Source organism: Staphylococcus sp. SM3655 (genome assembly GCF_016917315.1).
GTDB classification, from domain to species: domain Bacteria; phylum Bacillota; class Bacilli; order Staphylococcales; family Staphylococcaceae; genus Staphylococcus; species Staphylococcus aureus.
In genome coordinates this window covers 922,742-980,412 of sequence record NZ_CP070305.1, presented here as the reverse complement: position 1 = coordinate 980,412, position 57,671 = coordinate 922,742, and the positions used below count along the sequence as shown (strand labels likewise).

At 34.1% G+C, this 57,671-nt stretch carries 55 protein-coding genes and 1 pseudogene (2 of these 56 running past the window's edge); 18 read left to right on the top strand and 38 right to left on the bottom strand.

The window, feature by feature from the left end; genetic code table 11:
• Together JQN76_RS04790 and JQN76_RS04785 are read left to right on the top strand one after the other, a co-directional pair.
• Positions 1-564: the 3' portion of a fructose-1,6-bisphosphatase gene (locus JQN76_RS04790; protein WP_000192168.1), read on the top strand. Its footprint begins 1,401 nt before the window's first position; only the last 564 of its 1,965 coding nucleotides appear in the window; the start codon falls outside the window, past its left edge; it ends in the stop codon at positions 562-564.
• A 343-nt stretch (positions 565-907) separates the two neighbouring features.
• Positions 908-1,987: a YkvI family membrane protein gene (locus JQN76_RS04785; RefSeq protein WP_001549787.1), complete on the top strand. Its 1,080-nt coding sequence runs from the start codon at positions 908-910 to the stop codon at positions 1,985-1,987.
• Positions 1,988-2,091: 104 nt separating this feature from the next.
• On the opposite strand, the gene mhqD is transcribed toward JQN76_RS04785, so the two are convergent.
• From mhqD to mhqR, 3 genes are all read right to left on the bottom strand, one after another.
• Entirely contained in the window at positions 2,092-2,685 is a 594-nt protein-coding gene (gene mhqD, locus JQN76_RS04780; RefSeq protein ID WP_000400032.1) for a methylhydroquinone degradation carboxylesterase MhqD, read from the bottom strand.
• A 21-nt stretch (positions 2,686-2,706) separates the two neighbouring features.
• On the bottom strand, positions 2,707-3,675 hold the full coding sequence (gene mhqE, locus JQN76_RS04775) for a ring-cleaving dioxygenase MhqE (protein ID WP_000609347.1): 969 nt from the start codon (positions 3,673-3,675) through the stop codon (positions 2,707-2,709).
• 77 nt (positions 3,676-3,752) lie between these two features.
• Positions 3,753-4,187, bottom strand: a complete 435-nt coding sequence (gene mhqR / locus JQN76_RS04770) for a MarR family transcriptional regulator MhqR (RefSeq protein ID WP_000376235.1) — start codon at positions 4,185-4,187, stop codon at positions 3,753-3,755.
• A gap of 226 nt (positions 4,188-4,413) precedes the next feature.
• On the opposite strand from mhqR, the gene JQN76_RS04765 reads away from it, so the two are divergent.
• Both JQN76_RS04765 and JQN76_RS04760 read left to right on the top strand, forming a co-directional pair.
• Positions 4,414-4,698, top strand: a complete 285-nt coding sequence (locus tag JQN76_RS04765) for a GNAT family N-acetyltransferase (RefSeq protein WP_000067115.1) — start codon at positions 4,414-4,416, stop codon at positions 4,696-4,698.
• A gap of 170 nt (positions 4,699-4,868) precedes the next feature.
• On the top strand, positions 4,869-5,675 hold the full coding sequence (locus JQN76_RS04760; RefSeq protein WP_000863985.1) for a VOC family protein: 807 nt from the start codon (positions 4,869-4,871) through the stop codon (positions 5,673-5,675).
• Between the two features lie 119 nt (positions 5,676-5,794).
• Here the strand turns inward: JQN76_RS04760 and JQN76_RS04755 are convergent, their stop codons facing one another.
• Positions 5,795-6,466 carry an NAD(P)H-dependent oxidoreductase gene (locus JQN76_RS04755; protein ID WP_000069101.1) on the bottom strand — a complete coding sequence of 224 codons (672 nt, stop codon included), beginning with the start codon at positions 6,464-6,466 and terminating at the stop codon, positions 5,795-5,797.
• Positions 6,467-6,735: 269 nt separating this feature from the next.
• Here JQN76_RS04755 and JQN76_RS04750 point away from each other — a divergent pair, with 269 nt between their 5' ends.
• Positions 6,736-7,728, top strand: a complete 993-nt coding sequence (locus JQN76_RS04750) for a D-lactate dehydrogenase (RefSeq protein ID WP_000161536.1) — start codon at positions 6,736-6,738, stop codon at positions 7,726-7,728.
• A 248-nt stretch (positions 7,729-7,976) separates the two neighbouring features.
• Here JQN76_RS04750 and JQN76_RS04745 read toward each other — a convergent pair whose 3' ends face one another.
• The gene (locus JQN76_RS04745; RefSeq protein WP_000237538.1) at positions 7,977-8,777 is read right to left on the bottom strand and encodes a Cof-type HAD-IIB family hydrolase; all 801 of its coding nucleotides are present in this window, start codon (positions 8,775-8,777) and stop codon (positions 7,977-7,979) included.
• Between the two features lie 320 nt (positions 8,778-9,097).
• Between JQN76_RS04745 and JQN76_RS04740 the strand changes: the two genes are divergently transcribed.
• Both JQN76_RS04740 and JQN76_RS04735 read left to right on the top strand, forming a co-directional pair.
• Positions 9,098-9,733, top strand: a complete 636-nt coding sequence (locus JQN76_RS04740) for an ATP-binding cassette domain-containing protein (protein WP_000773921.1) — start codon at positions 9,098-9,100, stop codon at positions 9,731-9,733.
• Positions 9,734-9,738: 5 nt separating this feature from the next.
• Entirely contained in the window at positions 9,739-10,470 is a 732-nt protein-coding gene (locus JQN76_RS04735; protein ID WP_001792480.1) for a peptide ABC transporter permease, read from the top strand.
• 161 nt (positions 10,471-10,631) lie between these two features.
• Here JQN76_RS04735 and srtA read toward each other — a convergent pair whose 3' ends face one another.
• A complete protein-coding gene (srtA, locus tag JQN76_RS04730) occupies positions 10,632-11,240 on the bottom strand; it encodes a class A sortase SrtA (protein ID WP_001836832.1) in 609 nt (202 codons plus the stop codon).
• Between the two features lie 193 nt (positions 11,241-11,433).
• Here srtA and JQN76_RS04725 point away from each other — a divergent pair, with 193 nt between their 5' ends.
• On the top strand, positions 11,434-11,925 hold the full coding sequence (locus JQN76_RS04725; protein ID WP_000621926.1) for a GNAT family N-acetyltransferase: 492 nt from the start codon (positions 11,434-11,436) through the stop codon (positions 11,923-11,925).
• A 565-nt stretch (positions 11,926-12,490) separates the two neighbouring features.
• On the opposite strand, the gene JQN76_RS04720 is transcribed toward JQN76_RS04725, so the two are convergent.
• The 5 genes from JQN76_RS04720 to JQN76_RS04700 form a co-directional block, all read right to left on the bottom strand.
• Entirely contained in the window at positions 12,491-12,661 is a 171-nt protein-coding gene (locus tag JQN76_RS04720) for a hypothetical protein (protein ID WP_001549802.1), read from the bottom strand.
• A 61-nt stretch (positions 12,662-12,722) separates the two neighbouring features.
• Positions 12,723-12,821 (bottom strand): hypothetical protein, encoded by a 99-nt coding sequence (locus JQN76_RS04715; protein WP_031774933.1) that lies wholly within the window; start codon positions 12,819-12,821, stop codon positions 12,723-12,725.
• An 18-nt stretch (positions 12,822-12,839) separates the two neighbouring features.
• A complete protein-coding gene (sdaAA, locus tag JQN76_RS04710; protein ID WP_000460421.1) occupies positions 12,840-13,739 on the bottom strand; it encodes an L-serine ammonia-lyase, iron-sulfur-dependent, subunit alpha in 900 nt (299 codons plus the stop codon).
• A gap of 13 nt (positions 13,740-13,752) precedes the next feature.
• Positions 13,753-14,433 carry an L-serine ammonia-lyase, iron-sulfur-dependent subunit beta gene (gene sdaAB, locus JQN76_RS04705; RefSeq protein WP_001140234.1) on the bottom strand — a complete coding sequence of 227 codons (681 nt, stop codon included), beginning with the start codon at positions 14,431-14,433 and terminating at the stop codon, positions 13,753-13,755.
• A gap of 2 nt (positions 14,434-14,435) precedes the next feature.
• Entirely contained in the window at positions 14,436-15,479 is a 1,044-nt protein-coding gene (locus JQN76_RS04700) for a PTS sugar transporter subunit IIC (protein WP_000353634.1), read from the bottom strand.
• 550 nt (positions 15,480-16,029) lie between these two features.
• Between JQN76_RS04700 and JQN76_RS04695 the strand changes: the two genes are divergently transcribed.
• Both JQN76_RS04695 and JQN76_RS04690 read left to right on the top strand, forming a co-directional pair.
• A complete protein-coding gene (locus JQN76_RS04695) occupies positions 16,030-16,233 on the top strand; it encodes a hypothetical protein (RefSeq protein WP_001177186.1) in 204 nt (67 codons plus the stop codon).
• Positions 16,234-16,415: 182 nt separating this feature from the next.
• Positions 16,416-17,351, top strand: coding sequence for a DMT family transporter (locus JQN76_RS04690; protein WP_072362001.1), 936 nt, complete (start codon positions 16,416-16,418; stop codon positions 17,349-17,351).
• 80 nt (positions 17,352-17,431) lie between these two features.
• Here JQN76_RS04690 and JQN76_RS04685 read toward each other — a convergent pair whose 3' ends face one another.
• From JQN76_RS04685 to cidR, 8 genes are all read right to left on the bottom strand, one after another.
• Positions 17,432-18,400 (bottom strand): alpha/beta hydrolase fold domain-containing protein, encoded by a 969-nt coding sequence (locus JQN76_RS04685; protein WP_001228169.1) that lies wholly within the window; start codon positions 18,398-18,400, stop codon positions 17,432-17,434.
• A gap of 132 nt (positions 18,401-18,532) precedes the next feature.
• On the bottom strand, positions 18,533-18,877 hold the full coding sequence (locus JQN76_RS04680; protein WP_000240662.1) for a thioredoxin family protein: 345 nt from the start codon (positions 18,875-18,877) through the stop codon (positions 18,533-18,535).
• Positions 18,878-18,918: 41 nt separating this feature from the next.
• On the bottom strand, positions 18,919-19,329 hold the full coding sequence (locus JQN76_RS04675; protein WP_000206033.1) for an acyl-CoA thioesterase: 411 nt from the start codon (positions 19,327-19,329) through the stop codon (positions 18,919-18,921).
• Between the two features lie 365 nt (positions 19,330-19,694).
• The gene (gene ptsG, locus JQN76_RS04670) at positions 19,695-21,761 is read right to left on the bottom strand and encodes a glucose-specific PTS transporter subunit IIBC (protein ID WP_000473680.1); all 2,067 of its coding nucleotides are present in this window, start codon (positions 21,759-21,761) and stop codon (positions 19,695-19,697) included.
• A gap of 300 nt (positions 21,762-22,061) precedes the next feature.
• Positions 22,062-23,801 carry a pyruvate oxidase gene (locus JQN76_RS04665; protein ID WP_001062652.1) on the bottom strand — a complete coding sequence of 580 codons (1,740 nt, stop codon included), beginning with the start codon at positions 23,799-23,801 and terminating at the stop codon, positions 22,062-22,064.
• A 46-nt stretch (positions 23,802-23,847) separates the two neighbouring features.
• Entirely contained in the window at positions 23,848-24,537 is a 690-nt protein-coding gene (locus tag JQN76_RS04660) for an LrgB family protein (protein WP_001001019.1), read from the bottom strand.
• Positions 24,530-24,925 (bottom strand): holin-like murein hydrolase modulator CidA, encoded by a 396-nt coding sequence (gene cidA, locus JQN76_RS04655; protein WP_000549734.1) that lies wholly within the window; start codon positions 24,923-24,925, stop codon positions 24,530-24,532. Before cidA ends, JQN76_RS04660 begins: the two co-directional genes overlap by 8 nt.
• Before the next feature lie 212 nt (positions 24,926-25,137).
• Complete coding sequence (cidR, locus tag JQN76_RS04650; RefSeq protein ID WP_000351761.1) at positions 25,138-26,016, bottom strand: cidABC operon transcriptional activator CidR; 879 nt, start codon at positions 26,014-26,016, stop codon at positions 25,138-25,140.
• Positions 26,017-26,182: 166 nt separating this feature from the next.
• Here cidR and JQN76_RS04645 point away from each other — a divergent pair, with 166 nt between their 5' ends.
• Positions 26,183-26,401: a sterile alpha motif-like domain-containing protein gene (locus JQN76_RS04645; RefSeq protein WP_000011687.1), complete on the top strand. Its 219-nt coding sequence runs from the start codon at positions 26,183-26,185 to the stop codon at positions 26,399-26,401.
• Between the two features lie 388 nt (positions 26,402-26,789).
• Complete coding sequence (locus JQN76_RS04640; RefSeq protein ID WP_001836833.1) at positions 26,790-27,221, top strand: CHAP domain-containing protein; 432 nt, start codon at positions 26,790-26,792, stop codon at positions 27,219-27,221.
• A 137-nt stretch (positions 27,222-27,358) separates the two neighbouring features.
• Here JQN76_RS04640 and JQN76_RS04635 read toward each other — a convergent pair whose 3' ends face one another.
• Complete coding sequence (locus JQN76_RS04635) at positions 27,359-28,639, bottom strand: hydroxymethylglutaryl-CoA reductase, degradative (RefSeq protein ID WP_001180331.1); 1,281 nt, start codon at positions 28,637-28,639, stop codon at positions 27,359-27,361.
• Positions 28,640-28,892: 253 nt separating this feature from the next.
• On the opposite strand from JQN76_RS04635, the gene JQN76_RS04630 reads away from it, so the two are divergent.
• Positions 28,893-30,059, top strand: a complete 1,167-nt coding sequence (locus JQN76_RS04630; protein WP_000151982.1) for a hydroxymethylglutaryl-CoA synthase — start codon at positions 28,893-28,895, stop codon at positions 30,057-30,059.
• A 164-nt stretch (positions 30,060-30,223) separates the two neighbouring features.
• Here JQN76_RS04630 and JQN76_RS04625 read toward each other — a convergent pair whose 3' ends face one another.
• A complete protein-coding gene (locus tag JQN76_RS04625) occupies positions 30,224-30,745 on the bottom strand; it encodes a methylated-DNA--[protein]-cysteine S-methyltransferase (protein WP_000455994.1) in 522 nt (173 codons plus the stop codon).
• Positions 30,746-31,153: 408 nt separating this feature from the next.
• Here JQN76_RS04625 and clpL point away from each other — a divergent pair, with 408 nt between their 5' ends.
• Complete coding sequence (clpL, locus tag JQN76_RS04620) at positions 31,154-33,259, top strand: ATP-dependent Clp protease ATP-binding subunit ClpL (RefSeq protein WP_001058988.1); 2,106 nt, start codon at positions 31,154-31,156, stop codon at positions 33,257-33,259.
• Between the two features lie 61 nt (positions 33,260-33,320).
• Here clpL and JQN76_RS04615 read toward each other — a convergent pair whose 3' ends face one another.
• From JQN76_RS04615 to farE, 4 genes are all read right to left on the bottom strand, one after another.
• Positions 33,321-33,491, bottom strand: coding sequence for a FeoB-associated Cys-rich membrane protein (locus tag JQN76_RS04615; RefSeq protein WP_000111119.1), 171 nt, complete (start codon positions 33,489-33,491; stop codon positions 33,321-33,323).
• 12 nt (positions 33,492-33,503) lie between these two features.
• Complete coding sequence (gene feoB / locus JQN76_RS04610; protein ID WP_000432899.1) at positions 33,504-35,498, bottom strand: ferrous iron transport protein B; 1,995 nt, start codon at positions 35,496-35,498, stop codon at positions 33,504-33,506.
• Positions 35,499-35,509: 11 nt separating this feature from the next.
• Entirely contained in the window at positions 35,510-35,737 is a 228-nt protein-coding gene (locus JQN76_RS04605; RefSeq protein WP_000932073.1) for a FeoA family protein, read from the bottom strand.
• Positions 35,738-35,952: 215 nt separating this feature from the next.
• The gene (gene farE / locus JQN76_RS04600) at positions 35,953-38,442 is read right to left on the bottom strand and encodes a fatty acid efflux MMPL transporter FarE (RefSeq protein WP_001051434.1); all 2,490 of its coding nucleotides are present in this window, start codon (positions 38,440-38,442) and stop codon (positions 35,953-35,955) included.
• Positions 38,443-38,586: 144 nt separating this feature from the next.
• Between farE and farR the strand changes: the two genes are divergently transcribed.
• Positions 38,587-39,135, top strand: a complete 549-nt coding sequence (farR, locus tag JQN76_RS04595) for a fatty acid efflux pump transcriptional regulator FarR (RefSeq protein WP_000665238.1) — start codon at positions 38,587-38,589, stop codon at positions 39,133-39,135.
• A gap of 76 nt (positions 39,136-39,211) precedes the next feature.
• On the opposite strand, the gene JQN76_RS04590 is transcribed toward farR, so the two are convergent.
• The 3 genes from JQN76_RS04590 to JQN76_RS04580 form a co-directional block, all read right to left on the bottom strand.
• Entirely contained in the window at positions 39,212-39,379 is a 168-nt protein-coding gene (locus JQN76_RS04590) for a hypothetical protein (RefSeq protein ID WP_001798825.1), read from the bottom strand.
• Positions 39,380-39,490: 111 nt separating this feature from the next.
• Positions 39,491-41,035: an L-glutamate gamma-semialdehyde dehydrogenase gene (pruA, locus tag JQN76_RS04585; RefSeq protein ID WP_000259692.1), complete on the bottom strand. Its 1,545-nt coding sequence runs from the start codon at positions 41,033-41,035 to the stop codon at positions 39,491-39,493.
• Positions 41,036-41,224: 189 nt separating this feature from the next.
• On the bottom strand, positions 41,225-41,824 hold the full coding sequence (locus tag JQN76_RS04580; RefSeq protein ID WP_000136512.1) for a sugar O-acetyltransferase: 600 nt from the start codon (positions 41,822-41,824) through the stop codon (positions 41,225-41,227).
• Between the two features lie 238 nt (positions 41,825-42,062).
• Here JQN76_RS04580 and cwrA point away from each other — a divergent pair, with 238 nt between their 5' ends.
• The 3 genes from cwrA to copZ all read left to right on the top strand — a co-directional run bounded on the left by cwrA (position 42,063) and on the right by copZ (position 45,526).
• Entirely contained in the window at positions 42,063-42,254 is a 192-nt protein-coding gene (gene cwrA / locus JQN76_RS04575) for a cell wall inhibition responsive protein CwrA (protein ID WP_001221404.1), read from the top strand.
• A 239-nt stretch (positions 42,255-42,493) separates the two neighbouring features.
• The gene (locus tag JQN76_RS04570) at positions 42,494-44,902 is read left to right on the top strand and encodes a heavy metal translocating P-type ATPase (RefSeq protein WP_000024125.1); all 2,409 of its coding nucleotides are present in this window, start codon (positions 42,494-42,496) and stop codon (positions 44,900-44,902) included.
• Between the two features lie 417 nt (positions 44,903-45,319).
• On the top strand, positions 45,320-45,526 hold the full coding sequence (gene copZ, locus JQN76_RS04565) for a copper chaperone CopZ (RefSeq protein WP_000076661.1): 207 nt from the start codon (positions 45,320-45,322) through the stop codon (positions 45,524-45,526).
• A gap of 89 nt (positions 45,527-45,615) precedes the next feature.
• Here copZ and JQN76_RS04560 read toward each other — a convergent pair.
• From JQN76_RS04560 to JQN76_RS04515, 10 genes and pseudogenes are all read right to left on the bottom strand, one after another.
• A pseudogene (locus JQN76_RS04560) lies at positions 45,616-46,613 on the bottom strand (D-lactate dehydrogenase).
• 22 nt (positions 46,614-46,635) lie between these two features.
• Positions 46,636-47,790 (bottom strand): aminotransferase class I/II-fold pyridoxal phosphate-dependent enzyme, encoded by a 1,155-nt coding sequence (locus JQN76_RS04555; RefSeq protein WP_000625078.1) that lies wholly within the window; start codon positions 47,788-47,790, stop codon positions 46,636-46,638.
• 426 nt (positions 47,791-48,216) lie between these two features.
• On the bottom strand, positions 48,217-49,725 hold the full coding sequence (locus tag JQN76_RS04550; protein ID WP_000686168.1) for a phytoene desaturase family protein: 1,509 nt from the start codon (positions 49,723-49,725) through the stop codon (positions 48,217-48,219).
• 11 nt (positions 49,726-49,736) lie between these two features.
• A complete protein-coding gene (gene crtM, locus JQN76_RS04545; protein WP_000178307.1) occupies positions 49,737-50,600 on the bottom strand; it encodes a 4,4'-diapophytoene synthase CrtM in 864 nt (287 codons plus the stop codon).
• A 36-nt stretch (positions 50,601-50,636) separates the two neighbouring features.
• The gene (gene crtQ, locus JQN76_RS04540; protein ID WP_001836830.1) at positions 50,637-51,764 is read right to left on the bottom strand and encodes a 4,4'-diaponeurosporenoate glycosyltransferase; all 1,128 of its coding nucleotides are present in this window, start codon (positions 51,762-51,764) and stop codon (positions 50,637-50,639) included.
• Positions 51,765-51,769: 5 nt separating this feature from the next.
• Positions 51,770-53,263 (bottom strand): phytoene desaturase family protein, encoded by a 1,494-nt coding sequence (locus tag JQN76_RS04535; RefSeq protein ID WP_000160458.1) that lies wholly within the window; start codon positions 53,261-53,263, stop codon positions 51,770-51,772.
• Positions 53,256-53,744 carry a glycosyl-4,4'-diaponeurosporenoate acyltransferase gene (gene crtO, locus JQN76_RS04530; RefSeq protein ID WP_001795496.1) on the bottom strand — a complete coding sequence of 163 codons (489 nt, stop codon included), beginning with the start codon at positions 53,742-53,744 and terminating at the stop codon, positions 53,256-53,258. The genes JQN76_RS04535 and crtO overlap by 8 nt, the downstream gene beginning before the upstream one ends.
• Before the next feature lie 174 nt (positions 53,745-53,918).
• Positions 53,919-54,686, bottom strand: coding sequence for a CHAP domain-containing protein (locus JQN76_RS04525; RefSeq protein ID WP_000725233.1), 768 nt, complete (start codon positions 54,684-54,686; stop codon positions 53,919-53,921).
• Positions 54,687-55,046: 360 nt separating this feature from the next.
• Positions 55,047-56,858 (bottom strand): acyltransferase family protein, encoded by a 1,812-nt coding sequence (locus JQN76_RS04520; protein ID WP_000379821.1) that lies wholly within the window; start codon positions 56,856-56,858, stop codon positions 55,047-55,049.
• Positions 56,859-57,369: 511 nt separating this feature from the next.
• Positions 57,370-57,671 carry the 3' portion of a GNAT family N-acetyltransferase gene (locus JQN76_RS04515; protein WP_001836831.1) on the bottom strand. 187 nt of this gene lie beyond the right edge of the window, so 302 of the gene's 489 nt are visible here — the last part of the coding sequence; its start codon lies off the right edge, out of view — the gene reads right to left on this strand; its stop codon occupies positions 57,370-57,372.

Sequence of the window (57,671 nt, the reverse complement as noted above, 5' to 3'; positions counted from 1 at the left end):
ACTGATGACTTATCGACGGATTTAGTTTGGTATTTATGGACTGGGAAATATTCGTCACTATTTGGTAAACGTGCCATGACTACGTTTGAGCGATACTTTATTGCAGATAAAGCTTCTCATAAAGAAGAAAAGAATCCGTACTATCATCTTCGTGAAGATGTGAATATGGTTCGTAAAATGCTCAGTGATTTCGGATTAAATCCAGATGAAGGACGCATTATTAATGGTCACACACCAGTGAAAGAAATCAATGGCGAAGATCCTATCAAGGCTGATGGAAAGATGCTTGTCATTGATGGTGGCTTTTCAAAAGCTTATCAGTCAACAACTGGCATTGCAGGCTATACACTATTGTATAATTCATTCGGTATGCAACTCGTTGCACACCAACAATTTAACGCTAAAGAAAAAATACTTTCCGAAGGTATCGATGAACTTTCTATAAAGCGCGTCGTAGATAAAGAATTACAACGTAAGAAGATTCGTGATACCAATATTGGTAAAGATCTTCAAGCTCAAATAGATATTTTGAAAATGTTAATGCATGATCGTTACTTAGACTAAAGACGACATTTGATGCATGTATCGTGCACTTATTTAGTGGTACTGTGTTTACGCATTGGCTACGCAAACACGATGATAAATAGGCGACCTAGCTACACCGAAAAAAATCCCCTCACTATTGCGAGTAGTGAGGGGATTGGTGTATCTATGCTAATTCCTGTTAACTGTATTATAACAACTTTACAGCAAAAAAATGCAAAATCAACTAATAAATTAATGAAATGACCGACACCCTCGCTTCTACTCCAATTTAACAAAATACTATATTAGTACTATATTTTTCATTAACATGTATGTTACATTTTCTATATTACTTAAAATTACGAAGGGACATTTTTAAATCATGCGTATCTTAAAAGAGTCCATTATTGTGGCATTTGCCTTTGTTGGTGTTGTCGTTGGTGCCGGCTTTGCTACTGGTCAAGAAATTTTCCAGTTTTTCACAAGTCATGGCGCATATAGCATTTCAGGCATTATTGTAACAGGACTATTGATTACTTTAGGTGGAATGGTTGTCATGCATACAGGTCATCATCTAAAGTCCAGAAATCATTCTGATTCAATTAACTATTTCTTATACCCCTCTATTGCAAGAGGTTTTGATATTATTTTAACAATGTTTATGTTGTCTTTAGCTATTATTATGACTGCAGGTGGTGCGTCAACCATTCATCAAAGTTTCAACTTACCGTATTGGCTGAGCGCACTCATATTAGTCGCCTTTATTTTAGCAACACTGTTTCTAAAATTCGATCGTTTAATTGCTGTGCTTGGCGGTGTTACCCCATTTTTAATTGCGATTGTCATTATGATTGCGGTCTACTATTTCACAACAAGTCATCTTGATTTTACTGCCGCTAATAATGATGCTCAGATTCATAAGCAGAAATCATTATCACCTGGATGGTGGTTTGATGCGATTAACTATGCAAGCTTGCAAATTGCTGCTGCCTTCAGCTTCTTATCAGTGATGGGTAGTAAAGTTAAATATCGTGACTCAACGTTATACGGGGGCTTGATTGGCGGTTTAATCATTACATTTTTACTCATGATGATTAATCTAGGTTTAATTTCTCAATTCGATAAAATTAAACACGTAGATCTACCTACATTAAAATTAGCGACACAAATGTCTCCGTCAATTGGTATTATTATGTCTGTCATTATGATACTTGTCATCTACAATACTGTTGTTGGATTAATGTATGCATTTGCGTCACGTTTCAGCGTTCCATTCAGCAGACGTTACTTCATCATTATTATTACAATGGCTGTCATCACTTATATTAGTACATTTATCGGTTTCATTTCATTAATTGGAAAAGTATTCCCTATTATGGGATTGTTCGGTTTCATCTTACTCATACCTGTACTCTATAAAGGTTTAATTAAGCGTATTACCGGCAAATCTCATATCGATTAAAATATCTATACTATTGTAAAATTTAGTACAGCACTTCAAAATCAAAAAAGCGGGCAGATGAAAAGTAAAAATCTTTTCCATCTGTCCGCTTCTTAATAGAACTGTTATTTCCCAAGTATTTGTTGACCAGCCGTTAATCCAGTTTCTGTAATTTCATGGCCCTTCACCCAAACTTCTTCGACTTGTGCCCCACGTGTATTAAACAAGTTAATGACTTGTTCACTTGCAGCTAATGGCACAATTGGATCATGTTTCCCCATAGAAAGCAACACACTGACATCTGATAAATCCTTTGTTGACGTTACTTCAACTGGGTATAACGGTGCATATAACAATGCTTTTTTAAATGGTGCTTCTGAACGCAACATTAAGTTAATCGCTATATTTGATCCATTTGAAAATCCAACAAGTACTGCTTTTTCAATATCAAAATCATAACGTTCAGCAGCTTCTTTAATGAACGTCAACAATTCTTGTCCACGAAATGCCAAATCTTCTTCATCATAAACACCTTCACCAAGACGTTTGAAATAACGGTTCATCCCATTTTCTGAAACTTGTCCTCTAATACTTAACAAGTGATAATTTTCATTCAATGCTTCGCCTAACGGTAATAAATCGAACTCATCACCACCTGTACCATGCAATAATATTAGTGTTGGCGCACCATTTTGTCCTTCTCTAAAAATATGTTCCATCACAAATCCTCCTCATTCCAATTAACCATGTTGACGCTTCGTATTAAAAGGTCTAACTTCCGATTCAATATATTCTCTTTTATTTTCTAAAAATGGTGGTAAGGATAACCCTTCGCCTAATGTTTCATAAGGTTCATCTTCCATAAATCCTGGTCCATCTGTTGAAATTTCTATTAAAATATGCCCCACACGTGCATATAATGCTTCAAAATAGAAACGATTAACGATGCCTGAGTTATTAATACCTACCTCTTTATATTTCGTTGCCCACGCTTCTATTGCATCATGATCTTTCACACGAAATGACACATGATGTACCTCACCATAACCTTGACGTGCTGCTGGCCCTTTATCATCTTTTATTAAGATTACCTGGCCACCATTGCCTCCTTCGCCAACTTCAAGTAATGCGACATTATCTTCATGCGCAATAGTTGTCATACCGTAAACAGTCTCTAAAATATTTTTAAAGTCGTCAAAATAACTTACTTTAATTTCAATGGGGCCTAATCCATAAATCGCTTTATCTACTGGAACCGGTCCATTCTTCCAAGGTACACCAGGTGCTACCCCTTCATTTAACTCATCTAAAATTAATTGATACACTTGGCCATCGACTTCTTCAAATGGCAACACTTTTTTACCAAATAATTCTTGAATACCTTCGTGTTTAACACCAAACTCATCAAAGCGCTGTTCATAATATGTTAATGCGTCATCGTTAGGCACTCTAAAAGACGGTCTTGTAATGGAATTTGTTCCTGCCTGCCCTTTTGTAATATTTGGAAAATCAAAGAACGTCATGTCTGTACCTGCCGAACCTACATCATCTGCAAAAAAAGTATGATACGTATAAATATCATCTTGATTGACTGTCTTTTTAACTAAACGCATGCCTAGTACTTCTGTAAAAAATTTATAATTACGTTCTGCATCATCTGTCATTGCAGTAACATGGTGAATACCTAGTAATTCATGATTATTTATCATTTTATATACCCTCTTTATATTTTTAGTGCATTTATCTCGAAATCGAGATACTTTAATGTAAATTTTTAGTGCACGCCTTACACTTCTGTAGATTGTGCACTTAGTTTCTTAAACGCTTGTTGTAAGATTGTTAATTCATCCTTTGTTAACACATCAAACGCTTTTGTTAATGTCTCAGCATGCTTAGGGAAAATATCTGCCATTTGACTTTGACCTTTTTCAGTTAAACAAGCCATATATACACGTTTATCATCTTTATCCTTTTCACGTGTAATCCAACCTTTGTCCTCTAATTGACTTACAACATATGAAATGCTGCTACTTGCAATTAATACGCGGTCTCTAATACGTTGAATTGGTTGCGGACCTTTATTATAAAGCAACTCGAGCACTGCAAATTCAGTAATATTTAAGCCATATCGCTTTACGTCTTCTTTTGTAATTTGCTCTAATGTGTCTAACGCCCTATTCATTCCGACAAAAACATTGAGAGATTGTTTCGTTCGATCCATATGATCACCAACTTTTTTATTTTATTTCGATTTCGAGATAAATTATATAGCTGAATAGATTTAATGTCAAGATACGTGTTTTCATCTTCATTTCAAACTGTGCTTAATAAAAACGACTACATAGATGTGGCAATGTCGTCACATGACTGTCATGCACCTTTGACTTCGTTTAAGTTAAAATAGAATAGGGAAATACTATAATCAATCATGATAGGAGTTGATATGTATGAGTAACCTTGAAATCAAACAAGGCGAGAACAAATTCTATATTGGTGATGATGAAAATAATGCTTTAGCTGAAATCACATACCGTTTTGTGGATAATAATGAAATTAACATTGATCATACAGGCGTATCTGATGAACTTGGTGGTCAAGGTGTTGGCAAAAAACTACTTAAAGCAGTTGTTGAACACGCTCGAGAAAATAATTTGAAAATTATTGCCTCATGTTCATTTGCCAAACATATGTTAGAAAAAGAAGATTCATATCAAGATGTATATCTTGGTTAAATAAATTTTGCGATGGTGCAACTGTACCATCGCTTTTTTGTTCGCATCAATATAAAATTGCAAAACGACTAGTTATTTTGCATTTCAAACTTTATGCTATCAATTCATTTTCTTTTCTGGTATACTTTTTATACTAACTTATAGAAAAATAGAAAAAGAGGCGATGCATAATGGCATTTCACGATAAAACAGCAACACAAGTGACAAACATTGTACTGAACGTAAGAGACTTAGACTTAATGACAACATTTTACAAAAACATTTTAGGACTATCCGTTAAAAGTTCTGACGATAATACAACCGTATTATCTGTTGGGACTGGTGGCCATACTCTAACGTTACATTTATTAGAAGACGGCCGTCAGACTTCCCCACGTGAAGCAGGGCTTTTTCATATAGCATTTTTATTACCAACTACTGAGGATCTAGCTAACTTCTTATATTTCGTGGCACAAAAAAATATGGGCATCGGCGCTGGTGATCATTTAGTAAGTGAAGCTTTATATTTCAACGACCCCGAAGGTAATGGTATTGAAGTCTATCGCGATAGACCTTCATCTTCATGGGAATGGCAAAATGGCAAAGTTAAAATGGATACTTTAGAAGTTGATAGCCAAACCTTATTAACACATCGTACTGATGAAGGTTGGCAAGGAATGCCAGCAAAAGGCATGATTGGACACTTACATTTAAAAACACATGATTTAGACGCAGCATATCAATGTTACATTGAACAATTAGGATTCCAACATGTGTCTGATTTTCCACGTGCGCTATTTATGTCAACGAATCATTATCACCATCATATTGCTGCTAATACTTGGCAATCCAATCAAGCAAGACAAAACAATTCACAAAGTTATGGATTAACACATGTTGATATTTATCAACCCGACGCCTCAACACATACATTTACGGCACCAGAAGGGTTTGACATCACAGTTCATTCAAATACTGACCTTGTTCCAGAAAAATAATCATCCATACTTTATTAATACAATTTTTTCACGCAAAAGCCTGCGATTCATTTATGTAATCGCAGGCTTTTTTATTGCTAACTTTTTAATTTTATATATTTAGACATACGGTATTCTATTTATTCTTTTGGTCCAACCCATTCAATAACATCTTCATAAGCTTGGCGTGTTTTATTTTTCGGTGGCTCTTGTTGTCTGTAGCCAAATGCGACCATCACTGATAAACCAAATTGCTCAGTATCTAAGATCCCTTTATTTGCTAAAATGTCTGTCACTGTATCCAGACTAAAACCTTCCATCGGACATGAATCAATACCTAACAATGCGGCTGTCGTCATCATATTGCCTAATGCAATATACGTTTGTTTACTTGACCAGTCATACAAGGCTTGATCATTATCAGAAATATGGAAATCTGCTTGGAATGCATCGAATTTTTGTTCAACAGCTGGAATCGTTTGTGCCTCATATTTTTTAATATCTCTTAACATATGTTGTACATACGGTGATCTTGACGTTACATTTTTACGCGCAAAAATTAGCACAAAATGGCTCGCTGTATCTAATTGTTTTGCTGCGCCCCAACTGTGCGCTTTTAATTCATCACGTAACGCTTGATCTTGAATCACGACAAACTTCCAAGGTTCTAACCCAAGAGAACTTGGAGACAATCTACCTGACTCTAATATTGTTTCAAAATCTTCTTTCGAAACTTTCTTTTGTGGATCGAATTGCTTAGTCGCATGTCTGAAATGAAATGCATCCATAATTGTTTGATTCATATTGCTCATTGAACATAGCCTCCCATTTTTATATTTATTGCTATACAAATTATACTTCATGTTTTAAAAAGACTAAAGTAATCCGTTTGCAATTCACTATAACTTGTGCACATGTTATAAGTTTTCTACAATAAAACACACTTTTGAATTTTGGGAAATTTAGTGTTATAATATATTTGCGATATTTTTCACAATTAAATTGTGGCGTGATTTTAATGTGCATAATCTTTAATTTCACTCATTTACTTTTCAATCTTTTAAAAGCGAGGTTTTTAATAATGACAAAAATTATGTTCTTTGGTACGCGTGATTATGAGAAAGAGATGGCATTAAATTGGGGGAAAAAGAATAATGTCGAAGTAACTACTTCTAAAGAGCTATTATCAAGTGCTACAGTCGATCAATTAAAAGATTACGATGGCGTAACTACAATGCAATTTGGTAAGTTAGAAAATGACGTTTATCCTAAATTAGAATCTTACGGTATTAAACAAATTGCACAACGTACTGCTGGATTTGATATGTATGATTTAGATTTAGCTAAAAAACACAATATTGTGATATCTAACGTTCCTAGTTATTCACCTGAAACAATTGCAGAGTATTCTGTTTCTATCGCCCTACAATTAGTGCGTCGCTTCCCAGATATTGAACGCCGTGTACAAGCACATGATTTTACTTGGCAAGCAGAAATCATGTCTAAACCAGTTAAAAATATGACTGTTGCAATTATTGGTACGGGTCGTATCGGTGCTGCTACAGCTAAAATATATGCAGGATTTGGTGCTACAATTACAGCTTATGACGCCTATCCTAATAAAGATTTAGACTTTTTAACTTATAAAGATAGTGTTAAAGAAGCTATTAAAGATGCCGATATTATTTCTTTACATGTTCCAGCGAACAAAGAAAGCTATCATTTATTCGATAAAGCAATGTTTGATCATGTGAAAAAAGGTGCAATCTTAGTTAACGCAGCACGTGGTGCAGTCATCAATACACCTGATTTAATCGCTGCAGTGAACGATGGTACTTTGTTAGGTGCTGCGATTGATACTTATGAAAATGAAGCAGCATACTTCACAAATGACTGGACTAATAAAGACATTGACGATAAAACATTATTAGAGTTAATCGAACATGAAAGAATTTTAGTAACACCACATATTGCTTTCTTCTCTGATGAAGCAGTACAAAACCTTGTTGAAGGTGGTTTAAACGCAGCATTATCTGTCATTAACACTGGTACATGTGAAACACGTTTAAATTAATATATATATTTAAAAGCAAAGGCGCGCCATGTGCCTTTGCTTTTTATTTTGTATATCTGTATCAAAATCGATTTGATTAAAATCCGCTTTATTTTATCATCTATTCAAATGATTTTAGTGCGCTTATTTTACTATGGCATTATTGCCTAACCTGTTTGAGATATATTAATATTTGATGATTCGTATTCAAAGTTTTCATTTAACATGTATTTAGTATCATGATAGCTGCTTCATTGATGATATACTACCTACTTTTTCAACACTTCTTGTTCGATAATCGTTAATACACCCTGCTTATCATTACTTGGAGCGACAGCAGAGGCAATATTGAACAATTCTTCATCATGACTATTTTCCATCACATAACTATGCTTAGCGAACGCTAACATATCTTTATCATTATTCGCATCTCCGAAGGCCATGAGCTCTGAAGGAGACATTTCCCATTTATCTAACAATCGTTTTAATGCCTGCCCTTTAGTCATGTTTGGCATAATAATATCAATGCTATCGTGCCCACTTGAGACAAGTTTAATATCATTGCTGAATTGCGTTGCTACTTCTTCGTCAACATTCGGATGCGTCTCACGATTAATATTAAATGCTATTTTGACATAATCATCCTCAGGTAATTGCTGTAGACTGTCAATTTCTTTTAACTGATGATAATAAAATCTCGTATCTTCTTTAAACGCTTCAGAAGTATGTTTTAAAATATACGCGCTTTTCAAACCACAGATGACGAGTTGATCAATACTTTGCTTCATATTTAAGTAATCGACAACCTGTTGAAACACCTGACGATTAAAGCTTTTATAATTATATAACTCATTGCCATTATAAATAACTGCACCATTTTCAGAAATAAAATACATATCTCTATCCCCGAAAATAGACTTCAACTTCGCATATTGATTGCCACTCGCAGCAATAAATGTAATATCTCTATTTCTAAGTTCAGTAAAAATCGCTTCAAATCTTGATTTATCGTATGTCTTTTTCGAATCTAAAAACGTCCCGTCCATATCTACCGCAATAGCCTTAACCATGATTATCCTCCTCATTGCTCTTTTAGTCGTCTTCATTATATCCATCTCATGACAAGCAATGAAGTTTGTCATACCACAATGAACCTATATTCACATTTTGAAATTGCTTTCATATATGCAAAACACATTACACTGGATATAGCATTCAGAGGCGAACATAAATTTCAGAATATTGTAAAAATATAACGATATATTTATCATTTGGACAAAATATAGTGTGATATACTAATTTATAACATCTATACATAATGTGAAAGAATTTTTAAAAATACAATTAAATATCGGTGTAATAAATCCCTTTATACATAGGAGTTGTATACATGAAACTAAATAACTATTCTTTAAAAGTTAAAAACAAACAACTAGTTGACAATTGTGATTTAAATTTCTATCTTGGTCAGATCAATCACATTGTTGGTAAAAATGGTGTAGGAAAATCTTTATTAGCTAAAGATTTCTTACTAAATAATAGTGGAAATATCCCTAAGTCCATTTCTCAAAATGTAACCTTAATATCAAGTTCATCAAATATTCCTAATGATATAACAAAAGATTTTTTATTATCATTGTTAAAATCAAAATTTGAAAACAATCGACAAACATTCGATAAGATTTATAACATACTAAACATCGAAGCAATACCGTCTAACGTACTACTAAAAAACTTGAGTGATGGTCAAAAACAAAAGCTTAAATTATTAAGTTTCTTATTGGAAGATCATGATTTAATCATATTAGATGAAGTTACAAACGCTTTAGACAAGAAAACAGTTAATGAAATTTATGAATTTTTAAATGATTTTATTCAAAGCCATCAAACTAAAACTATTATCAATATTACACATAATTTATCCGATTTAAGTGCTTTGCCGGGTAAATACTTTATTTTTAAAGACCTTCAAATAGAAGAGTACCAATCAAAAGAAGAAGTCATAAATGATTACATTAATTTATAATTGAGGTGTCCACTTTGAAATTAGAATTTAAAAAAAGTATTTCCAATAAAATTATTTACACGCTTGGTGTGCTATTCATATTCCTTTTCTTACTTGGGTATTTTTTACCAATAGGAATAGACAAAGTTAAAAGTTTAAGCTATAGCCAGTTTTTCTTCAGTTCATATACTGTTGCAACGCAATTAGGGTTCTTACTATTTTCATTTGTTATTGCATATTTTATTAATAAAGAGTATTCGAATAAAAATATCCTGTTTTATAAATTGATTGGCGATAATATCTTTACCTTCTTCTATAAAAAGGTAGCAGTGTTATTTTTTGAATGTTTAGTGTTCATAATTCTAAGTATCACAATTATTTCAATTATATATTCGGATTTCTCACATTACTTACTATTAATAATCTTATTTTCACTCGTTATCTTACAATATATCTTAGTTGTTGGAACGATTAGTATGGTTTCACCTAATATTTTAATCAGCTTAGGTATCAGCATTGTATATTGGATTGGTTCAGTCATCTTAGTTGCCATTAATAAAAATATATTTGGTATCGTTGCTCCATTTGAGGCGAGCAATACGATGTATCGTGCCGTAGAAAAAATATTGAATAACGAGTCAACATTTATGTGTCCTACTGAAATTATAAATACAGTATCATTCTTCGTTCTTCTATTTATAGTTAATACTATTGTCTTATTACTAAGTAGAAAGAGATGGTTGAAAATCGGTATGTAGTACATAAAAAGGAGCGGCATCCATTGTCGCTCCTTTTTATTATGTATTTTTACAATCTCCACCAATGACACGTCGTCATTGCTACCTCATACCAAACAAAAAAACAGTCTCGCAATCAAGACTGTTTTCCACTCAATATATTCATCCATTAGCGTAATAGATTATTTGACTTCTATTTTACGTTTTTCCCAAACGCCTGTCTTTTCATTGTAATCATCACAAGTAATTAATGTTAATTGTTTATCTTTACCTTTTTGTTCATCTAGAACTTCTACATCTGTAGGCTTAACATCTCTTATACTTGTCATTTTATACTTACGTGTTTCATTACCAACTTTAAAGTACACCATACTACCTTTTTTGGCTGCTTTAAGATTTGTAAATTGATAGTTCGGACGGTCAATGAAAGTGTGTCCTGCAATTGAAATATTTTGATCATCTAGTGATTCGTTTTCTTCTGCAAAGCTTACACCTCTATTTAATTGTTCAGGTGTTGCTGGTCCTGGATATACTGGTTCTTTAATATCAGCATCTGGAATTTCAATATAGCCTGCCACTTTCGATTTATCTTTCGGAATTTGAGGTTTAGCTTGCTGCTTTTTATCTTTACTCGCCTGTTCTTTTACATTTTTATCATATTGTTCAATCTTTTCATCTTTATCTTTATCGTGAAGATAATTATCGATATGTGGTTTAGCAAACAAATATGCTGCCACTAGGATAAGTACCACACCAGCGATTGTCATTAATCGATTTGTCCATTTTTTCATACGTTAAGGCTCCTTTTATACATTTCACAATGCCTGTTAACATTTCATATAGTATACCATTAATTTCAAAATGACTCATAGCAATTCATTTTATACTATAAAATTTACATGTATACTTTTACGTTAGATTTCATTACACATATTTGCATTCAAATAACGAAACGCTTTTAATAATTACTAAGGGGGAATTGATATGATTAGATACGCTAAAAAAGAGGATTTAAACGCTATATTAGCGATATACAATGATGCCATTATCAATACTACAGCTGTTTATACTTATGAACCACAAACCATAGACGAACGTGTCGCATGGTTTGAAACGAAACAACGTAAGCATGAGCCTATCTTTGTATTTGAGGAAAATGGAAGTGTCTTAGGGTTTGCGACGTTCGGTTCGTTTAGACCTTGGCCAGCATACCTATATACAATCGAACATTCTATTTATGTCGATGCTTCAGCTAGAGGAAAAGGTATTGCTAGTCAATTACTACACCATTTAATTGTTGAAGCAAAAGCTAAAGGTTATCGTGCGCTAGTTGCAGGCATTGATGCTTCCAACAAAGCGAGTATTCAGTTGCATCAAAAGTTTGCTTTTAAGCATGCCGGCACACTGACCAATGTAGGTTTTAAATTCAATCAATGGTTAGATTTAGCATTTTACGAATTAGATTTACAAGACTAGTAATGTTTGAATCACATAATATAAACAAGACAACCATGTTAATTCCCTTAACATAACAAGCCAACATATAAAATTTTAAACTTCTCAGGGGAGTGGGACAGAAATGATAAAGAGCCACTAATGATTTATTATGTAGTGGTTCTTACACATTAGCCACAGCTAATGTGTACTTAAAAATAGGAATACATGAGTAAAACTCATGCATAAGAAATACTAATTTCTATAGAAAAAGTATTTCTTTATCGTCGTCCCACCCCAACTTACATTGTCTGTAGAAATTGGGAATCCAATTTCTCTTTGTTGGGGCCCCGCCAACTTGCACATTATTGTAAGCTGATTTTTCGTCAGCTTCTGTGTTGGGGCCCACACCCCAACTCGCATTGCCTGTAGAATTTCATTTCGAAATTCTCTGTGTTGGGGCCCCTGACTAGAATCGAAAAAAGCTTGTTACAAGCGCATTTTCGTTCAGTCAACTACTGCCAATATAACTTTGTAGAGCATATTACATTGATTTACATCGTCCCTTTTATTTATTCTTTTCAAATACTATCCCCATAGCTTTGATTTAACGCTTTTTCTCAATAACAAAACGAATATAGTAGAACATGAAAACGATAATCATGCTGAGCGATAAAGATTTAAATAATAGATTGACCCACGTTCCCTCAGTCGTATATCCATATGTAATCGTTGTGTTAATGATGAATGCTATAAAGATGATTGATAGTCTTAGCATATCATCACTCCTTTTAAGTTATTTTAGATATACGGGGACGCTTTTGCAATCACTATTTTGATTAGCATGCATTTCCCATAAATCTTTCAACTTTATGAGAGATAATTAAGAAGCATCTATCTGGTACTAATGATCCAGACAGATGCTTCTTTTTTATCAATATCTTATTGTTATCTCATTAATTATTTTTAACCATATCTTCAGCTGTGCCAAAGATTTTACGTTTAATTGCTTCGCCAGTTGGTGTGCCTGCTAGTCCACCCAATCCAGTTTCACGTAATGATGCAGGAAGGTTACGACCAACCTTATCCATTGCTTCAATAACTTCATCAACAGGGATTCTACTTTCAATACCTGCTAATGCTAAATCTGCTGAAATTAAAGCGTTACCCGAACCAATTGCATTTCTCATAACACAAGGAATTTCAACAAGTCCGGCTACTGGGTCACAAACTAAACCTAATAAATTACTTATCGCTAATGCCATAGCGTGCCCGGATGCTTCTGGTGATCCTCCGAATATAGCTACTGCTGCAGCTGCCGCCATTGCAGATGCTGAACCAACTTCAGCTTGGCAGCCACCTGTTGCACCAGCTACACTTGCATTGTTTGCTACGACACGCCCAAACAATGCTGAAGTGAATAAGAAATCAATCATTTGCTCTTCTGTTAAATCATGTGTTTTTTCTAATTTAAAAAGTGCACCGGGGATGGTACCCGAGGAACCAGCTGTTGGCGTTGCACAAATAATACCCATCGCAGCATTGACTTCATTTGTTGCAATGGCACCTTTGACTGCATCAATCATTTCATATCCAGACAAAGCATGATGTGTTTCATTATAATCACGTAGTTTAGCAGCGTCATGACCAGTGTAGCCCGTTACACTTTCAACGCCATCACCTGTCGTCCCTTTGATTACTGCGTCTCGCATGACATCTAAATTTTGTTTCATTTGCGCTCGCACTTCATCACGTGATTTACCGCTTAATTCCATTTCTTCTTTAACCATGATATCCGCAAATGACATATTATTTTCTACGGCATAATCTATAGTCTCTCTAATTGAATCAAACATGTTTATTCCCCCTCTAATTTATATAGGAAACGTTTACGTCACTGTATTTCTCTTTAATTGTATTTAATGTCGATTCTGAGATTGCTTTATTTAATGGTATTACAACCAAGCATTTATCTTCATCTATCTTAATAAATTCATCTTTACAGTCTAATTTCATATCGTTGATATCATTAATGAAATGATTTACTTGTGCTTTAGTCATATTTCCGTCAACAACTAAAATTGGTAATCCATGATTTAAATCTACTTCTAGTCCATTTATATGAATACCTTTAATTTTAATTGTACCACCACCGATTGAAATACCGATAATTTCAATGTAGCGACCATCATTACGAGATGATTTAATATAAGCACAGTTTGGATGTTGACCAATACTATCGCCTTCTTCTTCGATGATATCTATTTTAATACCATCATCAGCTGCAATTTCTAATGAAGATTTAATTCGGTTATCAAATGTTGAATATCCCATTGCTCCACCCACAATAGCGACATCTGTACCATGTCCTTGGTGTGTTTGAGCAAATGATTCATAATAATGTATTTCAATATTTTTAGGAATATCTCCCAATATTGCGCGTGCTGAATTCCCAATCTTTACTGCACCAGCCGTATGAGAACTTGAAGGTCCCATCATAACTGGTCCGATAATATCGAAAGCACTTTGATAATCATAGCTCTTTGCCATAATTAAACACTCTCCTTAATATGATTCTTTTTGCTCGGCATTTTAAAGTTGATATTCATTAAATTAAACTTATTAATTAGTGTTCCAATAATATAGGCTAAGACAATGCTGACAATAATCACTGTTGCGATTGTTACAATTGATGTCACTGCATTATTAAAGCCAAACAATACGATGGCGCCTGCAATTGGTGTTGCCATACCTTTGACACCTATTACTAGTCCGCTAAATGTCACGATACATGCGTTGACGACCCCAATCAGTGCATTTGTACCATATAGTTGTACTGGATATTGCGCTATTAAATCAATTTGCGTCAATGGCTCAATACAAACTGCAAATGCTTTTGACGGTCCACCAATGTTTAATTTTCGGAATAAAATAAGGTTAACAAATGAGCTACCTGTACATGTTAGTGCTCCAATAGCCATAGGAACACCTGTCAGTCCTAATAAACTTGTTAATACCATTGAACTTAGCGGTGTCATACCTGTAACAGGAATCACTAGTCCTAAAATAACCGCTAATGCATATGGATTGTTATCACCTACCGCAGTGACAGCACTACCTATTTGTTTTAATGTTGCTAGCACACCAGGTGTAATGATTGATGCAAGTCCGAAAGCAATTGCTGGTGCAAATAAGATCACCACAATTAAGTCCAAGCCTTCTGGAACTTTCTTTTCAATCCATTTAATTAAAAAAGCTACGCCATAAGCTGCGATGAATGCTGGTAATAATTTAAAGTCATGTAATACTAAACCAACAATGACCGCAAATACTGGTGCAACGCCTAAGTTTAAGCACGTTAGAATACCTACTGCGATACCGCTTAAACTTCCTGCTAAATCCCCAATATCTTGTAGAAATTTAATATCAAATACGCCACCAATAGCATAACTTAAGAATGCTTGTGGTAGAAATGTCGCACAAGCTGCACCGGATAATGCTTGTAGTCCTTGTTTACCGTACGGTGCATACTTTAAAAATAGCGTCATGATCACTAAAACCAAGACTAATGTGCCTACACCTAACAGAATATCCATTTCCCAAAAACCTCTCTCTATGTTTATTTTATTTTCAGACCATAAACATCGTACACCCTTAAGAAAACGTTTTCAACTTTTATCTGTTATCAAATCAAATATTTAAGTGAAATATTTCATATTTGTGAAAGATTTTTAAAATGGATTGTTTCAAAAACTACTTATGTTGTCGTTAATATTTACTAATTAACTTTTTACTCTATATTTCAAACAGTTGTGTGACAGTTTTTTGATAACTTTTTTTACATCTGAAAGTAAGTAATATTTCTAAAAAATTTTAATATTTATACACTTTATCTTTCGAGCTATTTATTTTTTGTTTTTGTGCTGTGTTTATAAAACCGCACACTATATTCAAAAATAACTTATTACACATATATTTGCAATAAGATAATTAAAGTAGGATATTATTTTTAGTTTTCTGATAGGAATGATGATAGTCTATAGGTTGAATCTTTACTTTTTTTAAAGCTAAATTTACATCAACTTAACAATGGTTGGTTATACTGAAGATGAAAATATTTAGTATAACTTAGTGGAGGCGATAAAGGTGCAATTGAGTCATTCCGTTAAAGTTGCAATTTCTATCTATTTAGCACTTATCTTTATAACGTTCACTTCTTATTTAGTCATTATTTTATATACGAGTATGACTGGACATGATGTATCACATTTCGTGTTAGATAGTCAGCATTCTCATCATGGATCTCTTACGCAAAAACATTTGAGTCTTCCTGAAATCTCATTTAAATAGTTTATCCTCTGTGTTTCAACATTCATTTCCCATATCGATTCATTTATCTATCATCTAGACCACTACATCTTAGATGATTTTTTTATTTTCTCATTTCACTCTTTCTTAAAAGTCGATATAATGAATTAAATCATTATCATACACCGACATATTTTATGTTGTTGGTGTTAAGTTTTAAAGGGGTGAGATACTTGGCGAACAATCATTCAGCTTTGCGTTTAAAAGGAATTATACTTGCCATTGTCGGTGCTTGTTTATGGGGATTAGGTGGTACTGTTTCTGATTTCTTGTTCAAATATAAGAATATTAATGTCGATTGGTACGTCACTGCTCGACTTGTAGTCAGTGGTGTTTTCTTACTTATTATGTACAAAATGATGCAACCCAAACGTTCTATATTTAGCGTATTCCAAGATCGACGTATGTTAGGCAAATTACTTATCTTCAGTATACTGGGCATGTTAGTTGTACAATATGCTTATATGGCATCTATTAATACAGGTAATGCTGCGATTGCAACATTACTACAATACATTGCGCCAGTTTATATTATTATTTGGTTTGTCATAAGAGGCGTTGCAAAACTAACATTATTTGATGTGCTTGCTATTATCATGACACTATTAGGAACATTTTTATTATTAACGAATGGTTCATTTTCTAATTTAGTCGTCAATCCTGCAAGTTTATTCTGGGGTATTTTAGCTGGTGTAGCACTCGCTTTTTACACAATTTATCCTTCAGACCTACTTAACCGCTTCGGTTCGATTCTAATTGTCGGGTGGGCAATGCTTATTTCTGGTGTTGCGATGAATTTACGCCATCCAATTTGGCACATTGATATCACTAAATGGGACATATCAATTATATTATTTTTAATCTTTGGTATTATCGGTGGTACCGCACTCGCATTTTATTTCTTTATCGACAGTTTACAATACATATCAGCGAAAGAAACAACATTATTCGGAACTGTTGAACCTGTCGTAGCCGTTATCGCAAGCAGTCTATGGTTACATGTGGCATTCAAACCATTTCAAATCGTAGGCATCATTCTTATTATGATTTTAATTTTATTACTATCACTTAAAAGACAACCTGAAGCATTAGATGAATAAGAAAACTCTGATAATCACTTTAGCAAGTAACTATTTTTAACAACGTAGCTACCTTGTATGTGATATCAGAGTTTTTTATTTTAATTAATAATATTTTTCACTTGGTATAAAAAGCGTCGGCGCTCTGGTATCGGAAATACTGGATAAATATGGAATTGGTAATATCCAGGTATAAAGTCATGTTCGATACCTTTTGCACTCAACAATTGCGATAAGTTCAAAGCATCTGGGTACAGTACTTCTTTTGTGCCAACAGTTAATGTAATACGACCTAAACCATCTAAGTCACCATTAATTGGTGATACTTTGTAGTTATCTAAAGGTGTGTCCCCTGCCCATTGTTCAGCTAAGAACACACTGCCATCCACACCTACCATTGGGTCTTTCTTTAAGTAGTCAGGAATTTCAGGATGCTGCATCGTTGCATCTAAAACTGGTGAAATTAATACAATATGTCCTGGTTGCACAATATGTTTTTCTTTTAACAATTGAGCAAATGATAAAGCAATTTGACCGCCCGCAGAGTCACCCATTACAACGATTTGTTTAGAATCTGCTACTTGATTCAATAAATCATGGTATAACTTTTCAAAAAGCACATACGTCGCTTGATAATCTTGATGCGGAATCTTCGGATATACTGGCATGATGACTTTAGCATTGAGTGTTTCTGCAAGTTCATCAATAAATTCGAAGTGAATTTTAAGTGGGTCTTGGAACCATGCGCCTCCATGTGCGTATAATACAACACGTTGATGCTTATCTTGTTTATCATTAACGGTATAAACGGTTGAACCGTAGTGCTTATCCACTGTTACTGGCATCTTAAACTGATAATTGGTGCCCTCATATTCACCTGCTGTCTGTGGCGCCATTTTTTCTAATGCTTTCATCGCTTCTTCTTTATACATAAAACGACGCTTAGCTCTAGATAATCGTATACCTTGTTCTAACATATAACTTTTCACACTGCGTTTTTCTTTAATTCTAATATGTGCGTATGCTGCTACTAAAAATCCAAACGCAAGTGTAGACCATTTTTTACGCATTTGTCGTCACTCCTCTTTGATGATTTCTACTATAGTTCTACTGTACCATGCTGATTCTTATTACTACCAATATTTACTGGGAAATAAGTTATGATGTCTACATAATCTTAGCAATGCTAATCATTTGCGATATTAATGCTCATCGACATCGTTATTTACACTATCATTCATTTGCTTAAGATGATGTTCAAAACGTTGCATATCGATAAAACGCCCTTGACGATGCATTTCTTTTCCATTCATAAAAATTAAATCCACAGGTACAGTGAAAATATTTAATTCTCCAGCAATAGCTTCCACCTGACTTTGATTAATCACAGCTAATGGCACATTGGGATATGATTGCATCAAGTCTTCAATTTGTGGTAAAACGGCATGACACACGCTACACTGATCGCGCATGACATGTACAACTGCTAACGGATATTGATGAATAAATTCACGGAATGCTTCGACACTATTTAATTGCTTAACCATTTCGAACACCTTCTTACTTTTTATATTTTAAAATGAAGTCATTATTTTGTTGCTAAAATGTCTTGAAACACTTGTGGCACAGAGGTTATCTTCTTATCGCTCAATCTGTAAAAACCGCCTGTCTGTGTACCAATACAATGCACGCCATGTGCGGACACAATTTCAAACTGAAACACCCATTTCATCTTGCTTGCTTTAACTAAGTAAATACGACCTACTGGTTTGTCATGTATTGTGACAGGTACTTTATACTCTGCTTCCGTTTTCATAAGTATAGGTGAAATGCCTTGATTGATCATTGTTGAGTAATTCATGTGCTGATTAATAAACGCTGTTCTCAAATCTTCGAACCATCTAATATAAACGATATTACTAACGACACCCATCGCATCAATGTCGTAACCATTCACTTCGATTTCTTTCTCTGCAACTAATAGACCTTCTGTTGTCATAATGACAAATCTCCTTATCTTACAAATAGATTTAAAATCATGTTAATTTATTTTTATTACTTTCATGATAAAAATACAAGCAATTGAACTTTATTACGGAAAATCAAACTTTTCAATGACGTTATTAATTTGACTAGTCGTGAAGATGCATTTTTCTAAAATGTACAAAAAGTACAATCCCTACTTTCTATCCCCCAAACTAACATCTATGCCATTGCTATACATCATTGCGCACTAAAAAGACAGCAGCTTCATTTTAAGCTACTGCCTTTTGTAAAAATATTCTCTTTCAACTCGCTACTTCGCATACGCACTACGAATGACTAAAAGTTCATTCATTTGATATGCTGTTTCATTTTTAATCATTATTTGACTGTCATAATTAGCTTACCTGGATCAGCATCTTGTACATCTTCAATGACAAGTTCTTTATTTTCAAGATTTGTAATAATCATTGGTGTAACGATGCTTGGTGCGTGTGCTTTCAAGTATGCTAAATTCACTTTCATTAATGGTTGACCTTGTGTTACTTTTTCATCAACGTTAATCAGACTTTCGAATCCTTCACCATTCAGTTTCACTGTATCGATACCAATATGAATAAGTACTTCGACACCACTTTCAGATTCTAATCCTATTGCATGTTTCGTAGGGAAGATTGTTTTCACTGTACCATCAAACGGTGCTACAATTTCACCTTTTTCAGGGATAAAGCCAACACCATCACCCATCATTTTACCAGCGAATACTTGATCAGGTACTTCTGATAATGGAATGATTTGACCGACACCTGGTGCATAGATGTCTGTTGTTCCAAGTGCTTCTACGTGAACTGGTTCATCTGACATTTCTTCAGTCACTGTCGTTTCACTTGGTTTCGTAATTTCACCACTCATAATCTTGGCCATATCATGTTTAATTTGATCTGATTTTGGACCAAAGATAGCTTGCATATTGTTTCCAACTTCTAATACACCTGATGCGCCTAAAGCTTTAATACCTGCTACATCTACTTTTGATTTATCAACCACTTCTACGCGCAGACGTGTAATACATGCATCTAAATGTTTAATGTTTTCTTTTCCACCCATTGCATCTAAGACATCAAATGGTAATTTTGCGACACTAGAGTTACGAATTTCAGTTTCTTCATCTTCACGACCTGGTGTTTTCAATTTAAACTTACGAATTGCAAAGTCGAATAAGAAGTAATACACGATAGCATATACAATACCGACTGGAATAACTAATAATGCGTGTGAACGATCCCAGTTTAATAAACCATATAAAATATAATCTATGAAACCACCTGAGAATGTCATACCAATTTTAACGCCTAATAAATGCATTACTAAGAATGATGTACCAGCTAATAATACGTGAATTCCATAAAGTACTGGTGCTACAAATAAGAATGAAAATTCTAATGGCTCAGTGATACCAGTTAAAAATGCAGTTAATCCTGCTGATAACATTAAACCACCCACGACTTTTTTACGTTCTGGTCGTGCATTTTTATAAATAGCAAATGCCGCCGCTGGTAAACCAAACATCATAAATGGATATTTACCAGTAGTAAATGCACCAGCAGTAAATGGTACGCCATCTTTCAATTGTGCCATCCAAATACGTTGGTCACCACGAACCAATTCACCTGCGTGATTTGTATAACTTCCGAATTCAAACCAGAACGGTGAATAGAAAATATGATGTAAACCAAATGGAATTAATGAGCGTTCAATAATACCGAATATAAACGTTGTTAATGTTAAATTTTTATTTAATAAGAAATTCGATAAACTATTTAATCCATCTTGAATTGGTGGCCACGCAAAGCTTAAAAGCACACCTGTTGCGATTGCTACGACCGATGTCACAATCGGTACAAATCGTTTACCTGCAAAGAATCCTAAAAATGGTGGTAGTGTAATATTATAAAATTTGTTGTAACACCATGCGGCTAAAGCACCCATGATAATACCACCAAACACACCCGTTTGTAACGTTGGAATACCTAATACTAAAGCATGTGCTGGTTCTTTCGCTGCTTGACTTAATTCTTTTGCCCCTTTGGCATATGAGAAAATGTCATCAATTGTAATGTGCAACACTTTCCCCATTGTTGCATTCATAATTAAGTAACCTACTAGCGCTGCTAATGCTGCAACACCGTCTCCTCCTGCTAATCCAAGTGCTGTACCAACTGCAAATAATAATGGCAAGTTATCAAATACAACTTGTCCTGCTGCTTCCATGACCGACGAAATCATTACAATGATATCGTTTTTTAACCATGGTGCAATTTCTACTAATTGTTCGTTGTGCATTGCGTTACCAAACGCTAATAAAATACCAGCTGCTGGTAAAATCGCAACAGGTAACATTAATGCTTTACCGATACGTTGCAATTGTCCAAACAATTTCTTAAACATATAAACATCCCCTATCTCAATTTCCGCTTCCATGTACAAAAAAAGCAGGCATGAACAAACAAGACTATTCTCATAGTGCGGTTGTTTGCTCATGCCTGCATTACCAGTAACACGCAAGTGATATCTAATTCATAGCTATTATACATATTTGTAAAAGCGTTTTCAACAACTTTTTCACAATTTTATCATCAATTCAGTACGATCATTTGTGATAAATAAACAAAACGGCAATTCCCATTTTGTTGAAATAGAAATTACCGTTTTTATAGTTCAATTCAATTGTGATAACCTTTAAATCAGTTATAAGAAACGTTTTGCTGCCACTGAAATTGGTGGAATTTGATCTAAATCTAAATGCTTATCTTCAGTAATTGATCTAAATGCCCACTTACCATAACCAAGCGCTTCTTCATTTACAATTTTACCTGGTAATGGCGCAGCATTAGGATCAACATATACATCTACAATCGTTGGTACATCTTGTGCTAATGCCTCTTCGACTATAGCATCTACTTCGCTAGCACTCTTAATTGTATAACCTTTACCACCTGCTGCCTCAGCAAATTTTGCATGATCCATATCAGAAAAATCAACTGCATATTCTAATTCACCAGCTGCTTGTTGTTCATATTTAATAAATGCTAACTGTTTGTTATTAAGTACAAATACAGTTAAAGGTAAATCATATTGTACTGCTGTAGCGAAGTCTTGCATTACCATTTGGAATGCACCGTCACCAGCAATGGCAATCGCTTGTCTATTTGGATATGCAATTTTTGATGCCATAGCTCCTGGAAGACCGCAACCCATTGTACCTAACCAACTTGAAATGATGAACTTGTTGTTCACACCAAGATTTAAATAACGTGTAGACCAAACTGTTGCAGTACCAACATCTGCTGAAATTACTGCATCATCTTTAATAAATTTGTTAATTGATGCCATTAAACGTTCTGGACGTAATGGTTTGCTATTATTATTTTTATCTTGTTCCATCCATTTATCCCAAACCGCTTTACGTTCTAACGTTTTGTTTAAAAATGGTCTTTCCGCAACATGTTTAATATTTTCAGTTAACTGATGCAATGCAATTTTACTGTCTCCAACAATTCCTACATTAATATTAAAACGATGTCCGATATTTTTAGGATTTGTGTCGATTTGGATTGCTTTAATATTTTTCTTAGGTAAGTAATCTACATATGGATAGTTTGTACCTACCATAATTAGTAAATCTGCATCCTGCATTGTCTGATATGAGGTTTTTGTACCTATTTTACCTAAGTTACCAATACTGTATGGATGGTCATCCGGTAAGATTGTCTTAGCAGGTAATGAATGAACGACCGGAATTTTTGCCGCTTCAACAAACGCACGTAGCTCATCTTTCGCATGTTTTGCACCAACACCAATCAACATAACCGGCTTTTTACTCTTATTGATTAATTTAACAGCTTTTTTAATGTCTTTATATTTTGGTGATACAACAGTTGGTCTTGATGTATCTACTGGTTTATTCGTTGTATCTTTAATTTTTTCAGTTAATAAGTCGTTAGGACAAATAACAACAGCTACACCTTTTTGTTCATATGCCGTACGAATTGCTTCGTTAACAATTTCAAACACATTGTCACCTTTTTCAATTTGGTGATTATAAACGGCTACATCTTCACATAATTTTTGTAAATTTGTTTCTTGGAATGCTTTCGTTCCAAGTGCTGTACTATTCGTTTGTCCAGATAATATTAATTGCGGTACATTATCCATTTTGGCATCATACATACCATTTAATAAATGAATTAAACCAGGGCCACCGATACTTAATGCCACACCGATTTTACCAGTTAATTTTGTGTAACCAGCAGCCGCTAAGCTTGCTACTTCTTCATGACGTACATGATAAAATTTAAATTGATCTCTCACTGTACGTAAACTATCGACTACTGCGTCGATTGAGTCTCCTGGAATACCATACAAGTGATCTATATCCCATGCTTGTAATGCTTTAACTAATGCTTCATTTGCTTTTATTTTTGCCATTATTACTAATAGCCTCCCTTTCTGTCTATCATTTTAAATATCTAAATTAATAGAATAATAAAATTAGAACAGGTATTAACACTGAACTAATAACTGCAGTTAAAATCATCCCAATTGAACTAAATGCACCGGATTCAATATCCATTTCTAGTGCTTTAGCTGTGCCAAATGCATGTGACGCATTCCCATACGTTAAACCTTTGGCGATAGAAGATTCAAATCTTCCAAATCTTAATAACATCGAACCTAAAATACTACCGATTAAACCCGTTGTGATAATAAAAAGTACGGTCATCGTATCTGTACCACCTAGTTCATGTGACACTTCGATACCTACTGCGGCTGTTATAGATCGGGGCAATAACGTTACAATGACGTCTTTAGAATAGCCAAATGCTTTAAGTGTTAAGAACACTAACATGAAATTCAGCATGACGCCAGTTAATACACTTGCAAAAATGATAGAGACATTGTCTTTAATTTTCTCTCTATTTTTATAAAGTGGGTACGCTAAACATACGACCGTTGCGTTTAAAATATGGTTGATCCAACTGCCACCTTTCATATACCCGTTATAACTAATTCCAAAGATAAGTAAGACAAAAATAATTCCTAAAGATGCAATTAATGCTGGATTCAAAAATGGGTTCGGATATTTTTGTTGTAACCTTTTAGCGAAATAATATAAAACGACAGTCAACAAAATCATTAATAAGGCTTGCACGTAATCATTCATAAGCGTCTACACCTTTACGATGTTTATGTTTAACAGACATTTTTTCAGCAATATAACCTGAAGATAATGCAACGATACATGTTCCTATGATAATGACTGCGAAAAAGAGTATATAATTTAGCGTAATTTCGGAAGCAACATCCATAATACCTACAACTGACGGTATGAAGAAAAAGACCATCGTCTTTAATAAAAAGTTTGCACCGTCTTCTACCCAAGTTAGCGGTACAATCTTAAATTGTAATAGTAAATAAAATAAAAATAGACCAACAATACTGCCGGCTAAGGGAAGATGAAAAATCTTTTGAATTTCTGTGCCAATATAAGTAATCACAATGATGATTCCTAGTTGTAGTAGTAGTTTGATTATTAATTGGACTTTGTGCATGGCGCCATCCCTTTCTAAATATGTCTAAATTGTTACAATAACTATTATAAAGATGGCGTACACAATATAAAAATACTCTTTTTTTATAGTTTGTATTACTATTTTCTATGGAAACGCTCTCTAAATTTCACTTCATTTTCACAAAAAAACACTCATTATTTCAATGACCCACGTAATGATGCGCCTTAAATAATGAGTGCTTTATTAATATGTTAGCCTAAACGGTCTTTCAAAAATTCTATCCATTTCGTTGTGGCATGACTTAATTGTTTATCCTTCTTCCAAACAACACCTAATTCCCAATGTACATGAGCATCTTCAATGCGTAGCAGCTTCACATCTCCATTTAGTTGCTCTGAAATTGATGTTGGTAAAATACTAATACCTAATTCATTCGTAACTAAATCTTCTATAACATGCCATTGTGAAATTTGCGCTACAGTATTCGGAACAAAGCCAACGTTTTTAGCATTTTCAATAATTTTATCATTCAAGTAAAAGTCTTTATTAAATAAAATGAAGTCTTCACCTGCTAAATCTTCGAGTTTAACAGTTTCATATTTTGCGAGTCGATGCTCTCTGCTCACGATAAGTCGCAAATCTTCCTTATCTAGGGTAGTATAATCGAAAATATGATGATCGACTGGCAAAGTGGTCACGCCTATATCTACTTCATCATTGATAATTTGCTGTTCAATCGTTTTGCCGCCATTTTCTATTAAATTATATGTAACATTTGGATATTGTTGATGGAATGCACCAAGAATATTGATAAGAATCTTCATATTCATGACTGCCGACATACCCATGTTTATATGCCCTGTTTCCAGTCCATTCAAGCGTTCCATTTCAGATGGTAAATAATCATACAGTGCAACAATTTCTTTACTTTTCTCATAAAAAATTTGACCTGCATCGGTAAGAATTAAATGTCTTTTACTTCTATCAAATAAGGGCGTGCCCATTTCATTTTCAATATCTTTAATTGCTTTACTAATTGTAGGTTGTGCAATATATAATGATTTGGAAGCATTAGTCATGCCTCCTTGCTTAACGACTTCAATAAAATATTTCATATGTTTGATATCCACTAACATCATCCTAACTATTTCAACACGTTTATTTCATTATACACAACTTCTTAAACATTCAATAAATTTAGATTCATAAAATTGCTTTATAAAAAGTTTTATGTAAAATACACATTCTTTTATGGTATTATATTAATGGCTCAAGTTTGTTATTCGAGGTGAGGTATTGAGCTTTTACGAATTTATGCAAAGTTTTCTTGGTGATGACACACCATTAGGTGAATTGGTTGATTGGATTAATCAAGATAGCAATTTCCCTAGAGAAGTGAAGAGCCATAGTGAAATATTGTCATATTTTCGAACAAATCCATGTCCTGAAAGCATCTCAGTACCTGTAATTAAACGGGCACTATCAGTTTTCAACCAATTCACAAATGTACAATGATACATGAATACATGGAGTCACATCATCTCATGTTAGCGCTCTGATTGCAGGGCGCTATTTTTAATGTTATCGCTACATTTAGTATATTGTGATTGCTATTTTCTTTCAGTTATAGAACCACGTACCTTTTCTTTTAAATCATTTTATATTTTCCCACTAATATCCGCTGTTAATCAATTCTGACATCCTTGTATCACTATGACAATTAATTGTTAAATACATGAATTTCTACATTTTATGAAAAAATCCATTTTTATTACAATTCAACACTTTATATGACAACTTCATTACAGTTACTTTTATTGTTGATTGCTTGCATTGTTTTCTAAAAAATTTTGTTATCATAATTAACGTTGAATAAAGAAAAAAATTAACTTGGGAGATAAAAATGGAATATAAAAAGATACTAATTCGTTTATTAATTGCTTTTGCAGTACTTTTCTCAGCAGATTTCACTTATCAATCCGTCGAACAAACGCATCAATCGCATGCCGTAGTTAATTATTATAGTAAAAACCAATGTACATGGTGGGCATTTAAACGTCGCGCACAAGTCGGTAAACCTGTTTCTAATAGATGGGGCAATGCTAAAAATTGGTATTACAATGCACGTAAATCAAAATATGCGACTGGTCGTACACCAAGAAAATTTGCTGTCATGCAATCAACTGCAGGATATTATGGACATGTCGCAGTTGTTGAACAAGTATATAAAAACGGTAGTATTAAAGTTTCAGAATACAACTTTTATCGCCCATTAAAATACAATACACGTGTACTAAGCAAAAAGGCAGCACGTAACTTTAACTATATTTACTAATCAAAAAACTTCTATCACGAACGCTTCAATTTCCTGTATGCGTGTGATAGAAGTTTTTATTTTTGTTCATATTAATTTATCTAAGCGCTACGATGGACTGACCTAAACTTTTCTTTAAAATCGCTATTTGCAATTTACTATTGTTGGCTTCTTAAATCTTGTAAAATACGTTCCGCTGCTTGTGTATTTGCACGGGGTTCTTTTTTCAAAGCTTCAGCTACTTTAGCAATTTCATCACCTTTTGCTCCTACAACAATAGCTAATGATTTATATTGTAAACTCATATGACCTTGTTGAATACCTTCTGACACAAGCGCGCGACATGCTGCAAAGTTTTGCGCTAAACCAACGGCAGCAACTACATGACCTAATTCTTGTGCTGACTCTACATTTAGTAGCTCTAATGAAGCTTTAGCTATTGGTAATACTTTCGTACCACCCCCAACAATTGCCAATGTCATAGGCACTTCAATTGTACCAATCAATCGTTGACGATCTTGATCGTAACGCCATGTAGCAATACCACGATACTGTCCGTCACGACTTGCGTATGCATGCGCACTTGCTTCTGCACCACGCGTATCATTTCCTGTTGCTAAAACAACAGCATGTATGCCATTCATAACACCTTTATTATGTGTTGCTGCACGATGAATATCTACTTGTGCCAATACAGAAGCACGTTCCATTCGTTTGGCAACCTCTTCTCCAGTTCTCTCGCCCCTTGCTAAATCTTTAACATCAATTTCGCCTTGAACTTTAACAACGGACGCTGTTGCATGATTGGATAAAATACTCATTAAAATGTCGCTTTGCGGAAATTCATTTTTTAAAAATGCAGTTATGTCCTCTAAAATCGTATTAAGCATATTAGCGCCCATAGCATCTTTCGTATCAACAAATACTTTTAAAGATAGTAACTGTTGCTCAGGAAATGTATCAATCGCTATACGTTGGTAACCACCACCACGCGCTTTAATAGAAGGATATGCCTCATCCGCAATTTTATGAATTTGCTTTTCTAAAGCTTTAATGTCTGCTGATAATTTTTCAGTATCGTCAACGCCATCAAAGACGATTTGACCTATCATAATACGTTCAGAAGATACCGTTTTAAATCCGCCAGTCTGATTCACTAGCTTTGCACCATAACTAGCTGCAGCGACAACTGAAGGCTCTTCCACCATCATAGGTACAACATATGCCTTATCGTCCACAATGATATTCGGTAATAATCCAACGGGTAATGCACCTTGCGCGATGACATTTTCAATTAAACTATTGGCTACTTCTTCATCGATTAATGGATGATTCAGTAAAATGTCGAATTGTTCTTCTGATAACCATTGCTTATCAACCAATTGTTGTAACTTTTCTTTACGAGATAAATGTCGAAAATTCTTATCTAAATTTTGCATGGACGTACTCCTTTTACTTCACATAATTTTTAACATTTCAATCACTACTATTTTTACCACAAAATAACGTCATTCGTCTTAAAATTCAATTGAATAATTGTCGTTTTGACTTTAAAATAAAACAAGGTAAATTAAAACGCTTACAAGAAACGACAAATCATTTTTAAATTTAGTATATTTCTTTGTATAAAATTAGCATATTCTGATATGATACAAGTGTTGCTTTTATAAATTTGAAAGGATGTAAAACCTTATGACAATAGGTATCGATAAAATAAACTTTTACGTTCCAAAGTACTATGTAGACATGGCTAAATTAGCAGAAGCACGCCAAGTAGATCCAAACAAATTTTTAATTGGTATTGGTCAAACTGAAATGGCTGTTAGTCCTGTAAACCAAGACATCGTTTCAATGGGCGCTAATGCTGCTAAGGACATTATAACAGACGAAGACAAAAAGAAAATTGGTATGGTAATTGTGGCAACTGAATCAGCAGTTGATGCTGCTAAAGCAGCCGCTGTTCAAATTCACAACTTATTAGGTATTCAACCTTTTGCACGTTGCTTTGAAATGAAAGAAGCTTGTTATGCTGCAACACCAGCAATTCAATTAGCTAAAGATTATTTAGCAACTAGACCGAATGAAAAAGTATTAGTTATTGCTACAGATACAGCACGTTATGGATTGAATTCAGGCGGCGAGCCAACACAAGGTGCTGGCGCAGTTGCGATGGTTATTGCACATAATCCAAGCATTTTGGCATTAAATGAAGATGCTGTTGCTTACACTGAAGACGTTTATGATTTCTGGCGTCCAACTGGACATAAATATCCATTAGTTGATGGTGCATTATCTAAAGATGCTTATATCCGCTCATTCCAACAAAGCTGGAATGAATACGCAAAACGTCAAGGTAAGTCGCTAGCTGACTTCGCATCTCTATGCTTCCATGTTCCATTTACAAAAATGGGTAAAAAGGCATTAGAGTCAATCATTGATAACGCTGATGAAACAACTCAAGAGCGTTTACGTTCAGGATATGAAGATGCTGTAGATTATAACCGTTATGTCGGTAATATTTATACTGGATCATTATATTTAAGCCTAATATCATTACTTGAAAATCGTGATTTACAAGCTGGTGAAACAATCGGTTTATTCAGTTATGGCTCAGGTTCAGTTGGTGAATTTTATAGTGCGACATTAGTTGAAGGCTACAAAGATCATTTAGATCAAGCTGCACATAAAGCATTATTAAATAACCGTACTGAAGTATCTGTTGATGCATATGAAACATTCTTCAAACGTTTTGATGACGTTGAATTTGACGAAGAACAAGATGCTGTTCATGAAGATCGTCATATTTTCTACTTATCAAATATTGAAAATAACGTTCGCGAATATCACAGACCAGAGTAATCTGTGTATTTGAAAGACATTTAAATATAACCTAAAAACAGCAGTAAGACAGCTTCTCATTGAAATCGTCTTACTGCTGTTCTCTATTTATAACACTTCGTATTGAATGAATTCATTATGCCTATTTGACACATTATTGAAATTTTTAATATACCCCTTATACGTTACGGCTTTGTACTGTGTTTAGGTACATAAAGCTTTGACATATCGATATTCTCCAACTCTAACAGCTTAATTTTATTATTAATCGTTCCACCGAATCCTGTTAAGCTACCCGTTTTACCGACAACACGATGACATGGCACGATAATTGATAATGGATTACTTCCGACTGCACCTCCAACCGCTTGGGCTGACATTTTTGGCTTATCAAGCACCTTGCCTACTTTTTTGGCAATAGCACCATACGTTGTTAACGTCCCATAAGGAATCTGTCTTAATTCATTCCAAACACACTGTTGAAAATGACTACCTGTTGGCTTTAAAGGTATTGTGATTTCAGGATTATCACCTTTAAAATACGCGTCTAACCACTGTGTCGCCTCTTTAAATATCACTAAAGACGTATTTTCTTCCCTAGTACCATCATCTTGTTGATTTTCAAACAAAACAGCGGTCAGACTTACCCCATCACTCACAAGTTCCAATCGTCCTACAGGCGAATCATAGTAACTCTTATACTCCATAAAAATGCCCCCTTTTTCTAATCATACGCCTTAATTGTTAAATTAGAAAATATTCATGTTCACATTTTTTAAAAATAAATAAGTCGTCAATTACATATATAAACACGTAATACCAGCTATCACTTTGCTGCAATATACAGTTACATATCTTACTACACGTGCTAACCTCTTACTTTGTAAACCAAATCTTAAATTAAAATATTGAAAATGCAATGAATCCTTAATATTTTATTAAACCTATAATTACTTATTAAAAATAACACACAATATTCATAAAGTTTTAAAAATATTCTGTTTTATCACCTATTATTAGTGGAAAAGTACAATTGCAATTGTATATAGTTTGCATAACGCTTCAAAAGTAATTTCTTTTTTGTTTAGTTCAAAAAAATTTAGAGGTGATGTTATATGAATAACGGTTTTTTCAATAGTGACTTTGATTCAATTTTTCGAAGAATGATGCAAGATATGCAAGGTTCAAATCAAGTCGGTAACAAAAAGTACTATATTAATGGTAAAGAAGTTTCACCTGAAGAACTAGCGCAACTCACACAACAAGGTGGCAATCACTCTGCTGAACAAAGTGCGCAAGCTTTTCAACAAGCAGCACAAAGACAACAAGGGCAACAAGGTGGCAACGGCAATTATTTAGAACAAATTGGTCGTAACCTTACGCAAGAAGCACGTGACGGTTTATTAGATCCAGTCATTGGTCGTGATAAAGAAATTCAAGAAACTGCTGAAGTCTTAAGTAGACGAACTAAAAACAATCCTATATTAGTTGGAGAAGCTGGTGTTGGTAAAACTGCGATTGTTGAAGGTTTAGCACAGGCAATCGTTGAAGGAAATGTACCAGCAGCAATCAAAGACAAAGAAATTATTTCTGTAGATATTTCATCATTAGAAGCTGGAACGCAATATCGTGGTGCTTTTGAAGAAAATATTCAAAAATTAATCGAAGGTGTTAAATCTTCACAAAATGCCGTACTATTCTTTGATGAAATCCATCAAATTATCGGTTCAGGTGCCACAGGAAGTGATTCAGGTAGCAAAGGGTTATCTGATATTTTGAAACCTGCATTAAGTCGTGGTGAGATTTCTATTATTGGTGCAACAACACAAGATGAATATCGAAACAATATTCTTAAAGATGCTGCATTAACGCGCAGATTTAATGAAGTACTTGTTAATGAACCAAGTGCTAAAGATACTGTGGAAATTTTAAAAGGTATTCGCGAAAAATTCGAAGAACACCATCAAGTAAAATTACCAGATGACGTATTAAAAGCATGTGTTGACTTATCAATTCAATATATTCCACAACGATTATTACCAGATAAAGCAATCGATGTGTTAGATATTACAGCAGCACATTTATCTGCGCAAAGTCCAGCTGTCGATAAAGTTGAAACTGAAAAACGAATTTCTGAATTAGAAAATGATAAACGTAAAGCGGTAAGTGCTGAAGAATATAAAAAAGCTGACGACATTCAAAATGAAATTAAATCATTACAAGATAAATTAGAAAATAGTAATGGTGAACATACTGCTGTTGCTACAGTTCATGATATTTCAGATACTATTCAACGATTAACTGGTATTCCAGTTTCTCAAATGGATGATAACGATATTGAACGTTTAAAAAATATTTCTAATCGTTTAAGAAGTAAAATCATAGGTCAAGATCAAGCTGTAGAAATGGTTTCACGTGCAATTCGCCGTAATCGTGCTGGGTTTGATGACGGCAACCGTCCAATTGGCAGTTTCCTATTTGTTGGCCCTACTGGTGTTGGTAAAACAGAGCTTGCTAAACAATTAGCAATTGATCTATTTGGTAATAAAGATGCACTGATTCGACTTGATATGAGTGAATATAGTGACACAACAGCTGTTTCAAAAATGATTGGTACAACTGCTGGTTATGTCGGTTATGATGACAATTCAAATACGTTAACTGAAAAAGTACGCCGTAATCCATACTCAGTCATTCTATTTGATGAAATCGAAAAAGCAAATCCACAAATTTTAACATTGTTATTACAAGTAATGGATGATGGTAATTTGACTGATGGTCAAGGTAATGTCATCAACTTTAAAAATACAATTATTATTTGTACATCAAATGCTGGCTTTGGCAATGGTAATGACGCTGAAGAAAAAGATATTATGCACGAAATGAAAAAATTCTTCCGCCCTGAATTCCTTAACCGCTTCAACGGCATCGTTGAATTCTTACATTTAGATAAAGATGCATTGCAAGATATCGTCAACTTATTATTAGACGATGTACAAGTTACATTAGACAAAAAAGGTATTACGATGGACGTTTCTCAAGATGCGAAAGATTGGTTAATTGAAGAAGGCTATGATGAAGAATTAGGTGCACGTCCATTAAGACGTATTGTTGAACAGCAAGTACGTGACAAAATTACAGATTATTATCTAGATCATACAGACGTTAAACATGTGGATATAGATGTTGAGGATAACGAATTAGTCGTAAAAGGTAAATAACGACACTTTAACATATCAAAAATGAGCATCAGGTCGCCCTTGCCTGTGCTCATTTTTTTAATTATTTCCCTGGAAAATGTTTTACTACCTGTTGTTCTGTACTATAACAATCACGATCTATTTCACATGTACCACATTTTCCTTGTTTCGAACGCTTGAAAAATTTAACTAGTGTATACAAGGCATATCCGAAAATTGCTAAAAAAATTAAAATGTTAATAATGACTGACACTTTAACCACTCCTTAAACAAATAAATGTCCGACTTGATAAAAAATGAATGTTAAGACATATGCAGTGACTAGAGGATAGGCAACTGCAAGTGCCGTCCATTTCCATGAATAAGTCTCTTTACGGATTGCTGCCACTGTAGAAACACAAGGAATATACAATAGTATAAATATCATAAATGCATACGCAGATAGCGGTGTGAATTGATTTTGAATCACATTAACAAGGCCTGCATCACCTGATGAATAGATAATCGCCATCGAACTTACGATAACTTCTTTTGCTAAAAATCCTGGCACTAACGTAGCACCTGCTTGCCATGTTCCAAATCCGAGCGGTTGCACTAACATACCAAAGAAGCTACCAACCATATGTAAAAAACTTTGATTGATATTCACATTGATACCATGTGGTCCTACATAACTTAATAGCCAAATGACTACTGAGCCGCCAAAAATAAATGTACCTGCTTTACGAACAAAGCCCTTAGCCTTTTCCCAAGTACTACGCCACAACGTTTTAATGGAAGGCACACGGTATGTTGGCAATTCCACAATAAAGATTTCATTATCATTTTTTAAAACCGTCTTAGTAAGTACTGTACTGACTAAAAATGCCATAATAATACCTAAAACATACAAGCTTAATACTACTAAAGATTGATTCTCTTTGAAAAAGATACCTACGAACAACGCATACACTGGCAGTCTAGCAGAGCATGACATGAATGGTGCAATTAATATCGTTGTTAAACGCTCTTTTTCATTTTCAATACTGCGCGCAGCCATAATACTCGGTACGTTACAACCAAATCCGATAATCATCGGTATAAAAGACTTCCCGCTTAAACCGAACGATTCCATAATACGATCCATTAAAACTGCAATACGTGCCATATAACCTGAATCTTCTAATAAAGATATAAAGAAAAAGAGCACAACAATTTGTGGTACAAAGACTAATACTGATCCTACACCAGCAATAATGCCATCTGTAATTAAATCTTGTAAAAATGGTATAACCCCTAGATAATTCATAATCGTCTTCACACTATCTGTAAATGTACCACCTATAAATGCATCAAGTTGATCCGACAAAGGTGTGCCAATCCATGTAAATGTAGTTTGAAAGATCAACCACATAATCGCTAGAAAGATAGGCATCCCTATATATTTATGTGTTAATATCTTGTCTATTCTAGAGCTGAAATATTGCTTATCTTCATCTGGATAAGTTACCACGTCTTGCAATAATGTCTCAATATAATGATTGCGTATACGCTCCATCTCTCGACGAACAGATACAGCCTCTACTTGTTCAGCAACTTGATCACGTAAACTCGACAATTTATTTACAACCTCTGAATTAAGTTCGTTTGCAATTTGCATGTTATTTAATAAGAATTGAATCGCAATAAATCTAGCTTGATACTTATTATGAGATGTCTCTGTCATTATTATTTGACACATATTTTTAATTGTCTCTTCAATCTTCTCACCATAATTGATTTTAAAATGCGGTTGATACCCTTCCCCTAGATGCTTTATTTCGCCAAGTAAATGTTTAGTTCCTTTGCCTGTACGTGCCACAACTGGAAAAATAGGTGTTTTTAACTTTTTCATCAATTTATGATAATCGATTTTTATCCCGCGCTTTGTAGCTACATCAATCATATTTAATCCGATGTATATTGGTTGATTAAGTTCTAACAATTGTACTGTTAATTGCATATTCCTTTTTAGTTGACTCGCGTCAACAATGTTAATGATTCCTGAAAATGAATCGTTTAATAAATAGTCTGTCACTACAGTTTCATCTTTAGAAATCGGCGATAAATCATATGTACCTGGTAAATCAATTAATTGTCCTACATTTTCTTTTAGCTTCCCTACTTTTTTCTCTACCGTTACGCCACTCCAGTTGCCTATATATTCATACGAACCAGTTAAAGCGTTAAACAAAGATGTTTTACCAACATTAGGATTTCCTAAAATACAATAATTTTCCATTCGTCCGGCTCCTATTCTTCTAATGCAATAGAACAAGCATCGCAATGCCTAATACTTAACTGTTGTCCGTTTACTTCAATAATACATGGCCCTTTAAATAAACATTTTTGTTTAATCGTTATGATAGCGTCATCTGTTAACCCAAAGGCACTTAGACGATACAACATATTCTCATTAGCAATATCCATTCGCTTTATTTTATAAGCCTTATTCATTTCACCATTTTTAATGTTTAACATACTATTTCGCTCTCCTATTAGAAATAATAATCATTATCACTTAAAAATCATAACCCTTAAAATTGTAGCTCGCAATACTTTATTTAAATAATTTTCATTTTTCATGTAAAATTTGTGACATTGCAAAAATGTTTTGTATAATCACTTCCATGCAAAAAACCTCCGCTTCAAATGTCATTGATAGACATTTAAAGCGGAGGCATGTACATGTTATTTTATGATTTATTTCGTAGATTTTTTTCTAACAATTGATTGAGCTTTTCAATATTTTTATTCAACTGTTCTATATTCGTTGCTTGTTGTTTTGAATTTAGTTGATGCTTGTTTTGATAATCTATTAAAGCATCATATAAGAACAATGAACTTGCTGATTGCTGTTTCACTTCTTGGTACAATGCCATCGTTTTATCATCTAGTACTATTGAATGTGCATCATCTTGCCCATGTGCATCTTGATGTTTCGATACATTTGTTGCACCTTGTGGATATACTTTAAAGGTTGTGTCGTATGTTTCCTTACTATCTTTAGCTTCAGATTCCTGTGATTCAACCGTTTTATATTTTTCAAGTGCATGTCCTTCAATATCAACTCGTGGAATAATGCGATTCAACCATGCTGGTAAATACCACGAACCTTTTCCAAACAATTTCGTTAATGCAGGAATTAACATCATTCTGACTACGAAGGCATCAAAGAGTACACCAAACGCTAATGCCATACCCATTGATTTAATCATGACATCTTCTTGGAATACAAACGCAAAGAAGACACTAAACATAATTAATGCAGCTGCTACAATAACAGGACCGCTTTCTTTCAATCCTACTTTGATAGAATAATCATTATCCCCTGTTTTACTATATTCTTCATGAATTCGCGACATAAGGAAGACTTCATAATCCATCGCTAATCCAAATAAGATACCTATAGTAATAACCGGTAAAAATGCTAGCATTGGTCCTGTCGTTTCAATACCAAACAGACCTTTCATAAAACCATCTTGCATTACTAATGTTGTAAATCCTAGCGTTGCCATTAATGACAAGACAAATCCTAAAACTGCTTTTAACGGTATTAGAATTGAACGGAAGACAATCATTAATAAGAAAAATGCCAATACAACAATTACTGTTGCAAATAAAGGTATCGCCTCATTTAACTTTTTAGACATATCAATATTAATGACACTTTGTCCCGAAATCTCCGTTTTGAACCCATATTTATCTTGTGCATCTTTATGATAATCTCGTAAATCATGCACTAAATCATTTGTACTCTCTGCATTAGGCCCTTTCTTAGGTATCACGACCATCAAAGCGTAATCATTATCTTTACTCATTTGTGGCGGCGTAACGATATCTACATTTTTCTTATCTTTAATATCTTTATATACAGACTGTAAATCTTGTTGTAATCCTTGTGGATCATCCTTTTTATCTTTCACATTTATCAACATCGGAATTTGGCCATTAAATCCTTCACCAAATTTATCCGAGATTATATCGTAAGCTTTTTTCTGTGTAGAATCTGCTGGTTTAACACCGTCATCTGGAATACCAAGTCGCATATGACTAACTGGTATTGCAGCTGCTACTAATATGATTAAACCTAGTAATACTGCCGCAAGTGCATTTCCTGTAATAAATTTAGACCAAGGCGTATCAATATCTTTTTTAAAATTAGACTGCAATTTGTTCACTTTAATGCGTTTATGGAAAATACTTATTAATGCAGGTAATAAAGTCAGTGCACTGAATACAGCAAATATAACACTAATTGCCGAAGCAAACCCCATCACTGCTAAGAAATCTATGCCAACTAGCGATAAACCGCATACGGCAATCACAACTGTCACACCAGCGAAGATGACTGCGCTACCTGCTGTTCCTATTGCAAGACCAATGCCTTTAATGTAATCTGTTTCAGTTTTCATAACTTGTCGATATCTGAATAAAATAAATAATGCATAATCGATACCAACTGCTAGTCCAATCATTACGGCTAATGTCAGTGTGACATTTGGTATATCAAAGACATAGGTCAATAGGCTAATAATGCCAACCCCAGATGCTAGACCAATCAATGCACTTATAATTGGTAATCCTGCAGCAATGACTGAACCAAATGTAATCAATAACACTACAAATGCAACAATGATACCAACTAGTTCAGAATTACCGCCTACTTCTGTAGATGTCATTCCTGTACCAGTTAACTCTGTTTGTACATTATGATTGTCACGTAAGTCTTTCAAATGACTTTTAACATTATCTCTAGAGCCATCTTTTAAAGATGTTTGACTAACGTCATATGTGATATCTGCAAATGCAGTTGTTTTATCTTTACTAATTTGCTTATTTTCATAAGGATCTGATATTTTATCAATGTGCTTGTCATCTTTTTTAATATCATCTAACGTTTTCTTAATATCTTTAGTAATGTTCGGTTGCACAATACCATCATCTTTAGTCGTCTTAAAGACAACACGTATTTGTGCCTTTTCACTATCTTGATTAAAATGTTTTTCAATCTTTTTATTCGTATCTAACGACTCTAATCCTGTCATTTTAATATCATTGTCAAATTTCGGTGCATTTGTAGCAAGTGGTATCAATATTGCAGCTACAATCACTATCCATGCAATGACCGCGGACCATTTATGTTTTGCGATGAATGTCCCCATCTTATATAAAAATTTTGCCAAAGTATATTGCCTCCTTTTAAAATCAACGTTATAGTTTAACTATACAGTGTAGATTATTGTTTGATTATAGTATCTATCCCCGACCTCTTAAAGAATCAATTGGAAAATTTTGTATATTAAACTACACACAAAGGAGAAATGTAGATGAAAGAGACTGATTTACGAGTTATAAAGACAAAAAAAGCATTGTCGAGTAGCTTGCTACAATTGTTAGAACAGCAATTATTCCAAACGATTACTGTCAATCAAATTTGCGACAACGCACTCGTACACCGCACAACATTTTATAAACATTTTTATGATAAATATGATCTTCTAGAGTATTTGTTCAATCAATTGACTAAAGACTACTTTGCTAGAGATATCAGTGACCGTCTTAATCATCCATTCCAAACGATGAGTGATACGATTAATAATAAAGAGGATTTGAGAGAAATCGCAGAATTCCAAGAAGAAGACGCTGAATTTAATAAAGTATTAAAAAATGTCTGCATTAAAATTATGCATAACGATATCAAAAATAATAGAGACCGTATCGATATTGACAGCGACATCCCAGATAATCTCATATTTTATATTTATGACTCGTTGATTGAAGGTTTTATACATTGGATAAAAGATGAAAAAATTGACTGGCCTGGCGAAGATATTGATAACATTTTCCATAGATTAATCAATATTAAGATTAAATAGTAGATGAGAAACTCATGAGCGTTACCAACATTCATAATAAAAACGATAGTGTACACGTTAATGAATTCGTGTACTACTATCGTTTTTTATTTTTATCGTGCTTATCGCTATTAAAATAACTGATACACAACACATAAACTATGAAGAAAAAAATAAATCCGCTATCTAAATGACTTTGACTCAGTTGTTTAAATGACCAAATTGCTAATACAATTGCCATGATTATTAAAATAACATATCTCACATTCTTATGCCTATAATCCTTTTCTAAAAATATGGTTGCTATTACTTAATTTTTAAAGTTATAAATAAAAAGAGCCAACCGCAATGGATGGCCCTTGTTCATTATGAAGCATTAGAACATTTCTGAAACAACCTTTTGTTCTAAGAAGTGTAATAAGTAGTCTGGGCTACCTGTTTTAGCGTCCGTACCTGACATTTTGAAACCACCAAATGGATGGTATCCAACAACTGCTGAAGTACAACCTCTGTTAAGGTATAAATTACCTACATCAAATTCGTTTACCGCTTTAATCCAATGCTCGCGATTATTTGTAATCACTGCACCAGTTAAACCGTAATCTGTATCATTTGCAACCTCAATGGCTTCATCAAAATCGTTAACTTTCACAAAGCCAACAACTGGACCAAAAATTTCTTCTTGCATGATTCTATCTTTAGATTTTAGTCCTGAAATGATTGTTGGTTCTACAAAGTAACCTTTTGAATCATCAGTGCCGCCACCTTGTTCTAATTTACCTTCTTCTTTACCAATCTCAATATAATTTTTAATCTTATCAAATTGTTTTTTATTAATAACTGGGCCCATATACGTATTGTCTACAGTATTGCCCAACGTTAATTCTTTTGTTAGTTTGATTGACTTTTCTAATACTTCGTCATAAACGTCTTTATGCACAATTGCACGTGAACATGCAGAACATTTTTGACCAGAGAAACCAAACGCTGACGTTACAATAGCTTCTGCCGCCATATCTGTATCAATATTTTCATCAACTACAATGGCATCTTTACCACCCATTTCAGCGATAACACGTTTCAAGAAGTTTTGACCTTCTTGAACTACGGCACTACGTTCATAAATTCTAGTACCTGTCGCACGTGATCCTGTAAATGTAACGAAATGCGTATCTTTATGATCAACTAAGTAATCACCAATTTCTTTCGGATCACCAGGAACAAAGTTAACTACGCCTTTTGGTAATCCTGCTTCTTCTAAAATTTCCATTAATTTATAAGCGATATAAGGTGTATCCTCAGCAGGTTTCAATAACACTGTATTACCTGCCACAACTGGTGCTAAAGTTGTACCAGCCATAATCGCAAACGGGAAGTTCCACGGCGGAATTGTAACACCTGTACCAATTGATTTATAGAAATATTTATTGTGTTCACCTTCACGATCAAGTACTGGCTTACCTTGAGCCAAGTCCATCATTGAACGTGCATAGTATTCAATAAAATCAATACCTTCAGCTGCATCACCAACTGCTTCATCCCATGGCTTACCTGCTTCATAAACCATAATTGCTGCAATTTCCGCTTTTCGACGACGAATAATTGCCGAAACACGTAACATAAGCTCTGCACGATCATTTGCTGACCATGTTTTCCAAGATTTATAAGCTTCGTTTGCTGCTTTAAACGCATCTTCAACATCTTGTTTTGTTGCCTTTGATGCATTTGCAATCACTTGTGATGTGTCTGCAGGATTGATTGATTTAATTTTGTCATCTTTGAAAATCTTCTCTCCATTAATCACTAATGGTATGTCTTGACCTAATTCTTTTTCCACGTCTTTCAATGCTTTCTTAAACATATCCACATTTTCTTGGACTGAAAAATCGTAACCAGGTTCATTTTTAAATTCTACTACCATGTACACTTACCCCCTATAAATTTTGAAAGTGGTTTAACCCTTTGATTTAATGATATAATATCATTTAAACTCATTTTACTATGATTAAGGTTAGTTTTGCAATCGCTTTCATTTTTATGCTTTATCACTTATTCTCAAGTATTTTGAAAATGATTGGTTACTTTTTAAAATTTATATGGGTCGCAACTGCTACTTTATCGTTTCGTCATTTAATGTTTCGGATGGTAGGTCATTATCAATTTTACGAACGACTTTACAAGGGTTTCCAACCGCTAAGCTGTGTGGCGGAATATCTTTAGTGACAACACTACCAGCACCAATCACACTGCCTTCTCCAATCGTCACCCCTGGTAACACGGCTACATGACCGCCAAACCAAGTATTACTGCCAATATGAATGGGTCCGGCTTTTTCAAAACCTTCATTTCTATGATGAAAATTAAGTGGATGTGTCGCTGTGTAGAATCCACAATTAGGTCCTATAAAAACATTATCGCCAATTGTAATCTGTCCACCATCCATAAAATAACAATTGGTGTTTACATAGACATTTTTTCCTAGTTTAACGTTCCAACCATAATCTGTATCAAAAGGAATCGAAATACTTACATTGTCTGTTGTTGTTTGAAATAATTGATCGATTAATTCCTTTCTTTTATTTGTGTCACTCGGCTTTGTATGATTTAATTCAAAGCAAATATCTTTCGCTCGTGCACGTTCATTGATTAAGTCTTGATCAAAGTTTGCATCGTACCATTTTTCTGTTAACATTTTTTCTTTTTCAGTCATTACACCTTTCAACTCCTAATAACTTATTTACTTGTTTAAAAGTTAATCAAATAAACATTCGCCTATGCAACTAATACGCTATAACATTATGAAATCATGACCTTATCACCCTTATCTATACAATTCTCGCATCAAATACTGCTAAAGTAGTAGATAAATTCAATACTACAGACGCATTCATTTTTTAATCTATTAACGTACAATGTGAGTAAGAGAAATATAAAGGAGTATGATAGCGATGAGAATATTAATTACAGGCACAGTTGCTATCTTAATCATTTTAGGTTTGGTCAAAACGATACAAGATTACGAAATGACAAACGACACGAGTCGTCAGTTGTCAGACAACAAAGATGATGATAAAGTCATCCATCTTAATAATTTTAAAAATTTACATGCGAAAGAATTTAACCCATCTGATTTCTTTTAAGTCACCTAAGAATTGCAAATCCAGAAGTCATTTAAGTTTTACCTTTCATTCATACATCCTTTAATATTAATTACGACTTCTTTTATATAGATGCTAAATAGAGAGATTGTTGTGCAATGTTTGCACGGCAATCTCTCTTTTTCTTTTTAAAATTGGTAAAAGTAAAACGCAACGATTGACTTATATACCTATAGGGGGTACATTAGACGTGTAACAATGAATCACAGGGAGGCAATAATGTGGCTAATACGAAAAAAACAACATTAGATATCACTGGTATGACTTGTGCCGCATGTTCAAATCGTATCGAAAAGAAACTGAATAAACTTGATGACGTTAATGCCCAAGTGAATTTAACTACAGAGAAAGCAACTGTTGAGTATAACCCTGATCAACATGATGTCCAAGAATTTATTAATACGATTCAACATTTAGGTTACGGTGTCGCTGTAGAAACTGTCGAATTAGACATTACAGGTATGACTTGTGCTGCATGCTCAAGCCGTATTGAAAAAGTGTTAAATAAAATGGACGGTGTTCAAAATGCAACGGTCAATTTAACAACAGAGCAAGCTAAAGTTGACTATTATCCTGAAGAAACAGATGCTGATAAACTTGTCACTCGCATTCAAAAATTAGGTTATGACGCGTCTATTAAAGATAACAATAAAGATCAAACGTCACGCAAAGCTGAAGCGCTACAACATAAATTGATTAAGCTTATCATATCAGCAGTATTATCTTTACCACTATTAATGTTAATGTTTGTGCATCTTTTCAATATGCATATACCAGCACTATTTACGAATCCATGGTTCCAATTTATTTTAGCTACACCTGTACAATTTATTATTGGATGGCAATTTTATGTAGGTGCTTATAAAAACTTAAGAAATGGTGGCGCCAATATGGATGTACTTGTTGCTGTTGGTACAAGTGCAGCATATTTTTACAGTATTTATGAAATGGTTCGTTGGCTAAATGGCTCAACAACGCAACCACATTTATACTTTGAAACAAGCGCCGTACTAATTACCTTAATCTTATTCGGTAAGTATTTAGAAGCTAGAGCGAAGTCTCAAACAACCAATGCACTTGGCGAATTATTAAGTTTGCAAGCTAAAGAAGCACGCATTTTAAAAGATGGTAATGAAGTGATGATTCCTCTAAATGAAGTACATGTTGGAGATACACTTATCGTTAAACCAGGTGAAAAGATACCTGTTGATGGCAAAATTATTAAAGGTATGACTGCCATCGACGAATCTATGTTAACAGGTGAATCTATCCCTGTTGAGAAGAATGTTGATGATACTGTAATTGGTTCAACGATGAACAAAAACGGTACTATTACTATGACAGCAACAAAAGTTGGCGGGGACACTGCGTTGGCAAATATTATTAAAGTTGTCGAAGAAGCTCAAAGTTCTAAAGCGCCGATTCAACGATTGGCAGATATTATTTCTGGTTATTTCGTTCCTATCGTTGTTGGTATCGCACTATTAACATTTATCGTGTGGATTACTTTAGTTACACCAGGTACATTTGAACCTGCACTTGTTGCGAGTATTTCCGTTCTTGTCATTGCTTGTCCATGCGCATTAGGACTTGCTACACCAACTTCTATTATGGTAGGTACTGGTCGCGCTGCTGAAAATGGCATTTTATTTAAAGGTGGCGAGTTTGTTGAACGCACACATCAAATTGATACCATCGTTTTAGATAAGACGGGTACCATTACAAATGGTCATCCAGTCGTGACAGATTATCATGGTGACAATCAAACGCTACAACTGCTTGCTACTGCTGAAAAAGATTCTGAACACCCATTGGCAGAAGCCATTGTCAATTATGCAAAAGAAAAGCAATTAACATTAACTGAGACAACAACATTTAAAGCAGTACCTGGCCATGGTATTGAAGCAACGATTGATCATCACCATATATTGGTTGGTAACCGTAAATTAATGGCTGACAATGATATTAGCTTGCCTAAGCATATTTCTGATGATTTAACACATTATGAACGAGATGGTAAAACTGCTATGCTCATTGCTGTTAATTATTCATTAACTGGTATCATCGCAGTGGCAGATACTGTAAAAGATCATGCCAAAGATGCTATAAAACAATTGCATGATATGGGCATTGAAGTTGCCATGTTAACTGGCGATAATAAAAACACTGCTCAAGCCATTGCAAAACAAGTAGGCATAGATACTGTTATTGCAGATATTTTACCAGAAGAAAAAGCTGCACAAATTGCGAAACTACAGCAACAAGGTAAGAAGGTTGCGATGGTTGGTGACGGTGTAAATGATGCACCTGCATTAGTTAAAGCTGATATCGGTATCGCCATTGGTACAGGTACAGAAGTTGCCATTGAAGCAGCTGATATTACTATTCTTGGTGGCGACTTGATGCTTATTCCTAAAGCCATTTATGCAAGTAAAGCAACCATTCGTAATATTCGTCAAAATCTATTTTGGGCATTCGGCTATAATATTGCCGGTATCCCTATAGCTGCATTGGGCTTACTTGCGCCATGGGTTGCTGGTGCTGCAATGGCACTAAGTTCAGTAAGTGTTGTCACAAACGCACTTAGATTGAAAAAGATGCGATTAGAACCACGCCGTAAAGATGCCTAGATTCCTTAATAATGAAGGATTCGTTGGTGATTCTGAGATAGGCTAGTGATTGGCTCTATAATGTCGCGGTTTACAGTTGGATCTTCGCTCCAACTGCATATATAGTTACACTTTTCGCTTGGCGAATTAGTGTATCTTACCTAATAGCTCCGCCTATTAGGTTCCATCATTATTATAAATAATAAGTACACTACGGTTTACAGTTGGCTCTTCGCTCCAACTGCATAAGAGCCACTAATTATTATAAATAATAAGTACACTACGGTTTACAGTTGGATCTTCGCTCCAACTGCATAAGAGCCACTAATTATTATAAATAATAAGTACACTACGGTTTACAGTTGGATCTTCGCTCCAACTGCATAAGAGCCACTAATTATTATAAATAATAAGTGGCTCTAAAAGGAGGTGAATGCTATGTCACAAGAAATTTTAAATGTTGAAGGTATGAGCTGTGGTCACTGCAAAAGTGCTGTTGAATCTGCATTAAATAATATTGACGGTGTCACTTCAGCTGACGTTAACCTTGAAAATGGTCAAGTAAGTGTTCAATATGATGACAGTAAAGTTGCTGTATCTCAAATGAAAGACGCAATTGAAGATCAAGGTTACGATGTCGTTTAATTAGGCAATATTCAACGTCATCAACACCAAATTAAAAAATCGAACTGATGAGAATCCCAACAATCCAAATTATCTCATCAGTTCGATTTTTAATTTACTCGTAACCTAGTATCTCCAGTCTGCAATACATCTAATGTTGCATCTAATGCATCGACAATTAGATTTTAACTGCAGCTTCAGTATAAAACGCAATATGTGGTGTTAATATGACATCTTCCCTGTCAATCAACGATTCTAACAATGGATCGTTCAGTGTTTTGCCCCTTTGATCACTTGGGAAAAGTTTGCGTTCAAATTCATACGTATCAAGTGCTGCACCTTTAATCACACCATTGTCTAATGCGTCTAATAACGCCTTAGTATCTACTAAAGAACCTCTCGCACAATTGACAAATACTGCGCCCTTTTTAAAATGTTTAAATAATTCAGCATTAAATAGATAATGATTATATTTCGTTGCAGGTACATGTAATGTCACGATATCAGCACCTTCAACCGCTTCCTCAATCGTATCTTTGTAATCGACATACGTTGCAATTTTAGCATTAGGAAACGGGTCGTATGCGACCACATCACTTTGATAACCATTGGCAAATATATCGGCTACTACACGGCCAATTCGACCTGTACCAATAACAGCTACTTTTAAATCTTTAATGGATTTCGATAAAATAGTAGGTTCCCATCTAAAATCATGCTCCCGCACTTTCGTTTGAATTTGATTAAAATGACGAACCACATTAATAGCCTGGTTCACAGCAAACTCCGCAATTGAATTCGGAGAGTATGACGGCACATTTGACACAATCAAGTTATACTTGTTTGCTAACTCCAAATCATATGTATCAAATCCAGCACTACGTTGTGCGATTTGTTTAATACCTAGTTCATTTAATCGTTTATAAACATGCTCTGATAATGGTATTTGTTGTGATAGCGATAAGCCATCATAACCAGCGACACCTTCAACATTGTCATCAGTTAATGCTTCTTTAGTAATATCTACCTCAACATGATGTTTCTCTGCCCACGCCTTGATATAAGGCATATCTTCATCACGTACACTCATGATTTTAATTTTTGTCATTTTAACATCACCCTTAACTTTATTATTCATATAAATATGCTAGTTCTGTTAATCTTATTGCAGCTTCATCTAATTTCTGGTCATCTAACGCCAATGAAATTCTCACATAACGATTACCATTCTCTCCAAATGGTTTCCCTGGAGCAACAAGTATTGACTTCTCTTGCACTAAAAATTGCTCAAATTGCTCGCTGTCATAACCAGGCGGTGTTTCCAACCATACATATATGCCACCTTTAGCATGAACAAATGGCAAATCACCTTTTGTAAGCATGGCTTCGAATCGGTCACGACGTGTTTTAAATACATTGCTTTGTTCTTCTAAAAAATCATCATAATGATTCAAAGCATATATTGCGGCATCTTGTAATGCACCAAACATCCCAGCATTTGTGTGCGTTTGGTACTTTTTCAAAGCTTGAATCATATCTTTATTACCAACTGCAAAACCGACTCTAAAACCTGACATGTTATAACCTTTAGACAAGGAATAAATTTCAATCGCAACATCTTTCCCATTTTCCGAAGCAAGTATACTAGGATTTTTAGCGTCGAAACCGAAAGCACCATAAGCAAAATCATGCACGATTTTAGTGTCTGTACCTTTAAATTTAGCTATCGCTTCATCAAAAACTTCTTTCGTAGCTGTCGATCCAGTTGGATTATTTGGATACGTTAAATAAATGAGTTTTGTTTTATCTATTATTTGTGAATCAACTTTGGACCAATCTGGCAAATAATGTGGCGGTTCTAAATTAAGCGGGACAGGCTTGCCATCAGCTAAAAGTACACCTGCTAAATAATCCGTGTAGCCTGGATCAGGTAGTAATACATAGTCTCCTGGATTGATAACACATGTTGGTACTGCCACTAATCCATTTTTTGTACCATATAAAATGCATACTTCATCTTCTTTATCTAACGTCACATTATATTGTCTTTGATAAAAATCTACAATAGCTTGCTTGAACGCTTCTTTACCATGAAAAGCACCATATTTTTGATTTTCAGGAATAGTTAGTGCTTGTTGAAAATGATCAATAATACCTTGTGGCGTGGGCCCATCAGGGATTCCAACTGCCATATTAATTAATGGCAATGGTCCATGTTCGATTTTACGTCCCATCGTTTTCCCGAAATAACTATCAGGGATATTTGCTAATTTGTTAGAGATCATCAAATTCCTCCTCTATCATTAAACATAGCCTGGGCGACTATCATAATCCTAACAACTTGTATCACTCTCATTTAGATGGTTACAATGACATCGCCATTCACCGTTATGTTCAACAGAACTTATGACACACGTTGTATTGAATGAATTTATTTTCATTTTAGGTAGGTATAATATTATTGTCAATATTAGGAATTTTCAGATTAATATGCACTCAATCGTTATAATTTAACTGTCATGCATATCCGCATGCGCAACCAGTTAGATATGCTTATATAAAGTATAACGCCCATCAAGGTACGTATTCAAACGTGAACCTTAACAGGCGTCATTCATTGTTAAATAAAACTTCTTAAGCACATACTTATTTCACTATGCCTTTTACGTTCCCCTTATACTTTTCTCACATCTTTCTCTTAGACTACTCCCTTATACGCCCCGCTCAATATCTTTAATCATTTCATCTACAGTTATTTTCGCACTCGTTAAGACAATAGGAACGCCTGCACCTGGATGCGTACTTGCACCTGCAAAATATAAATCTTTATAATCTCGCGATACATTTTGTGGACGATAATAATTACTTTGCGCTAAGGTTGGCATTAAACCGAATGCCGAACCAAATTTCGCATGATACGTTTGCTCAAAATCATTTGGCGTAAAGATTGTTTCTGAAACAATATGCGATTTTATATCTTCAAATACTTCAATCGTTGCTAATTTACGATAAATAATTTCCTTTATTTGTTGCGTCAAAGCTTCATCTGACCAATCGATTCCGCTACCTGTTTTAAGTTCCGGCGTCGGCATTAGCACATAAATACCAGTTTTGCCTTCTGGCGCAAGTGATTTATCAGCGACCGCTGGTACATACACATAAATAGAAGGATCATATGATAAACGTCCCTCAAATATTTCTTCAATATTGCCTCTAAAGTCATCTGAAAAAATAACATTATGAAGTCTCACTTGATCTGTCACATCAATATCTATACCGATATACATTAAAAATGCTGAACAAGAGTAATCTAAGTCTGCAATTTTATGTGGTGGATACTTTTTAATAGGTGCAAAATCTGGCATTAATGATTCCGCAACACTAGGGAAATCAGCCGTACATAAAATTTTATCAAATTTTCTTATGTCACCATTCACTTTTATCGCATCGGCCCGTTTGAATTTAGGATCAATAATAATTTGCTCAATTTCAGCATTTAGTTCAATATTAACGCCTAAGTCTTTATTTAATTGCGCTAGCCCTTGAGCCATGCCATACATACCGCCTTTAATAAAATGCACACCAAACATCATTTCAATCATAGGAATAATTGAATATAGTGACGGGCCTCGTTTTGGATCAATTCCTATGTATAACGTTTGAAACGCTAAAAGCTTTTGTATCTTTTCGTTATCAATATAATGTTCAATTAGCTGATCTGCATGATTTAACGTTTTTAACTTAGCACCTTGCACAAGTGACGTCATATTATAAAAGTCACTCGGTTTGCGATACGTTCTTTCTAAGAAATAGCGACGTGCAATTTCATATTTTTTATAAACATCCGTTAAAAAGGACATAAAACCATGCGTTGAACCAGGTTCTATACTTTCTAGCATTTGCTGTAATTCAGCTAAATCTGTAGGCACCGTTATACGATCATCGTGGTCAAAATACACATCGTAAATATAACGTAATTGTCTCAATTCAATATAATCTTCATAATTTTTACCACACGCTGTAAAAACATCTTTATAAACATCTGGCATCATGACAATTGTGGGACCCATATCAAATGTAAAGCCGTCTTTCTTTAATTGATTCATACGCCCGCCTACATTATTATTTTTTTCAAATATCGTCACTTCATGACCTTGAGAAGCAATACGGGCTGCCGCTGCTAATCCTGTGACACCTGCACCAATTACTGCAATCTTCATTATTCAACCACCTATATTCTATGATATTTACTATTTATTTCATGAAACAACTTTGCCTTTTTCCGCTTATCCACAAAAACACGTTCATGTAATGTATAGTTAGCCTGTCTCACTTCGTCCAGTATTTCAATATATATACGTGCTGCTAATTCTATGATTGGTTGTGCTTCAATACTAAATACTTTGATTTGATCCATAACATCTTGAAAATCTTTTTCTGCGATAGCTGCATAATATTCCCATAAGTCAATATAATGATTATTAACACCATTTTGGTACACTTCAGCAATATCAACTTCATATTGCTTTAATCGTTGCTTACTAAAATATATCCGTTCATTGTCAAAATCTTCACCGACATCTCTTAATATATTAATCAATTGCAACGATTCACCAAGTCTTCTTGCGACATCGTATGTCTGATGTGTTTCATGATCACTTAAAATCGGCGTCAATACTTCACCTACTGTACCAGCAACACCATAACAATATCCGAATAATTCAGCGTCCGTTTCAAACATTGTAAAATGTTGATCTTTATATACAGTATCAATGAGATTATAAAAAGATTGAAAGGCGATATTTTTATGTTGTGCAACATGCTGAAGCGCCATCATGATTCTACGATCACTTTGAAAGTGATGATGTTCATATGGGTATTTTTCAATAGATTGTATATCTTCTTTTATTTGATTTAAAAATTGAATATCGCCATAAACATCTATACTGTCATCAATTTTACGACACACAGCATAAATTGCCCAAACCGCTTTTCTTTGATCTTCTGGTAACAAGTCAAAAGCGTAAGAAAAGCTTTTTGAATGTTTCTTCATGATTTTATGACAATATTTAAAATTCATATCCATCATTGTCATACTAGTCCTCCTATATTGAAATGCCATTACCTTGATTTATTGTTCTTTAGATATAGAATATTGACGACCTTTCCATTCAACTACACCATAACGATGCGTTTGTTTCCAAGATTGGATGAAAATTTTAGTAAAAAACATAAATAACAATGGATGACATACCATTAATAAATTAGAAAATTGGCCGACCCTTCGATGCAGATAAATAAATTGTGTAGTATAGCTCAAGTAAAGTGCTACCATTTTTCTTACAGACATTTGGCGATATTTTAAACTAAGACATAGCCCTAAAATACTCGCTATAGAACCAAACAACCACAACACAATTGCTGTCATGATCTTAGGCTTTGTGCCACCTGCCCCAGTTGACAAATGCTTTGTCCATCCTTCTTGTAATGACTGAAATCCTTCTTGATACATGCGAAATGCAACAAATGGACACCCTTCATAAACTGTTACGGGCAATGATTGTGAAGTATATGCACTTCCTAAAGCAAATCCTTCAATAATATGACGGTTTGCACTTTTATGACCTCCAGTTGCATAATAATCTTCTTTATTTGTTAATGTCACCGGTCCAAATGCATGCTGGTTAGTCCGACCGTCGTCTAAGGTAGAAAATACATTCATACCAACGACTGTCATTAAATTAAATATCGCTGAAAACCCTTCGTAGAAACGCTTTGTTATATGATAAGGCTGTACGCTTAACAATCCTTTTTCACCTTGTAATTGATACTGATTAATCAACGTTTCAACAGCATCTTTCCTTAAGAAAGTTACATCAGCATCTACAAAGGCAATGCGATTCGTACATGCATGCGTCACACCTTGATAACAAGCATGTGATTTCCCATACCATTTGCCGTCAGTATCATCAACAACATCTACTACAGTCGCACCATATGAACGTGCTACACGTGCTGTTTCATCTGTCGATCCGTCATTCATAACAATGACATCTACTGGAACTTGCTGTTGTATTATCAAATGTAGTAAATGACCTATTCTTTTTTCTTCGTTTCTAGCCGGAATAATAATTGTTAATGCTTTATGATTGAAGTTCAGCGTTTTCGCCTTTAGCTGATGTCTACGATTAAATATCAATGCACCACACGCCATAGACATGGTCACTATTACTGTTAATATTCGTGATAACCATTTCATAGATATCACTTCCTATTCTTCGCTTCTCGCGCGTTTATTTTGTCTGCGACTTGTTGCCCACTTAATGTAACCATTGGCATGCCACCACCAGGATTTACTGATCCACCTACAAAGTACAAGTTTTCAAAATACTGACTTTCTTTAGGAAATTTAAATCCTTTGTTTTTCTTTTTATCTGCTACAACACCATATATTGCACCACGATTAGAACGATAATTTTTTTCAATATCCTCCGGTGTCCAAACATCTTCATAAATAATGTGTTTTCTTAAATCAGTAAGTCCCATTTTTTCTAATTTATCCAAAATTTTATCCCTAAACTTCGCATAATCTTCAGTGGTAAAAGGCTGATCTTGAATATATGGAATATGTGGTAAGACTTTGATATTTTCATAACCTACTGGCGCTTGTGTGTGATCAGTTTTATTCGTATTTACTAGATAAATGGTCGGATCATCTGGCAATACCTTTTCATGAAAAACTTGTTGATAATTGAGATAAGCATTTTCCGTAAAAAAGAAATTATGATGTGCTAATTGCGGGTATTGGCAAGCAACACCTAAATGCATCACATATCCTGAGCTTGCTGGCTCAAATTCCCGCTCTAATTTGTTTAATCGTTGAGTATCAAGGTGAAGTAAATATTTATAAGTAGGTATGACTTCCATATTTGAAATAATATAATCTGCCTTTACAAACTCACCTGTATCTAATCTGACACCCGTCACACGTCTTTGATATGTTTTAATATTGTCCACACGTGCACCTGTATGAATTGTGACACCTTCTTCACGCGCTAGCTTTTCCAAGGCATTGGCTAAATGATGGATTCCACCTTCTACATACCAAAGGCCTTGCTCTTGTTGCATATGGAATAACATAGATAATACAGCTGGCGCATCGTATGATGAAGAACCTACATATTTGATAAAATAGCCTAACATTTGTCGCAAGTATGGATTCGAGATACGCTTGTCTATGGCCTGTTGCATAGTATGTACATAATCATAATTAATAAGAGCATTTAATGGCCCATGAAATTTAATAATTTGAGATAGTGTATCTAAACCATAGTTAAAATACCCTTTTTCAGTAATACGATCGATTCGTCTTGTATAATTCAAATAATTTTGCAGTTCCTCTATATCCTGTTTCGACAATATCGCATTATGCTGACCTGTTTCTTTAATACCTTCATACAAATCGATAGTCGTGCCATCTGGAAAAAAGCTACGCCATTGATGTGGTAAACGCTTGATTGTAACGTAGTCTGACATTTGCTTCTTGCTATATTCGAATAATTTTTCAAAAATATAAGGCATCGTTAAAATAGATGGACCTAAATCAAAGCCAAAGCCATCTGATTCATGACGATTCACTTTGCCTCCTATATGATTATTTTGTTCATATAATGAGACCGAATAGCCACTTTGTGCCATTCGAATTGCTGCAGAAATCCCACCTAAGCCACCACCAATAACGATGATATGTTTAGTCATGACGTTCACCTCTTCGTTTTAATATGCGTAGTAACTGCGTTAATCTCGGTCGATTATAGCGTTGCACAATAATGATTGGAACATTAGCTATCATTGCATAGAAAATATTTATATACTTTACTAAACGAGGGCCTTTATTGAATATGATGACTGGAAGTATCGATATCCAATGAATCAACTCTGCCCTCTTTGTCTCTATAATCATTTTTTCAATTTCATCAGTATTGATTGTCATTAAATGACGCTGATCATATATATTTTGATTAAGCTGATGACCATCTAAAATCTTATGTTTCCATTTTCTTACGTAAAACCATTTGTTCCAAAATTTTCCATGCTTCTCAAAGTTAAATGATTTAAATATTATGTACTTCTGACGAAAATACTTATCAGGAATTCTTGTACCTAAATTTGCTATATTTAGTTGAACAATTAACCAATACATACTACAAAAAAATGCTGTTTTAATATATTTTTTCATGGTTTTCATCTAAATTGAATCACTCTCAATCATACTGACATAGTATAAATTATCACTTTATTACTTAGTTCCCTAAAGATCAGTGAATAAACCGCTCTCATTTATATTTATATAAAACAAAAACGCCAATACTCTCATGTTAGAGAATATTGACGTCATTTGATTTACATTTGATTAATGAATGAAATTATATGAACCTGCTTGGTTTGCTGAAATTGTACGAGACGTAACCACACCAGCACCATGTCCATAGTTCATTTCTGAAACACGAACAGAACCGTTGCTGTTAACGCCTTCAACGTAAGCAACATGACCGTAATAGCCTTGTGTTGTTTGCATGATAGCACCAACTTTTGGTGTATTGTTCACTGTATAGCCAGATGATGCAGCTGCGTTAGCCCAATTACTTGCGTTACCCCATGTTGAACCAATTTTCCCACCAACACGATCAAATACATAATAAGTACATTGTCCTGAAGTATATAAGTTACTTCCTGATGCATAACCATTAGAAATTGAACGACCATTTGAAGATGGCGCTGCAGTTGTAGTCACATGAACATTATTACTTGTTGTGCTATAACTTGCACCTGAACCACCAGTATAATAGTTATTTGTTGCTGTTTGACTATTGTTTGTATAGTTATTGTATTGATATGAATGATTATAGTAGTTATTGTAAGATGCATTGTTATAACTATAAGTATTGTAGTTGTTGTAGTAGTATGTGTTGTTTTGCGTTAATTGACTTGGATTCCAATTTCCTGTCCAAGTGTAATGATAATTACCTTGTGCATCAATTGTATACGTATAGCTGTATGATTGAGCGTCATTAGAATTATATCCATTGTTATTTTGTTCTACGGCTTGTGCATCATGTCCTGCAAATGCGATAGTGGCAAGTCCTGCTGTAGCGATTGTAGCTGTAACGATTTTTTTCATAATTAAATATCCTCCCAATAATCAAAACACTCTATACATATAGTCATTAGCGACTCAATTATTTTAAATTTTATATTTTTTATTTTTTTAGTATGCAAACAATTATAACTTTTATAGTTTTGCGACAAAACAAACTATAACAGAGATTAGGTGTCTTGCGGGCTTTGTTATCATAATGTAATCTGTTCCTAATAAAGCTTCATTGAATGTAATATACCAATTAGAATGTTTACAACACTTTTTCTGCACCGTTACTATGGGATTTGAAAATAAAAAAGCACTAAACTTTTAATGAAATACATCATTTTTGATAATAAATATCAGAAGTAATGTAATATTTCAAAAGTTTAGTGCATCAAATTATTTCTTATTTGTAGCATGTGTTTCCATCGTTTTTACAATCAAATCAGTCAGCGCTTTACTACCTGCATATTCTAAGTGAATACCGTCATATGCAAAGTATTCCGGATGACCTGCAGAAGCTTTATACCAATCGACTAGATGTACATTAGAGCGCTTTTCAGCTGCCTCATAAATTAATTTATTTATTCTACCTTCATAATCTCTAGGTACTCTAATAGAAACTAAATATATGTCTGCTTTTCCAAAACTATCCAATAGTTCATTTAATTGATCTTTCGTAAATGCCCCATTTGTACCAAGCTCTACTACAACTTTTTGACCTTTTTTAGCATAGTCTTTATATTGCGATTTCACAATTGGTGTAGCATCAACGAGTTGCCGTCCAACTTTACCATCAATTTGTGCATTTGGTATTTTCTTAGTAAAGACATTACCAATATCCACCATGACCGAGTCACCAATTAATAGTGGTGATGACTTTTTAATATCCTCTTTGCTATTCGCTGTCTGCTTATCCTCTTGCTTATCTTTTTTAACGACTTTTTTCTTCGTTGTTTTAAATTCCGTCTTCTTCTCTTTCTTCTCGGCTTCATGTTGTTTGCCAAGTGCATCAAACTGTCCACTGAGCACAACGATAGACGGAACCAATAATAGGATAACTAACACTGTTCTAGCAAATTGCCCCTTCTTTTTAGGTAAAAATGCAAAAGCTTTAAATCCTTTTTTACGTATAGGTGTTTCAATAAAGCGATACGAAATTTCAGCCATTAACGCTGTTAACAAAATTTCTATAATATAAACGTATACCGGTATTTGTCCTTGTACGTAATAACTGTTCACAAAAACAATGATAGGATAATGCCATAAGTATAAGCTATATGATCGTTTACCTATAATTAGTAAAGGTTTCATACTTAAAAATTTAGCAAATAAACTAGAAGGATGTACCGCAATTGCAATAATGAATAAAGTTGCAAATGATATAATGTAAAATCCTCCATTATAGATCCATTGATCTTGGTCTCCAACTATAAAGAACAAAGTCATTAGAACCGCAAAACCAGATATCCCTATAATATCTAATGATACGACAATCTTTTTAGAAATATCTTTTTTCAAAGCAAACGGAGGCCAAATAAATGCTAATATACAACCAAGCAATAAAGTTTGCAGTCGTGTATCTGTCCCAAAATACACACGTGAATTATCTCCAGTGATGAAATGAATCACTATCATAAGTCCTAAAGAAATCAACGATACAATAAATAGCGTTTGAATAATATTTCTCGGTTTAAATCTATGTAATAAGAACGTGATAACCAATGGGAAAAGCAAGTAAAATTGTTCTTCAATGGCTAAAGACCATAAATGTTTGAGTGGTTCAATAGCAAATTGGTTAAAATAATCTACATTCTGTGAAATGTACCACCAGTTTGAAACATAGAATATAGCTGCAATAGCATCTCGTTTCATTTGTATAATCAATTCCGGTTTAAATATCAGTGTGAACGTAAGCACGACACAGATTAAAAATAACACTGCCGGAATGAGTCGTTTCAATCGTCGCTTCCAAAACTCTAGCAAATCGATTTTTTGCGTCCGATAATACTCACTTATCAACAAACTTGTTATTAAATAACCTGAAATAACGAAGAATGTATCTACTCCTAAAAAGCCCCCACTTAACCATTGTGCATTCAAGTGATAAATAATGATTCCTATAACTGCGAATGCCCTCAATCCATCTAATCCAGGTAAGTATCGCGGGGAATACATTTTTTCTAAACGTTTAAAGTCTTTTGTATCCATGTTAATAAACGCCCCATTTATTTTTCTCTATTTTGTAGCATATCACAATATTTTTGAAAATAAAATATTGCACTGATTTTCATTAATTGATTTAACCCTTAATTAAGATAGTTTTAAATTTTTTATTAAGTAGAAAACAATTATTACAGTTGATTTCATTACTGCAAACCACATATAAATTTGTCGATTTTACTACATAACATAGATTATCATAGATTCTTGAATTTTTAGCAAAATAACTGTTATTTTCATTATATTTTTACAAAAAAAGGTTCGTTTTATATTTTATGCATCTTACTGTAACAGAATCATTAAGATATGCTATTCGAATATACTTTTTCAAAATTTATATAATGAATAAATTAACATGTATTGAAAAAAAAGCGAAATGCAGCCTATCCTCTAATGTAAACCAAACGATATATCTCGTCAGACTTTATATTTAAACGCTATGTGTCACTTTTAAAATGAATATTACTAAGATTGTCATATCAATTATTATTGCATCGAATTAATCTTTTAAATTTCTGTAATAAAACCTATTATCTACATCTAATTTAGGAAAACTACTTGGTAAATCTCCTCGCTTAATTTCACGGAAGCCATTATTAGAATAAAAATACTGTGCACTAATAAATTTATCAATTGTTCCTAAATAAATACCATCGATATTTTGTTCTTTACATGTCATTATAACTTTATCTAAAAGTTTTTTACCTATTTTTAAATTCCTATAACCTTTATCAACAAACATTTTTTTAAGTGCAGACATATTATTATCTAGTCTAATCAAACCTATAGTACCAACAATAT

Excerpts from the sequence above, each read along its gene's own strand:
- JQN76_RS04785 (WP_001549787.1), top strand. The coding sequence starts at position 908 with ATGCGTATCTTAAAAGAGTCCATTATTGTGGCATTTGCCTTTGTTGGT.
- mhqD (WP_000400032.1), bottom strand. The coding sequence starts at position 2,685 with ATGGAACATATTTTTAGAGAAGGACAAAATGGTGCGCCAACACTAATA.
- mhqE (WP_000609347.1), bottom strand. The coding sequence starts at position 3,675 with ATGATAAATAATCATGAATTACTAGGTATTCACCATGTTACTGCAATG.
- mhqR (WP_000376235.1), bottom strand. The coding sequence starts at position 4,187 with ATGGATCGAACGAAACAATCTCTCAATGTTTTTGTCGGAATGAATAGG.
- JQN76_RS04765 (WP_000067115.1), top strand. The coding sequence starts at position 4,414 with ATGAGTAACCTTGAAATCAAACAAGGCGAGAACAAATTCTATATTGGT.
- JQN76_RS04760 (WP_000863985.1), top strand. The coding sequence starts at position 4,869 with ATGGCATTTCACGATAAAACAGCAACACAAGTGACAAACATTGTACTG.
- JQN76_RS04755 (WP_000069101.1), bottom strand. The coding sequence starts at position 6,466 with ATGAGCAATATGAATCAAACAATTATGGATGCATTTCATTTCAGACAT.
- JQN76_RS04750 (WP_000161536.1), top strand. The coding sequence starts at position 6,736 with ATGACAAAAATTATGTTCTTTGGTACGCGTGATTATGAGAAAGAGATG.
- JQN76_RS04745 (WP_000237538.1), bottom strand. The coding sequence starts at position 8,777 with ATGGTTAAGGCTATTGCGGTAGATATGGACGGGACGTTTTTAGATTCG.
- JQN76_RS04740 (WP_000773921.1), top strand. The coding sequence starts at position 9,098 with ATGAAACTAAATAACTATTCTTTAAAAGTTAAAAACAAACAACTAGTT.
- srtA (WP_001836832.1), bottom strand. The coding sequence starts at position 11,240 with ATGAAAAAATGGACAAATCGATTAATGACAATCGCTGGTGTGGTACTT.
- JQN76_RS04725 (WP_000621926.1), top strand. The coding sequence starts at position 11,434 with ATGATTAGATACGCTAAAAAAGAGGATTTAAACGCTATATTAGCGATA.
- JQN76_RS04720 (WP_001549802.1), bottom strand. The coding sequence starts at position 12,661 with ATGCTAAGACTATCAATCATCTTTATAGCATTCATCATTAACACAACG.
- sdaAA (WP_000460421.1), bottom strand. The coding sequence starts at position 13,739 with ATGTTTGATTCAATTAGAGAGACTATAGATTATGCCGTAGAAAATAAT.
- sdaAB (WP_001140234.1), bottom strand. The coding sequence starts at position 14,433 with ATGGCAAAGAGCTATGATTATCAAAGTGCTTTCGATATTATCGGACCA.
- JQN76_RS04700 (WP_000353634.1), bottom strand. The coding sequence starts at position 15,479 with ATGGATATTCTGTTAGGTGTAGGCACATTAGTCTTGGTTTTAGTGATC.
- JQN76_RS04685 (WP_001228169.1), bottom strand. The coding sequence starts at position 18,400 with ATGCGTAAAAAATGGTCTACACTTGCGTTTGGATTTTTAGTAGCAGCA.
- JQN76_RS04680 (WP_000240662.1), bottom strand. The coding sequence starts at position 18,877 with ATGGTTAAGCAATTAAATAGTGTCGAAGCATTCCGTGAATTTATTCAT.
- JQN76_RS04675 (WP_000206033.1), bottom strand. The coding sequence starts at position 19,329 with ATGACAACAGAAGGTCTATTAGTTGCAGAGAAAGAAATCGAAGTGAAT.
- ptsG (WP_000473680.1), bottom strand. The coding sequence starts at position 21,761 with ATGTTTAAGAAATTGTTTGGACAATTGCAACGTATCGGTAAAGCATTA.
- JQN76_RS04665 (WP_001062652.1), bottom strand. The coding sequence starts at position 23,801 with ATGGCAAAAATAAAAGCAAATGAAGCATTAGTTAAAGCATTACAAGCA.
- JQN76_RS04660 (WP_001001019.1), bottom strand. The coding sequence starts at position 24,537 with ATGAATGATTACGTGCAAGCCTTATTAATGATTTTGTTGACTGTCGTT.
- cidA (WP_000549734.1), bottom strand. The coding sequence starts at position 24,925 with ATGCACAAAGTCCAATTAATAATCAAACTACTACTACAACTAGGAATC.
- JQN76_RS04640 (WP_001836833.1), top strand. The coding sequence starts at position 26,790 with ATGGAATATAAAAAGATACTAATTCGTTTATTAATTGCTTTTGCAGTA.
- JQN76_RS04635 (WP_001180331.1), bottom strand. The coding sequence starts at position 28,639 with ATGCAAAATTTAGATAAGAATTTTCGACATTTATCTCGTAAAGAAAAG.
- JQN76_RS04630 (WP_000151982.1), top strand. The coding sequence starts at position 28,893 with ATGACAATAGGTATCGATAAAATAAACTTTTACGTTCCAAAGTACTAT.
- JQN76_RS04625 (WP_000455994.1), bottom strand. The coding sequence starts at position 30,745 with ATGGAGTATAAGAGTTACTATGATTCGCCTGTAGGACGATTGGAACTT.
- clpL (WP_001058988.1), top strand. The coding sequence starts at position 31,154 with ATGAATAACGGTTTTTTCAATAGTGACTTTGATTCAATTTTTCGAAGA.
- feoB (WP_000432899.1), bottom strand. The coding sequence starts at position 35,498 with ATGGAAAATTATTGTATTTTAGGAAATCCTAATGTTGGTAAAACATCT.
- JQN76_RS04605 (WP_000932073.1), bottom strand. The coding sequence starts at position 35,737 with ATGTTAAACATTAAAAATGGTGAAATGAATAAGGCTTATAAAATAAAG.
- farR (WP_000665238.1), top strand. The coding sequence starts at position 38,587 with ATGAAAGAGACTGATTTACGAGTTATAAAGACAAAAAAAGCATTGTCG.
- pruA (WP_000259692.1), bottom strand. The coding sequence starts at position 41,035 with ATGGTAGTAGAATTTAAAAATGAACCTGGTTACGATTTTTCAGTCCAA.
- JQN76_RS04580 (WP_000136512.1), bottom strand. The coding sequence starts at position 41,824 with ATGACTGAAAAAGAAAAAATGTTAACAGAAAAATGGTACGATGCAAAC.
- cwrA (WP_001221404.1), top strand. The coding sequence starts at position 42,063 with ATGAGAATATTAATTACAGGCACAGTTGCTATCTTAATCATTTTAGGT.
- copZ (WP_000076661.1), top strand. The coding sequence starts at position 45,320 with ATGTCACAAGAAATTTTAAATGTTGAAGGTATGAGCTGTGGTCACTGC.
- JQN76_RS04555 (WP_000625078.1), bottom strand. The coding sequence starts at position 47,790 with ATGATCTCTAACAAATTAGCAAATATCCCTGATAGTTATTTCGGGAAA.
- JQN76_RS04550 (WP_000686168.1), bottom strand. The coding sequence starts at position 49,725 with ATGAAGATTGCAGTAATTGGTGCAGGTGTCACAGGATTAGCAGCGGCA.
- crtM (WP_000178307.1), bottom strand. The coding sequence starts at position 50,600 with ATGACAATGATGGATATGAATTTTAAATATTGTCATAAAATCATGAAG.
- crtQ (WP_001836830.1), bottom strand. The coding sequence starts at position 51,764 with ATGAAATGGTTATCACGAATATTAACAGTAATAGTGACCATGTCTATG.
- JQN76_RS04535 (WP_000160458.1), bottom strand. The coding sequence starts at position 53,263 with ATGACTAAACATATCATCGTTATTGGTGGTGGCTTAGGTGGGATTTCT.
- crtO (WP_001795496.1), bottom strand. The coding sequence starts at position 53,744 with ATGAAAAAATATATTAAAACAGCATTTTTTTGTAGTATGTATTGGTTA.
- JQN76_RS04525 (WP_000725233.1), bottom strand. The coding sequence starts at position 54,686 with ATGAAAAAAATCGTTACAGCTACAATCGCTACAGCAGGACTTGCCACT.
- JQN76_RS04520 (WP_000379821.1), bottom strand. The coding sequence starts at position 56,858 with ATGGATACAAAAGACTTTAAACGTTTAGAAAAAATGTATTCCCCGCGA.